General features: G+C 66.5%; 49 protein-coding genes and 2 tRNA genes (2 of these 51 running past the window's edge). 32 read left to right on the top strand and 19 right to left on the bottom strand.

Features of this window, described 5'->3' with window-relative positions; translation table 11 throughout:
- From ffh to FB548_RS08640, 7 genes are all read left to right on the top strand, one after another.
- On the top strand, positions 1-701 hold the 3' portion of the coding sequence (ffh, locus tag FB548_RS08670) for a signal recognition particle protein (RefSeq protein WP_142124376.1). The gene continues 670 nt to the left of window position 1, outside the view; the window shows 701 of its 1,371 coding nt (coding positions 671-1,371); its start codon lies off the left edge, out of view; its stop codon occupies positions 699-701.
- Positions 702-821: 120 nt separating this feature from the next.
- The gene (locus tag FB548_RS08665; RefSeq protein WP_142124375.1) at positions 822-1,622 is read left to right on the top strand and encodes an aminotransferase class IV family protein; all 801 of its coding nucleotides are present in this window, start codon (positions 822-824) and stop codon (positions 1,620-1,622) included.
- A gap of 94 nt (positions 1,623-1,716) precedes the next feature.
- Positions 1,717-1,971 carry a 30S ribosomal protein S16 gene (gene rpsP, locus FB548_RS08660; protein WP_142124374.1) on the top strand — a complete coding sequence of 85 codons (255 nt, stop codon included), beginning with the start codon at positions 1,717-1,719 and terminating at the stop codon, positions 1,969-1,971.
- A gap of 38 nt (positions 1,972-2,009) precedes the next feature.
- Positions 2,010-2,537 carry a ribosome maturation factor RimM gene (rimM, locus tag FB548_RS08655; protein ID WP_185742041.1) on the top strand — a complete coding sequence of 176 codons (528 nt, stop codon included), beginning with the start codon at positions 2,010-2,012 and terminating at the stop codon, positions 2,535-2,537.
- Positions 2,538-2,600: 63 nt separating this feature from the next.
- A complete protein-coding gene (gene trmD, locus FB548_RS08650; RefSeq protein WP_142124372.1) occupies positions 2,601-3,359 on the top strand; it encodes a tRNA (guanosine(37)-N1)-methyltransferase TrmD in 759 nt (252 codons plus the stop codon).
- 149 nt (positions 3,360-3,508) lie between these two features.
- Positions 3,509-3,916, top strand: coding sequence for a 50S ribosomal protein L19 (gene rplS, locus FB548_RS08645; RefSeq protein ID WP_142124371.1), 408 nt, complete (start codon positions 3,509-3,511; stop codon positions 3,914-3,916).
- A 172-nt stretch (positions 3,917-4,088) separates the two neighbouring features.
- The gene (locus FB548_RS08640; RefSeq protein ID WP_142124370.1) at positions 4,089-4,490 is read left to right on the top strand and encodes an RNA-binding S4 domain-containing protein; all 402 of its coding nucleotides are present in this window, start codon (positions 4,089-4,091) and stop codon (positions 4,488-4,490) included.
- Positions 4,491-4,568: 78 nt separating this feature from the next.
- On the opposite strand, the gene FB548_RS08635 is transcribed toward FB548_RS08640, so the two are convergent.
- From FB548_RS08635 to mutS, 3 genes are all read right to left on the bottom strand, one after another.
- On the bottom strand, positions 4,569-5,186 hold the full coding sequence (locus FB548_RS08635) for a DUF937 domain-containing protein (protein ID WP_142124369.1): 618 nt from the start codon (positions 5,184-5,186) through the stop codon (positions 4,569-4,571).
- A 154-nt stretch (positions 5,187-5,340) separates the two neighbouring features.
- Positions 5,341-7,587 carry a catalase/peroxidase HPI gene (gene katG / locus FB548_RS08630; RefSeq protein ID WP_142124368.1) on the bottom strand — a complete coding sequence of 749 codons (2,247 nt, stop codon included), beginning with the start codon at positions 7,585-7,587 and terminating at the stop codon, positions 5,341-5,343.
- Between the two features lie 434 nt (positions 7,588-8,021).
- A complete protein-coding gene (gene mutS, locus FB548_RS08625) occupies positions 8,022-10,565 on the bottom strand; it encodes a DNA mismatch repair protein MutS (RefSeq protein ID WP_142124623.1) in 2,544 nt (847 codons plus the stop codon).
- A gap of 356 nt (positions 10,566-10,921) precedes the next feature.
- Between mutS and FB548_RS08620 the strand changes: the two genes are divergently transcribed.
- The 9 genes from FB548_RS08620 to FB548_RS08580 all read left to right on the top strand — a co-directional run bounded on the left by FB548_RS08620 (position 10,922) and on the right by FB548_RS08580 (position 21,559).
- On the top strand, positions 10,922-13,486 hold the full coding sequence (locus FB548_RS08620) for a TonB-dependent receptor (protein ID WP_142124367.1): 2,565 nt from the start codon (positions 10,922-10,924) through the stop codon (positions 13,484-13,486).
- A gap of 128 nt (positions 13,487-13,614) precedes the next feature.
- Entirely contained in the window at positions 13,615-14,106 is a 492-nt protein-coding gene (locus FB548_RS08615) for a CinA family protein (RefSeq protein ID WP_142124366.1), read from the top strand.
- A gap of 31 nt (positions 14,107-14,137) precedes the next feature.
- Positions 14,138-15,823 carry an AarF/UbiB family protein gene (locus tag FB548_RS08610; protein ID WP_142124365.1) on the top strand — a complete coding sequence of 562 codons (1,686 nt, stop codon included), beginning with the start codon at positions 14,138-14,140 and terminating at the stop codon, positions 15,821-15,823.
- 48 nt (positions 15,824-15,871) lie between these two features.
- A complete protein-coding gene (lexA, locus tag FB548_RS08605; RefSeq protein ID WP_142124364.1) occupies positions 15,872-16,513 on the top strand; it encodes a transcriptional repressor LexA in 642 nt (213 codons plus the stop codon).
- 193 nt (positions 16,514-16,706) lie between these two features.
- On the top strand, positions 16,707-17,741 hold the full coding sequence (recA, locus tag FB548_RS08600; RefSeq protein WP_142124363.1) for a recombinase RecA: 1,035 nt from the start codon (positions 16,707-16,709) through the stop codon (positions 17,739-17,741).
- 30 nt (positions 17,742-17,771) lie between these two features.
- Positions 17,772-18,287, top strand: a complete 516-nt coding sequence (gene recX, locus FB548_RS08595; RefSeq protein ID WP_142124362.1) for a recombination regulator RecX — start codon at positions 17,772-17,774, stop codon at positions 18,285-18,287.
- Positions 18,288-18,380: 93 nt separating this feature from the next.
- The gene (gene alaS, locus FB548_RS08590) at positions 18,381-21,032 is read left to right on the top strand and encodes an alanine--tRNA ligase (protein ID WP_142124361.1); all 2,652 of its coding nucleotides are present in this window, start codon (positions 18,381-18,383) and stop codon (positions 21,030-21,032) included.
- 149 nt (positions 21,033-21,181) lie between these two features.
- Positions 21,182-21,391, top strand: a complete 210-nt coding sequence (gene csrA / locus FB548_RS08585) for a carbon storage regulator CsrA (protein ID WP_142124622.1) — start codon at positions 21,182-21,184, stop codon at positions 21,389-21,391.
- A 75-nt stretch (positions 21,392-21,466) separates the two neighbouring features.
- Positions 21,467-21,559: transfer RNA gene (locus tag FB548_RS08580), tRNA-Ser, on the top strand.
- Positions 21,560-21,667: 108 nt separating this feature from the next.
- On the opposite strand, the gene FB548_RS08575 is transcribed toward FB548_RS08580, so the two are convergent.
- Positions 21,668-21,744, bottom strand: a tRNA-Arg gene (locus FB548_RS08575).
- A gap of 259 nt (positions 21,745-22,003) precedes the next feature.
- Between FB548_RS08575 and FB548_RS08570 the strand changes: the two genes are divergently transcribed.
- Positions 22,004-23,578 (top strand): right-handed parallel beta-helix repeat-containing protein, encoded by a 1,575-nt coding sequence (locus FB548_RS08570; RefSeq protein ID WP_142124360.1) that lies wholly within the window; start codon positions 22,004-22,006, stop codon positions 23,576-23,578.
- A 235-nt stretch (positions 23,579-23,813) separates the two neighbouring features.
- On the top strand, positions 23,814-25,211 hold the full coding sequence (locus FB548_RS08565) for a TIGR03013 family XrtA/PEP-CTERM system glycosyltransferase (protein ID WP_142124359.1): 1,398 nt from the start codon (positions 23,814-23,816) through the stop codon (positions 25,209-25,211).
- A 25-nt stretch (positions 25,212-25,236) separates the two neighbouring features.
- On the opposite strand, the gene FB548_RS08560 is transcribed toward FB548_RS08565, so the two are convergent.
- Positions 25,237-26,154: a glycosyltransferase gene (locus tag FB548_RS08560; RefSeq protein WP_142124358.1), complete on the bottom strand. Its 918-nt coding sequence runs from the start codon at positions 26,152-26,154 to the stop codon at positions 25,237-25,239.
- Between FB548_RS08560 and FB548_RS08555 the strand changes: the two genes are divergently transcribed.
- Positions 26,141-27,172 carry a polysaccharide deacetylase family protein gene (locus tag FB548_RS08555; RefSeq protein WP_185742040.1) on the top strand — a complete coding sequence of 344 codons (1,032 nt, stop codon included), beginning with the start codon at positions 26,141-26,143 and terminating at the stop codon, positions 27,170-27,172. The two genes, FB548_RS08560 and FB548_RS08555, sit on opposite strands and share 14 nt — an antisense overlap.
- Before the next feature lie 29 nt (positions 27,173-27,201).
- On the opposite strand, the gene FB548_RS08550 is transcribed toward FB548_RS08555, so the two are convergent.
- From FB548_RS08550 to FB548_RS08535, 4 genes are read right to left on the bottom strand one after another with little or no spacing between them, the layout of a single operon-like run.
- Positions 27,202-28,257 (bottom strand): hypothetical protein, encoded by a 1,056-nt coding sequence (locus FB548_RS08550; protein WP_142124356.1) that lies wholly within the window; start codon positions 28,255-28,257, stop codon positions 27,202-27,204.
- A 3-nt stretch (positions 28,258-28,260) separates the two neighbouring features.
- Complete coding sequence (nadE, locus tag FB548_RS08545) at positions 28,261-29,241, bottom strand: NAD(+) synthase (RefSeq protein ID WP_142124355.1); 981 nt, start codon at positions 29,239-29,241, stop codon at positions 28,261-28,263.
- A complete protein-coding gene (locus tag FB548_RS08540) occupies positions 29,238-30,746 on the bottom strand; it encodes an AMP-binding protein (protein ID WP_142124354.1) in 1,509 nt (502 codons plus the stop codon). Before FB548_RS08540 ends, nadE begins: the two co-directional genes overlap by 4 nt.
- Positions 30,747-30,767: 21 nt before the next feature.
- Positions 30,768-31,016: an acyl carrier protein gene (locus FB548_RS08535; RefSeq protein WP_142124353.1), complete on the bottom strand. Its 249-nt coding sequence runs from the start codon at positions 31,014-31,016 to the stop codon at positions 30,768-30,770.
- Between the two features lie 141 nt (positions 31,017-31,157).
- On the opposite strand from FB548_RS08535, the gene FB548_RS08530 reads away from it, so the two are divergent.
- Positions 31,158-32,372 (top strand): PQQ-dependent sugar dehydrogenase, encoded by a 1,215-nt coding sequence (locus FB548_RS08530; RefSeq protein ID WP_142124352.1) that lies wholly within the window; start codon positions 31,158-31,160, stop codon positions 32,370-32,372.
- Positions 32,373-32,382: 10 nt separating this feature from the next.
- Here FB548_RS08530 and FB548_RS08525 read toward each other — a convergent pair whose 3' ends face one another.
- The 3 genes from FB548_RS08525 to FB548_RS08515 are packed head-to-tail and all read right to left on the bottom strand — an operon-like array spanning position 32,383 to position 36,559.
- A complete protein-coding gene (locus FB548_RS08525) occupies positions 32,383-33,327 on the bottom strand; it encodes a class I SAM-dependent methyltransferase (protein ID WP_142124351.1) in 945 nt (314 codons plus the stop codon).
- Between the two features lie 34 nt (positions 33,328-33,361).
- The gene (asnB, locus tag FB548_RS08520; protein WP_142124350.1) at positions 33,362-35,344 is read right to left on the bottom strand and encodes an asparagine synthase (glutamine-hydrolyzing); all 1,983 of its coding nucleotides are present in this window, start codon (positions 35,342-35,344) and stop codon (positions 33,362-33,364) included.
- 27 nt (positions 35,345-35,371) lie between these two features.
- Entirely contained in the window at positions 35,372-36,559 is a 1,188-nt protein-coding gene (locus FB548_RS08515) for a glycosyltransferase (RefSeq protein ID WP_142124349.1), read from the bottom strand.
- A gap of 92 nt (positions 36,560-36,651) precedes the next feature.
- Here FB548_RS08515 and FB548_RS08510 point away from each other — a divergent pair, with 92 nt between their 5' ends.
- The 3 genes from FB548_RS08510 to FB548_RS08500 are packed head-to-tail and all read left to right on the top strand — an operon-like array spanning position 36,652 to position 39,843.
- A complete protein-coding gene (locus FB548_RS08510; RefSeq protein WP_185742039.1) occupies positions 36,652-37,683 on the top strand; it encodes an acyltransferase in 1,032 nt (343 codons plus the stop codon).
- A gap of 46 nt (positions 37,684-37,729) precedes the next feature.
- Complete coding sequence (locus FB548_RS08505; RefSeq protein WP_185742038.1) at positions 37,730-39,217, top strand: oligosaccharide flippase family protein; 1,488 nt, start codon at positions 37,730-37,732, stop codon at positions 39,215-39,217.
- A complete protein-coding gene (locus tag FB548_RS08500) occupies positions 39,214-39,843 on the top strand; it encodes a hypothetical protein (protein WP_142124346.1) in 630 nt (209 codons plus the stop codon). Before FB548_RS08505 ends, FB548_RS08500 begins: the two co-directional genes overlap by 4 nt.
- A gap of 12 nt (positions 39,844-39,855) precedes the next feature.
- Here FB548_RS08500 and FB548_RS08495 read toward each other — a convergent pair whose 3' ends face one another.
- Genes FB548_RS08495 through FB548_RS18760 form a run of 6 tightly spaced genes read right to left on the bottom strand, consistent with a single transcriptional unit; the run spans position 39,856 to position 46,639 of the window.
- Positions 39,856-40,953: a GNAT family N-acetyltransferase gene (locus FB548_RS08495; protein WP_142124345.1), complete on the bottom strand. Its 1,098-nt coding sequence runs from the start codon at positions 40,951-40,953 to the stop codon at positions 39,856-39,858.
- Entirely contained in the window at positions 40,950-42,092 is a 1,143-nt protein-coding gene (locus FB548_RS08490) for a GNAT family N-acetyltransferase (protein ID WP_142124344.1), read from the bottom strand. Before FB548_RS08490 ends, FB548_RS08495 begins: the two co-directional genes overlap by 4 nt.
- Complete coding sequence (locus FB548_RS08485) at positions 42,076-44,136, bottom strand: NAD-dependent epimerase/dehydratase family protein (RefSeq protein ID WP_142124343.1); 2,061 nt, start codon at positions 44,134-44,136, stop codon at positions 42,076-42,078. The genes FB548_RS08490 and FB548_RS08485 overlap by 17 nt, the downstream gene beginning before the upstream one ends.
- Positions 44,133-45,338, bottom strand: coding sequence for a glycosyltransferase (locus tag FB548_RS08480; protein WP_185742036.1), 1,206 nt, complete (start codon positions 45,336-45,338; stop codon positions 44,133-44,135). The genes FB548_RS08485 and FB548_RS08480 overlap by 4 nt, the downstream gene beginning before the upstream one ends.
- Positions 45,331-45,942, bottom strand: coding sequence for a class I SAM-dependent methyltransferase (locus FB548_RS08475; RefSeq protein WP_185742035.1), 612 nt, complete (start codon positions 45,940-45,942; stop codon positions 45,331-45,333). Before FB548_RS08475 ends, FB548_RS08480 begins: the two co-directional genes overlap by 8 nt.
- Before the next feature lie 25 nt (positions 45,943-45,967).
- Positions 45,968-46,639 (bottom strand): J domain-containing protein, encoded by a 672-nt coding sequence (locus tag FB548_RS18760; protein ID WP_185742034.1) that lies wholly within the window; start codon positions 46,637-46,639, stop codon positions 45,968-45,970.
- A gap of 185 nt (positions 46,640-46,824) precedes the next feature.
- On the opposite strand from FB548_RS18760, the gene FB548_RS08470 reads away from it, so the two are divergent.
- From FB548_RS08470 to FB548_RS08430, 9 genes are all read left to right on the top strand, one after another.
- Positions 46,825-47,892, top strand: coding sequence for a polysaccharide deacetylase family protein (locus tag FB548_RS08470; protein ID WP_255470444.1), 1,068 nt, complete (start codon positions 46,825-46,827; stop codon positions 47,890-47,892).
- A 21-nt stretch (positions 47,893-47,913) separates the two neighbouring features.
- Entirely contained in the window at positions 47,914-49,209 is a 1,296-nt protein-coding gene (locus FB548_RS08465) for an O-antigen ligase family protein (protein WP_142124340.1), read from the top strand.
- Entirely contained in the window at positions 49,206-50,759 is a 1,554-nt protein-coding gene (locus FB548_RS08460; RefSeq protein ID WP_142124339.1) for an oligosaccharide flippase family protein, read from the top strand. Before FB548_RS08465 ends, FB548_RS08460 begins: the two co-directional genes overlap by 4 nt.
- Positions 50,756-52,102, top strand: a complete 1,347-nt coding sequence (locus FB548_RS08455) for a phenylacetate--CoA ligase family protein (RefSeq protein ID WP_142124338.1) — start codon at positions 50,756-50,758, stop codon at positions 52,100-52,102. Before FB548_RS08460 ends, FB548_RS08455 begins: the two co-directional genes overlap by 4 nt.
- Positions 52,103-52,109: 7 nt before the next feature.
- Positions 52,110-53,261 (top strand): glycosyltransferase, encoded by a 1,152-nt coding sequence (locus tag FB548_RS08450; RefSeq protein WP_142124337.1) that lies wholly within the window; start codon positions 52,110-52,112, stop codon positions 53,259-53,261.
- A gap of 30 nt (positions 53,262-53,291) precedes the next feature.
- The gene (locus FB548_RS08445; protein ID WP_142124336.1) at positions 53,292-53,933 is read left to right on the top strand and encodes a polysaccharide deacetylase family protein; all 642 of its coding nucleotides are present in this window, start codon (positions 53,292-53,294) and stop codon (positions 53,931-53,933) included.
- A 112-nt stretch (positions 53,934-54,045) separates the two neighbouring features.
- The gene (locus tag FB548_RS08440) at positions 54,046-55,230 is read left to right on the top strand and encodes a hypothetical protein (RefSeq protein ID WP_255470442.1); all 1,185 of its coding nucleotides are present in this window, start codon (positions 54,046-54,048) and stop codon (positions 55,228-55,230) included.
- A 23-nt stretch (positions 55,231-55,253) separates the two neighbouring features.
- Positions 55,254-56,018, top strand: coding sequence for a glycosyltransferase family 2 protein (locus FB548_RS08435; RefSeq protein ID WP_221625923.1), 765 nt, complete (start codon positions 55,254-55,256; stop codon positions 56,016-56,018).
- A 2-nt stretch (positions 56,019-56,020) separates the two neighbouring features.
- Positions 56,021-56,944, top strand: a complete 924-nt coding sequence (locus tag FB548_RS08430) for a glycosyltransferase family A protein (protein ID WP_142124334.1) — start codon at positions 56,021-56,023, stop codon at positions 56,942-56,944.
- A gap of 9 nt (positions 56,945-56,953) precedes the next feature.
- Here FB548_RS08430 and FB548_RS08425 read toward each other — a convergent pair whose 3' ends face one another.
- Positions 56,954-57,671 carry the 3' end of a heparinase II/III family protein gene (locus FB548_RS08425; protein ID WP_142124333.1) on the bottom strand. It continues 1,295 nt past the right edge of the window, so only the last 718 of its 2,013 coding nucleotides appear in the window; its start codon lies off the right edge, out of view; it ends in the stop codon at positions 56,954-56,956.

Here is a 57,671-nt window from a genome sequence, read left to right as displayed (position 1 = left end):
TGACTGGCCAGGACGCCGCCAATACCGCCAAGGCCTTCAGCGAAGCGCTGCCGCTGACCGGTGTGGTGCTGACCAAGACCGACGGCGATGCGCGCGGTGGCGCGGCGCTGTCGGTGCGCTACATCACCGGCAAGCCGATCAAGTTCATCGGCGTGGGCGAGAAGCCCGACGGGCTGGACGTGTTCCACCCCGAGCGCGTGGCCAACCGCATCCTCGACATGGGCGACGTACTGTCGCTGGTGGAGCAGGTCGAGCAGAACGTCGACCGCGAGAAGGCCGAGAAGCTGGCGGCCAAGGTCATCAAGGGCAAGAAGTTCGACCTCAACGACATGCGTGACCAGCTCGAGCAGATGCAGAACATGGGCGGCATCAGCGGCCTGATGGACAAGCTGCCCGGCATGGGCCAGATCCCCGAGCACGTGAAGCAGCAGGTGCAGCAGGGCAAGGAAGTGCCGCGCATGATCGCCATCATCAATTCGATGACGAAGAAGGAGCGTCGCAATCCGGCGCTGCTCAACGGTTCGCGCCGCTCGCGCATCGCCAAGGGCGCCGGCCTGACCCCGGCCGACGTCAACAAGCTGATGAAGCAGTACCAGCAGATGGAAAAAATGATGGGCAAGCTGGCCGGCGGCGGCATGAAGGGCCTGATGCGCAACATGAAGGGCATGATGGGCGCGCGCGGCGGCATGCCGTTCCGCTGAGGCTTTTTGCCTGTTGTGGGAGCGACGTGAGTCGCGACCGGATGCTGTCGGCCTCCATGGTGTTTTCGTTCTCGCGGTCGCGACTCACGTCGCTCCTACATTGAAAAAGCCATACGCCGCATGACCTCCGCTTTCCTCAATGGCCAACCCGCCACTGCCGACGACCTGCGCGCGCTGGCGCTAGCCAACTACGGCCACTTCACCTCGATGCAGGTGCGCGATGGCGCCGTGCAGGGTCGTGCATTGCACCGGCGGCGTCTCGAAGAGGCGACGCAGGGGCTGTTCGGCACGCGACTGGATGGCGACGATGCGCTGAAGCAGGCCGCACGCGCGATGCAGGAAGCCGGGCTGCGCGATGCGTCCGTGCGCATCACCGTGTTCTCCACCCGCTTCGACTACCGCGACCCGGCGCGAATCGTCACCCCGGACGTGCTGGTATCGCTGTCGCCGCCGTCATCGCCGGACAAGCCTGCGCTGCGGGTGAAGTCCTATCCGTTCGTACGTCCGCTGCCGCAGTACAAGCACGTGGGCACCTTCCCGCTGTTCCACTACCGCCGCCAGGCGCTGGCGGACGGGTACGACGACGCGCTGTTCGTCGATCCGACCGGGCAGGTGGTCGAGGGGTCGATCTGGAACCTGGGCCTGTGGGACGGGGACCGCGTGACCTGGCCGAACGGGCCCGCCCTGCGCGGCACGGCCGAACGACTGTTGCAGCAGGCGCTGGACCAGGCTGGTGTCCTGCAGCGGCATAGGCCGGTCAGGCTTGAGGAACTGGATGGCTATCAGGCGGGCTTCGCCTGCAACGCCAGTGGCTTGCAGCCGGTGATCGCACTGGATGGTGTCGCATGGGGGGCTGATACCACCCTGATGGCGCGCCTGAAAACGGCCCTGGAAAGCGTCCCGTGGGTGCCGCTGGCCTGACCGGTCCGGGGGTGGGTTTTCCTGACCGATTCAATGGCTTAGAATAGTCGGCTTACCTCGCCATTCTGGCGACTGGGCAACACTGGAAAATACCATGGTCAAGATCCGTCTCACCCGCGGCGGCGCGAAGAAGCGCCCCTTCTACCACATCATCGTCACCGACTCGCGCAGCGCGCGTGACGGCCGCAACATCGAGCGCGTGGGTTACTACAACCCGGTCGCCGCCGGCAACGAAAAGCGCGTCGAACTCGACGTGGCCCGTGTCGACCATTGGGTCGGCAACGGTGCGCAGCTGACCGAGAAGGTCCGCAACCTGTACAAGGAAATCAAGACCGCTCCGGCGGCCTGATGGCCTTGGCCGCGCAGACCGCGCGGCCGTCCGTACGCATGAACACCGAGCGCCCACCGACCCCGCAGAAAATGATTCTGCTGGGAAGGCTCCTGGGCGCTTTTGGTGTGCGCGGCCAGATCAAGATCGAATCCTGGACCGAGCCGCGCGAGGCCATCTTCCGCTACCAGCCGTGGACGCTGCGCGACGCCAGCGGCGTCGAACGCGAATTCACTGGTGCCCGTGGCAAGGCCTCGGGCAAGCACCTGGTGGCCACGCTGCCGGGCGTGGAAGACCGTGATGAGGTGGAGGCCATGCGCGGGCTGGAGATCTTCGTCCCGCGCTCCGCGCTGCCACCTCCGAGCGCGGGCGAGTTCTACTGGGTCGATCTGGAAGGCCTGCGCGTCATTAATGCCGACGGCACCGATTTCGGCACCGTATCGCACCTGTTCTCGACCGGCGCGAACGATGTGCTGGTGGCGCGCGGCGACCGCGAGCGCCTGATTCCGTTCGTGGATCCTGACTATGTCCGATCGGTGGATTTCGAGGCGGGCGTGGTCACCGTGGACTGGGATCCCGAGTTCTAGCCGCCTCGCCGGCGACCGCCGTGGCGGTTACCCTGCGTTCCCATCGAGTTGCAGCCGATCGCCATGCGTATCGACGTCATGACCCTGTTCCCCGAGTTCATTGCCCAGGCGGCCGCCGTTGGCGTGGTCGGGCGCGCGCAGGAGCGTGGGCTGCTGTCGCTGCATGGCTGGAATCCGCGCGACTACGCCACCGGCGGTTACCGCCGTGTGGACGACCGTCCGTTCGGTGGCGGTCCCGGCATGGTGATGATGATCGAGCCGCTGCAGGCCTGCCTGGAGGCGGTCCGTGCCGCGGATGCTGCGCCGGCGCCCCTGATCTACCTGAGCCCCCAGGGCGCGCCGCTGACCCAGAAGAAGGCGCGCGAACTGGCTGTGCTGCCGCGCATGATCCTGCTGTGCGGCCGCTACGAGGGCGTGGACGAGCGTTTCCTCGATGCCGAGGTGGACGAGGAACTGTCCATCGGCGACTACGTACTGTCCGGCGGTGAACTGGCGGCGGCCGTGGTCATCGACGCGGTCGGCCGCCTGCAGGACGGCGCGCTGAACGATGCGGATTCGGCCATCCAGGACAGTTTCGAAGGCGATGGCCTGCTCGATTGCCCTCATTTCACCCACCCGTCCAGCCACCCGTTGGGTGACGTCCCGGCGGTCCTGCGGTCCGGCGACCATGCCGCCATCGCCCGCTGGCGTCGCCAGCAGGCGCTGGGGCGTACTTGGCTGCGCAGGCCCGACCTGCTGAACGAAGCGGGCCTGACCAAGGCCGACAAGGCCCTGCTGGCCGCCTTCCGGGCAGCTCAGGCCCGTGGTGACGGGGCAGGGTAGCCAGTCCGGCCGGGAATCCGGTAGAATGCGCGACCCTTGGGCGGTTCACGCCCCCGGATCCCATAACAATATCGTGCGGCGCAATTCGGCGACTGCATCAGTTTTCGTTGTCGCAAGACACAATCACGCATACAAGCATTGGTGCCAACATGAGCAAGCTCCTCCAGGAATTCGAAGCCTCCCAGATCACGCGCGAGCTGCCCGCGTTCGGCCCCGGTGACACCGTGGTCGTCAACGTGAAAGTGAAGGAAGGCAACCGTGAGCGCGTGCAGGCGTACGAAGGCGTTGTCATCGCCAAGAAGAACGCCGGCCTGAACTCCGCGTTCACCGTCCGCAAGATCTCGCACGGCTACGGCGTCGAGCGCGTGTTCCAGACCCACAGCGCCACCATCGACTCGGTCGAAGTGAAGCGCCGCGGCAAGGTCCGCGCCGGCAAGCTGTATTACCTGCGCGAACTGGAAGGCAAGGCCGCCCGCATCAAGGAAGACCTGGCTGCCAACGCCGCCGCCAAGGTCGCCCGCCAGGCCGCCGCTGCAGCCGCTGCTTCCGCCGAGTAAGTCCGGCGCAAGCGTGTCGCAGGAACGGCCACCTTCGGGTGGCCGTTTGCGTTCCGGCGAGCGGATTCCGGTGCAGACTAAGGCGTGCCGGGGTGCGTACGGGCACAAGGCTGAGCTGCGGTTTCCCATCTTTCCTGCACGCCTGCCCTGAGGCGGCACTCTCCATATTCCGATGACCGATTCTTCCGATGCTTCCGTTCGCTTGGATCTATGGCTCTGGGCGGCCCGTTTCTTCAGGACGCGCAGCCTGGCCAAACAGGCCATCGAGACCGGCAAGGTCGACGCGGCGGGACAGCGCGCGAAATCCTCGCGCGCAGTGCGGGTGGGCGACGTGCTGGCGGTGACGCGGGGCGAGGACGTGTTCGAGATAGAAGTCCGTGCGCTCAGCGACAAGCGCGGCCCGGCGGCCGGAGCGCAGGCGCTGTACGTGGAGTCCGACGACTCGCGGGCGCGGCGTGTCGCCGCGCTGGCGGCACGGCAGGCAGAGCGTGCCGGCTACCAGGCGCCGCAGTCGCGACCGGACAAGCGCGCGCGCCGCCTGATCCGCGCGTTGGGCGACATCGATGCGCTGTAGCCGTACCCGCGCCTGAAACGGAAGAAGGGCGCCGATGGCGCCCTTCCTTGTTGCAACTGTGCGCTACGTGGAAGCGGATCAGCGTCCGCCGCCCAGCATGCCGCTGCCGATTTTGAGGATGTCGCCCAGGCCCAGTTGCCCATCGCCGTCCTGGTCAAGCACGGCGCCGAGCAGGCCCCCACCCAGTCCGCCTTGCTGCTGCGCGACCTGCCGCTCCTGGCCCAGTACCTGGCCCAGTGCGCTCGGGTTGGCGTTGCCTTGGCCCAGGAAACGCTGGGCCAGGAAGGACAGCACGATGGGTGCCAGTATCTTCATCAGCATCGCCGACTTGTCGCCGCCCAGTCCCGTCGCCTGGCCGAGGCTGGCTTCCGCTCGCGGCTGGGATCCGCCGAAGATGTGACCGAGGATGGCGGCCCCATCCGTCTGGCGACTGGAGGCCGAGCCACCTCCCAGCACCGCACCCAGCACGCTGCCAAGATCCAGGCCGGCATGGTCTTTCTGCAGCGCGCCGAACAGCGCCTCGGCGCCCTGGGGCTGCGCGGCATTCTTGCCCAGCGCACCCAGCAGCAAGGGCAGGGCCGCCGCCACGGCGCCGGAGGTCTGCATCTGTCCCACGCCGAGTTGCTGCGAGACCTGCTGCAGCGGTGCGCCCTGCAGTTGGGCGAAAAGTTCTTCTGCGAGTGACTGGTTGCTCATCGTGTGGCCGTCCTCCTGGACGAGTGATAGTGGCGACGATCATCCTAGCGCCAAACGATGTGACCACCGCCTCACAATAGCGGGCGCCGACCGGCGGGCCGGGATCGGCCCGCCCCCACCTCAGGCGTGCAGGCCGTCCGGCGCGCCCATCGGACTACGCCAGGTCGAAGCGATCCAGCTCCATCACCTTGGTCCAGGCGGCGACGAAATCCTTCGCGAGCTTCTCCTTGCCGTCGGCGCTGGCGTAAACCTCGGCGAGCGCGCGCAAGACGGAGTTGGAGCCGAACACCAGGTCCACGCGCGTACCGGTCCATTTCGCGGCACCGGTCTTGCGATCGCGACCTTCATAGCGGTTCGCGCCAGTCGCTTTCCATTCCGTGCCCATGTCGAGCAGGTTGACGAAGAAGTCATTGCTCAGCACGCCCGGCGTGTCGGTGAACACGCCCTCGTTGCCGCTGCCGGCATTCGCACCCAGCGCACGCAGGCCGCCGACCAGGACCGTCATCTCCGGTGCTGTCAGGGTCAGCAACTGGGCACGATCCACCAGCAGATGTTCGGCGGGCACCACCGAACGCCCCTTGAGGTAGTTGCGGAAGCCGTCGGCGAAGGGTTCAAGCACGGCGAACGACTCGACATCCGTCTGGTCCTGGCGCGCATCGGTGCGGCCCGGCCGGAACGGCACGCTGACATCGAGGTCGCCGGCCTTCGCCGCCTGCTCCACGCCAACGCCGCCGGCCAGCACGATCAGGTCGGCAAGCGAAACCTTCTTGCCACCGGATGCGTCCAGATTGAACTCTATCTGGATGCGCTCCAGCGCCTTCAACACCTTCGCCAACTGCTCAGGCTGGTTCACTGCCCAGTCCTTCTGCGGGGCGAGGCGGATCCGCGCGCCATTGGCGCCACCGCGCTTGTCGCCGCCACGGAAGGTCGAGGCCGAGGCCCATGCGGTCGAGACCAGTTCGGGCACCGACAGTCCCGACGCCGCGATCTTCTTCTTCAGTGCGTCGATGTCGGCCGCATCCACGCTGGCGTAGTCCGCCTTGGGAAGCGGGTCCTGCCATACCAGTTCTTCCTTCGGTACTTCCGGGCCGAGATAGCGCGCGCGCGGCCCCATGTCGCGATGGGTCAGCTTGAACCATGCGCGTGCGAAGGCTTCCGCGAAGGCCTGCGGATTCTCGAGGAACCGCTTCGAGATCGGGCCGTAGATCGGGTCGAAACGCAGCGACAGATCGGTGGTGAGCATCTTCGGGCGTTGCTTCTTCGACGCGTCGTGCGCGTGCGGCACGTCCTCCGGTGCGTCCTTGGCGACCCACTGGTGCGCGCCCGCAGGGGACTTCTCCAGTTCCCATTCGAAGCCGAACAGATTCTCGAAAAACTTGTTGCTCCACAGCGTCGGTGTCTGCGTCCAGGTCACTTCGATGCCGGACGTGATCGTATCGCCGCCCTTGCCGCTGCCGAACCTGTTGTGCCAACCGAAGCCCTGTTGCTCCAGATCACCTGCTTCCGGTTCGGCGCCCACATTGTCGGCCGGGCCGGCACCATGGGTCTTGCCGAAGGTATGGCCACCCGCGATCAGGGCGACGGTTTCTTCATCGTCCATCGCCATGCGGCCGAACGTGTCGCGGATATCCTTCGCGGCCAGCAACGGGTCGGGATTGCCGTCCGGGCCTTCGGGGTTCACGTAGATCAGGCCCATCTGGACGGCGGCAAGCGGATTCTCCAGCCGGCGCGAGTGCACGTCGCCGTCGGCATCGTCGTCGGAGACCAGCACGCCTTCATCGGTCGGTTTCTCCACGCCTTCGGAGCCATGCGCATAGCGCACGTCACCGCCAAGCCAGGTGGTTTCGCGACCCCAGTACACGTCCTGGTCGGGTTCCCAGGTGTCTTCGCGGCCACCACCGAAACCGAAGGTGCGGAAGCCCATCGTTTCCAGCGCCACGTTGCCGGCCAGGATCATCAGGTCGGCCCAGGAGATGCTCTGCCCGTACTTCTGCTTGAGCGGCCACAGCAGGCGGCGCGCCTTGTCCAGGCTGACGTTGTCCGGCCAGCTGTTGAGGGGCGCGAAGCGCTGCTGCCCGCGACCGCCACCACCACGCCCGTCGCCGATGCGGTAGGTGCCTGCGCTGTGCCAAGCCATGCGAATGAACAGACCGCCGTAGTGGCCGAAGTCGGCCGGCCACCAATCCTGCGAATCGGTCATCAGGTCGCGCAGGTCTTTCTTCAGCGCGTGGTAGTCGAGCTTCTTGAAGGCGTCGGCATAGTTGAAGCCGCTGTCCAGCGGATTCGAGCGCGCGGAATGCTGGTTGAGCAGGTCCACGCGCAGCTGGTTGGGCCACCAGTCGCGGTTGCCGGTGCCGCTGCCAGCGGTCTGGTGAAACGGGCACTTCGATTCGGTGGTCATGGGTGTGCTTCCTTTTGCCGTCGGGTGTGAGTGGGAAGGAGTCGGATCAAGCGTGAGACTGCGGTTGCCATGGGGCCGGCGCATCAATGGCGCAGGTCAGCCGCGCATGCTGCAGGGAGGAGGCGGGAGGGGCCAGCGGTTCTTCGAGACGGCGGGCGCGTGCGGGGCGTATCGGATGGCGGGCATGCGCATGGCTGACGTCCTGCGGGCGTTGGCGGATGGCGACCAGACTAGGTAATGCGAACGATCAATGAAAATCGTTTGTGACGAAGAGTTCGATAGCGCAGTTCAATGGTGCACTGCGCAACCGGCACCCGTTGGCGCACGACGATACGCCGCGCGCGTTACGCGGATGTTGTACGGACGTGCGCGACGCAACTATCGCAAGGTGCCGGTCGGCACCGGATCAGTCGTGCGGCGGTCGGGGAGTGGGGTCAGAGCAGGGCTTTCAGCCGGTACATGGCTTCGAGTGCCTGCTTGGGCGTCAGTTCGTCCGGATCGATCGCGGCAAGCGCTTCCTGCGCGGCCGATGGCCTGGCGGCGAACAAGCCGAACTGCTGCGGGGCATCGAGCGCTTGTGGCGCCATGTCAGAGGCGTGCGTATCGCGGCCACGCTGCTCCAGTTCGGCCAGGCGACGACGCGCCTGCTGCAGCGTGGTCCTCGGCAGGCCGGCAAGCGCGGCCACCTGCAGGCCGAAGCTGCGGTCCGCCGCGCCTTCCTTCACCGCGTGCATGAAGACCAGCGTATCGCCGTGTTCGACGGCATCGAGGTGCACGTTGGCGATGCCGCTGTCTGTTTCGTTGGCCAACGCGGTCAATTCGAAATAGTGGGTGGCGAACAAGGTGTGGCAGCGGTTGGTTGCCGCGAGATGGCGCGCGACGGCGTCGGCCAGCGCCAAACCGTCGTAGGTCGATGTGCCGCGGCCGATCTCGTCCATCAGCACCAGTGACTGCGCGGTGGCGTGGTGCAGGATGTAACTGGTCTCCGCCATCTCGACCATGAAGGTGGACTGCCCGCGGGCGAGATCGTCACCGGCGCCGATCCGGGTGAGGATGCGGTCGACCGGGCCGATGACGGCGCGCGAGGCGGGCACGAAGCTGCCGATATGGGCGAGCAGCACGATCAGCGCGTTCTGCCGCATGTAGGTGCTCTTGCCGCCCATGTTCGGGCCGGTGATGACCAGCATGCGCCGCTCTTCGTGCAGGTGCAGGTCGTTGGGCTCGAAGGGCTCCTTGCGCACTGCCTCCACCACGGGGTGGCGGCCGCGCTCGATCCGCAGGCCCGGCACATCGTTGAGTTCCGGCTGGGTCCAGTCCAGTGCCTGCGCCCGCTCGGCGAATGCGGCGAGTACATCGAGTTCGCTGAGCGCGGCAGCGCAGCGCTTCAGTGGTTCGAGTCGTTCGTTGAGCGTGTCCAGCAGCGCGTCGTAGAGCAGCTTCTCGCGCGATAGCGCGCGTTCGCGTGCCGAAAGCACTTTGTCCTCGAACTGTTTCAGCTCTTCGGTGATGTAGCGCTCGGCGCCGGTCAATGTCTGCCGGCGCGTGTAGTGCACCGGGGCCTTCTCCGCCTGGCCCTTGCTGATCTCGATGTAATAGCCGTGCACGCGGTTGTAGCCCACCTTCAGCGTGGGAATGCCGCTGCTCTCGCGTTCCCGGGCTTCCAGGTCGACCAGGAACTGGTCCGCGTGGGTGCTGAGTTGGCGCAGTTCGTCCAGCTCGGCATCGTAGCCGTCGGCCAGCACGCCACCATCAGTGAGTTTGAGCGGCGGCTGCGGTGCGATGGCGGCCAGCAGCAGCGACGCGGTATCAGCGTGCTCACCCAGCTCCATCGCCAGCGCCTGCAGGCGCGGCGCATCCAGTGGCACCAGGTACGCACGCACGTCCGGCAACAGGGCGAGGCCATCGCGCAGCGTGGACAGGTCGCGCGGCCGTGCAGAGCGCAACGCCACACGGGTGAGGATGCGTTCCACATCGCCCAGCGCACGGAAGCCCGTCCGCAGCTCGCCATCGGTGCCATGTTCGATCAGGGTGGCCAAGGCCTGGTGGCGTTCGCGCAGCACGCGCTGGTCGCGCAGCGGCCGGTGCAGCCAGCGACGCAGCAGGCGCCCCCCCATTGGCGTGATGGTGGAATCGAGCACGCCGAGCAGCGTGTGCCGCGTGTCGCCGTCGACGCGCGTATCGAGTTCCAGGTGGCGGCGCGTGGCCGCGTTCATGGCGATGGCGTCGCCGGCCGATTCCACTGCGATCGCGGTCAGGTGGGGCAGGCGCTGCTTCTGGGTTTCTTCCACATAACCGAGCAGGGCACCCGCAGCGCCCGTGGCGAGCGGCTTGTCATCGATGCCGAAGCCGCTGAGATCGTGCAGGCCGAAAAAATTCAGCAACTGCCGACGACCGCTGTCAGGATCGAACAGCCAGGGCGCCCGGCGGCGCACGCCGGTGCGCTGCTGCAGGAACGCTGGCCAGCCTTCTTCGTCGGGGACCAGCAGTTCGGCCGGCTCCAGGCGCGAGAGTTCGGCCTCGAGGGCGTCGTCGCTCTCCAGCTCGTTGACCATGAAGCGACCGCCGGCCAGGTCCGCCCATGCAAGGCCATAGCCCGAGCGGCCGCGCGCGACGGTCATGAGCAGCGTATCGCGGCGCTCGTTGAGCAGCGCTTCGTCGGTGACGGTGCCTGGGGTGACCACGCGCACCACTTTCCGTTCGACCAGCCCTTTCGCCAGTGCCGGATCGCCAATCTGCTCGCAGATCGCCACCGATTCGCCCAACGCCACCAGTCGTGCCAGGTAGCCTTCGCAGGCATGGACCGGCACGCCCGCCATCGGGATGGGCGCGCCACCCGAACTGCCGCGCTGGGTCAGCGTGATGTCGAGCAGCCGGGCCGCCTTGCGGGCATCGTCGTAGAACAGCTCGTAGAAGTCGCCCATCCGGAACAACAGCAGAAGGTCCGGGTACTCCGCCTTGGCGGCGAAGAACTGCTTCATCAGGGGCGTGTGTTCCGACTTGTCTTTGCTCACGAGGCCTGTGGGGAGGGGAAGTGCGAAAGGGTGCTGATTGTAGCGGCTGGGCGAGCGTGGCCGCGGAGTGGAACGAGGTGCAACCACCTCGGTTGGCAGCGCGCGTAATGAAAGTTCCGCACGATCGTTCGGAAAATCAGTGACTTATCCATGCCAAAGTGATGGCCTGCGTATCGACGCAGTGCAGAATGCCGTGCTGTGAAGTGGGTGTTAATTTCGCGTTGACGCAAGGGGAGTTGCGTTCGCCACAGCGGCATCGCTGCACGTTACACCGGAAACACACAAGCACCCGTCGCCAGCACATGACCCTTGGAGGGGAGAACATGGTCACCGCATCGCCCAGGCACAAAGCGCTTTCACTTGCCGTCTTCGCCGCGCTCTGCGCCAGCTCGCACGCGTATGCGCAGCAGGCCGCACCCGCGGCAGAGGAAGAACCCACCACGTTGGCGACCATGACGGTCACCGCGCAGAAGCGCGAGGAAGCCATGCAGGACGTGCCGATCTCGGTGACGGCGGTGTCCGAGCAGCTGCTGCAGGACACCGGCGTGCGCGACATCAAGGACCTGCAGGTCCTGGTGCCCGGCCTGACCGTCACCAGCACCCAGAGTGAAGCCATCACCACCGCCCGTATCCGCGGCGTTGGCACGGTGGGTGACAACGTCGGCCTGGAGTCATCGGTCGGCGTGGTGATCGATGGCGTGTACCGTCCGCGCAACAGCGTCGGCTTCGGCGATCTCGGGCAACTTGAACGCATCGAGGTGCTGAAGGGGCCGCAGGGCACGGTGTTCGGAAAGAACACCTCGGCCGGCGTCATCAATGTGGTCACCCGCCGCCCGAGCTACACCCAGAGCGCGGAGGGCGAAGTCACGGTCGGCAATTATGGTGCGCTGGGCGTGTCCGGCAGCTACAACGATGCACTGGGCGAGGCGGGTGCATTCAACATCTACGCAGCCAAGCGCAAGCGCGACGGCTGGATGGATGTCCGCACGGGCAACGGCCCGCGCCAGGAAACCGACGACAACGACCAGAACTTCCACACGGTGCGCGGCAAGCTGTTGCTGGAGCCCTCGGAGAACCTGGAAATCCTGGTGTCCGGGGATTTCACCAGCCGTGAGGAGAACTGCTGCGCGGCGGTGCAGACCACGGTGGGTGCCACGGCGGCGATCCTCAATGCTCTGGTCGGGGGCAAGGCGGTTGCAGCGCCGGGCGACGATCCGTTCGACCGGGTGGCCTACAGTAACCGTCCCACCACGCAGGACATCAAGGAAAATGGCGTGGCCGTCGAGGTGAACTGGGATTCGTCCTGGTTCGGCGGCGCCACCCTGACGTCGATCACCGCACAACGCGAGTGGGAGGCGATCAACGGCCTGGACTATGACTTCAGCACGGCCGATATCCTGTACCGCGTGGCAGACGAGGACGAGTCCTTCACCGGCTTCAAGACCTTCAGCCAGGAGTTCCGCCTGACGGGCGGCAACGACCACATCGACTGGATGGTCGGTGCGTTCTATACCGACGAAGACCTGGACCGTACCGAGACCTATCGCATCGGCTCGCACTACGAGCCCTATCTGTCGGTTGCGCTGCTGTCGATCATCAATCCGGCTCTGGGCCAGTCGCCGACCGCGCCGCTGTTCCTGTCGCAGGCGACGGGCCGCCCGTTCGGCACCGTGTTCGCCGGCCTGGGTGCGCTGGATACCTACGAGCAGAGCGCCAAGAGCACGGCGCTGTTCACCAACAACACCTGGCACGCCACCGATGCGCTCGACCTTACCCTGGGCCTGCGCTACACCCGCGAGAAGAAGACACTGATCTCGAACTACAGCAACCCGAACGGCGGTGCAGGCTGCGGTTCGATGCTGGCCAACCCGGCGCAGGTGGTCGCCGCGCTGGTGGCGCGCGGTCTGACGGTCGCGCAGGCCAGCGCCGCGGCGCCGACGGTGGTCGGCTACGGCTGCCTGCCGTGGGCCAACCCCCTGCACAACGCGCCCACGCGCGACACGGTGCAGGAGCGCGAAGAGAAGGAATGGTCCGGCACGCTGAAGGCGGCGTACCGTTGGAACGAGCACGTCATGACCTACGGTTCGTTCGCCCGCGGCTACAAGGGCGGCGGCTTCAACCTCGATCGCGTGCAGTCGTCCAACGGTCTGTCCAGCGGCGGCACGGGCATCCTGCCGGTGCTCGACACCTCGTTCGCGGGCGAGTTCGTCGACAGCTACGAACTGGGCGCCAAGACCACGTGGCTGGACGGCAACCTGTTGTTGAACGCCACCCTGTTCCACCAGAAATACGAGGACTTCCAGCTCAACAGCTTCCTCGGCACCAGCTTCGTGGTGCGCTCGATCCCGGAAGTCACCTCGCAAGGCCTGGATGCGGAACTGCTGTGGCAGCCTCGCTCGATCCGTGGCCTGATGCTGCAGGGCGGCCTGATGTATGCCGACACGCAGTACGGCGACAACATCCCAGGCGGTGACTTCGTGGCGCCCACGGGCGCGCTGTACAAGCTGCCTGGCTCGCAGATGAGCTTCGCGCCGAAGTGGTCCGGGTCGGCGTCGCTGACCTATGAGTGGGATGTCGGCAGCCTGATGGCGCGCTTCAACATCGGGGCCAAGTACGTGTCCAAGTACAACACCGGTTCCGACCTGGACCCGGAAAAGATGCAGGACGCCTACGCCGTGGCCAACGCACGGTTCGGCATCGGCGCGCAGGACCAGCGCTGGATGCTGGAATTCTGGGGCACCAACATCACCGACGAGGACTACGTGCAGGTCGGCTTCGATGGGCCGCTGCAGAACGTGTCGCCGGCGCCGAACAACCCGTTCAACACCTTCAATGCGTTCCTTGGCGCCCCCCGCATGTATGGCGTGACCCTGCGCGTGCGTTACTGATCCCCTTCGCAGAACACCGCGAACGGCCCGCCTCCCAGGCGGGCCGTTTTCTTTTTGGGGCCGCACGGCGGGGCGACAGCGCCGCACAAATCGGCTACAACACGCACGCCCCCCAGTCGGAACCGATAATGTCCGTCCCCACCGATGAAGAACTACGCGTCCTGGCCCACCGTCTGGGCGAACGCCTCAGGCAAGGCCGCGATCATCTGGTCACGGCGGAAAGCTGCACGGGCGGCTGGATCGCCAAGTGCGTGACCGACATCGCCGGTTCGTCGGACTGGTTCGATTGCGGTTTGGCGGCGTACAGCTACGAAGCCAAGCAGGCCCTGCTGGGCGTACGGCCGCAGACGCTGGAGACGCATGGTGCGGTCAGCCGTGAGACGGTGATCGAAATGGTGTCCGGGGCGCTGGTCAGTTCGGGTGCCAGCGTCGCGGTGGCCGTGACCGGCATTGCCGGCCCGGGTGGCGGGAGCGCGGACAAGCCGGTGGGTACGGTCTGGATCGGCTGGAAGCGGCGGGGCGGCTATGCGCGCGCCGAGGTTTTCCAGTTCTCCGGCGACCGCGATGCCGTGCGCCGGCAGACGGTGGCGACCGCGCTCGACGGGTTGGAACGGTTGTGATCGCGGCGACCCTGCGCGGAGGAATACGGTGATGTGGGAAACGCTGGGCACGGTGCGCGATCTGGGCCGATTGCAGGAGATCGCATCGGTGTTGATCCGCTGGGGCTTTGGCGATGTCGTCAAGCGCATCGGCATGGCAGGCGTGCTGGAAAAGGCAGGGCGTCTGTTGCACTGGCAGGCGGTAGAGGAAGGAAGGTTGCGCATGGACGTGCCCGCGCGGCTGCGCTGCACGCTGCAGGACTTGGGACCCACGTTCGTGAAGCTTGGCCAGGTGCTGGCCACCCGCGTGGACCTGCTGCCGCCCGCGTGGATTGATGAACTCGGCCAGTTGCAGAATGCCGTGCCAGCGTTGCAATGGGAGGACGTGCTGCCACAACTGCGCGAAGACCTGGGTGCGGATCCCGAAGCGGTCTTCGACCGGATCGAGCAGGAACCCCTGGCTGCTGCCTCATTGGCACAGGCGCACCGCGCGTGGTTGGCCGACGGCAGCGCCGTGGTGCTGAAAATACGCCGCCCCGGCATCCGCGACACGGTGGAGGCCGATCTCCGGCTGCTGAAACATCTGGCCGTGATCATCGAGAAGAACCTTCCCGAGCTGCGCCGCTACCACCCGCAGCGCATCGTGCAGCAGTTCAGCGCCTCGTTGCGTCGCGAGCTGGATTTCGCCGCAGAATGCCGCAATGCCGAGCGCATCGCGCAGAATTTCGCGGGGCGCGAGGATATCGTGATCCCACGCGTGTACTGGGAGTGGACCTGCGAGCGACTCAATGTGCAGGCCTGCCTGGACGGTATTCCCGGGCGCGACCTTGCCACCGTGGACGCGATGGGGCTGGACCGCAGGCAGCTCGCGCGCACCGGGGCGGGGATCGTGCTGAAGATGGTGCTGGAGGACGGCTTCTTCCATGCCGACCCGCATCCCGGCAACATCTTCTACATGCCGGACGGCGCCATCGGCGTGATCGATTTCGGCATGGTGGGACGTGTCACCGAGCAACGGCGGTTCCAGATCGTGCGATTGCTGCATGGCCTGGTCGCCCACGACCCGGAAGCCGTGGCGGAAGTCCTGTCCGACTGGACCGAGGAGAACCGCGATATCGACGAGCTGCGGCTGCAGGAGTCCGCCGATGCCTTCGTCGACCAGTACCGCGGTGTGCCGCTGAAGGACCTGCGCATGGGCGCCATGCTCGGCGACGTGACCGCAATGCTGCGCGAGCACGGCCTCAGCCTGCCTGCGGACCTGGCGCTGATGATCAAGGCCTTCCTCACCCTGGAAGGCATGGGGCGCCAGCTCGATCCCGACTTCGACATGGCCAGCGAAGCGCGCCCCTTCCTGGAGCGCGCCATGCTGGAGCGTTATGCGCCCGATGTGCTGGTAAGGCGCGGACGGCGGACCTTGTCCGGGCTGGTGGACCTGTTGCGCGACATGCCGCGCGACGTGCATCGGCTGCTGCAGTCGGCCAGGCGTGGCAAGCTGCAGATGCACATCGAGGTCGATACGCTCAAGGTGTTCGGCGAGCAGGTGGACCGGGCCGCCAACCGCCTGACGATGGGCATCATCACGGCTGCGCTGATTATCGGTTCGTCGATCGTGATGAACAGCGTGGGCGGAGGTGTTTCCAACCGGTGGCTGATGGCGCTGGGCGTGCTGGGTTTCCTCGGCGCCGCCCTGTGCGGGGTATGGATCCTGTTCTCGATCCTGCGCAGCGGGAAACGCTGACGCTGCCCGGGTTGCCAATTGATGAAGTTAGTAGTATTACTACTAACCATGGACCTGACCGATACCCAGCATGCCATCCTCGCCCTGATCGCCGAACGGCTTGAGGCCGAGGGCATGCCGCCATCACAGGCGGAAATCGCCAAGGCCTTCGGCTTCAAAGGTGTACGTGCCGCCCAATACCACCTGGAAGCGCTGGAACAGGCAGGGGCCATCGAACGGGTGCCCGGCCGCGCGCGCGGTATCCGCCTGCTCAAGCCGCCGCTGCCACCCCAGTCGGACCTTGCATTTCCGGCTGCCAATGAAGACGGCCTTCGCGTTCCGGTACTGGGGCAGGTCGCGGCGGGTTCGCCGATCGGCGCGGACGCGGGGCACCACGACTACGTGCTGCTGGACCGGGCTTTCTTCGCGCCCGCGCCGGATTACCTGTTGAAGGTCAAGGGCGACTCGATGCGGGACGAAGGCATCTTCGACGGCGACCTGATCGGGGTGCATCGCACGCACGATGCACGGTCGGGCCAGATCGTGGTGGCGCGGATCGACGACGCCATCACCGTCAAGCTCTTGAAGATCGGCAAGGACCGCATCCGTCTGCTGCCGCGCAATCCCGACTATGCCCCCATCGAGGTACTGCCTGATCAGGACTTTGCCATCGAAGGCCTGTACTGCGGCCTGGTGAGGCCCAACCGGTGACGTCTGGCGCGAGATCGGCCGAGACGCCTTCCCGCATCGAAACGCGGTGTTTCCCGACCTCTCTCTGCGGTGAGCGCCGATCCACGCAGCTACCGCGAGCAACTAATTTCTCCCATGCCCGTCCCGTCGCAACCTGTGCGATGGCCGCTCCCCACACTGATCGCACCTGACCACCTTGACTAGGACCACGACAATGGATGAGAACAAGAAGCGCGCCCTTTCCGCCGCACTGACCCAGATCGAGCGCCAGTTCGGCAAGGGCTCGGTGATGCGCATGGGTGACCGGGTCATCGAGCCCGTGGAAATCATCCCCACCGGCTCGCTGATGCTGGACATCGCCCTGGGCATCGGCGGACTGCCGCGTGGTCGTGTGGTGGAGATCTACGGTCCGGAATCCTCCGGCAAGACCACCCTGACCCTGCAGGCCATCGCCCAGTGCCAGAAGCAGGGTGGCACCGCCGCATTCATCGACGCCGAGCATGCGCTGGACCCGATCTACGCCGCCAAGCTGGGTGTGAATGTGGATGACCTGCTGCTGTCGCAGCCGGATACCGGCGAACAGGCGCTGGAAATCGCCGACATGCTGGTGCGTTCCGGCTCCGTCGACATCGTGGTCATCGACTCCGTGGCAGCACTGACGCCGAAGGCCGAGATCGAAGGCGAGATGGGCGATCAGCTGCCGGGCCTGCAGGCGCGCCTGATGAGCCAGGCCCTGCGCAAGCTCACCGGCAATATCAAGCGCTCGAACACCACCGTCATCTTCATCAACCAGTTGCGTATGAAGATCGGCGTGATGATGCCCGGGCAGAGCCCCGAGACCACCACCGGCGGCAATGCGCTGAAGTTCTACGCTTCGGTTCGCTTGGACATTCGCCGCGTTGGCTCCATCAAGAAAGGTGATGAGATCATCGGCAATCAGACCAAGATCAAGGTGGTCAAAAACAAGCTGGCGCCTCCGTTCAAGCAGGTCTTTACCGAGATCCTCTATGGCGAAGGCATCAGTCGCGAAGGTGAACTGATCGACATGGGCGTGGAAGCCAAGCTGGTCGACAAAGCGGGCGCCTGGTACAGCTATGGCAGCGAGCGCATCGGCCAGGGCAAGGACAATTCCCGGACCTTCCTGCGCGAGAATCCTGCCATCGCCGCCAAGCTGGAATCCGAACTGCGCGAGAAGTTCCAGCCCGCCGAAGCGCAGCGCGAAGAAAGTGCCGACAACGACGGCGAATAAGCACCGCGATGGGTGAACCGGACGCGCGTCATGGTCGATGAAGCAGGAGATGCGCCGGGGGCAGGACGCCGCCGGCGCAAGCCGGTCGAGCAGACACCCCTGCAGCGCGCGCTCGGGCTCTTGACCCGTCGGGAGCACTCCCGGCGGGAGTTGTCCCGCAAGTTGACATCCCGTGGAGTGGAAGCGGCCGATGTGCGATCGGCCGTGGACCGGCTGGCGGATGAGGGTTGGCAGAGCGACACGCGCTTTGCGGAGGCCCTTGTCCGAAGCCGGGCCTCGGGTGGTTATGGTCCGCTACGTATAAAGGCCGAGCTGTCCACGCATGGGCTGGACCGCGAGGCGGTGGCGGCGGCCATGGCCACCTTCGATGGCGACTGGACCGAAGCGGCGTGCGACCTCGTCCGCCGTCGTTTCGGTCCAGCCCGCCAGATCGACCTGGCTCAACGGCGCAAGATCGCGGATTTCCTGATCCGGCGCGGCTTCGATGGCGCCGCCGTCCGTGCCGCGAGTCGGCTGGAGGCTGAGGACTGGGACGGGGCGGCCTGATAATCTAGAGCATTGGGTTGCCTCCACCTCGCCGCACCCGCATGTAGCGGAGAGAGCGGCGCGGAGATGCGCCTTCCAGCCAATGCCTGCCAGATGACCACTCCCAATACCTTCAGCACCCGCCAGATCCGCCAGGACTTCCTCGACTTTTTTGCCGGGAAGGGCCATACCATTGTGCCGTCAGCCTCGCTCGTGCCCGGCAACGACCCTACGTTGCTGTTCACCAATTCCGGCATGGTGCAGTTCAAGGACGTGTTCCTGGGCGCCGAGAAGCGCAGTTATGTGCGGGCGGCTGACGTGCAGCGCTGCCTACGCGCGGGCGGCAAGCACAATGACCTGGATTCGGTTGGCTACACGGCCCGCCACCACACCTTCTTTGAGATGCTGGGCAACTGGTCCTTTGGCGATTACTTCAAGAAGGAGGCCATCGGCTGGGCATGGGAACTGCTGACCGAGGTCTGGAAGCTGCCCAAGGAACGGCTGCTGGTCACGGTGTACCACACCGATGACGAGGCCTACGACCTGTGGCACGACATGATCGGCCTGCCGGCCGAGCGCATTGTGCGCATCGGCGACAACAAAGGCGCGCCTTACGCATCCGACAATTTCTGGCAGATGGCCGACACCGGGCCCTGCGGCCCTTGCACCGAGATTTTCTACGATCACGGCGACCATATCGCGGGTGGTCCGCCGGGCTCGCCGGATGAAGACGGTGATCGCTACATCGAGATCTGGAACAACGTCTTCATGCAGTTCGACCGTCAACCCGACGGCACGCTGATACCGCTGCCGGCACCCTGCGTCGATACAGGCATGGGCCTGGAGCGCCTGGCGGCTGTGCTTCAGCACGTCCACACGAACTATGAGATCGACCTGTTCCAGGGCCTGATCCGCGCGGCCGCCGAACTGACCGGCACGGCCGATCTCGAGAACAAGTCGCTGCGCGTCATCGCGGACCATATCCGCGCGTGCAGCTTCCTCATCGTCGATGGCGTGCTGCCTTCCAATGAGGGCAGGGGTTATGTGCTGCGACGGATCATCCGTCGCGCGCTGCGCCATGGTTGGATGCTGGGCGTGCGGCAGCCGTTCTTCCACAGGATGGTCGGCACGCTGTCGGACCTGATGGGCGATGCCTATCCTGAACTGCCCGCCGCTCGCGAACTGGTCGAGCGCGCGCTCAAGGCAGAGGAAGAGCGGTTCGCGGAGACGCTGGATTCCGGCATGCGCATCTTCGACGACGTCGCTGCGCGCGCAGCCAATGGCGTCATCCCGGGCGCCGATGCGTTCCGGCTGTATGACACGTACGGCTTCCCGGTCGACCTCACTGCAGATATCGCACGTGAGCGTGGGTTGACCGTGGACATGGCCGGGTTTGATGCAGCGATGGAGCAACAGCGGGAAACCGCGCGTGCCGCCGGCAAGTTCACCTCGAATACCGGCCTGCCCGCCGACCTCGTAGCCCAGCTCTCGCCCACGCTCTTCCTCGGGTACGACCACCTGGATGCTGGCGGCCTGCAGGTCGTCGCGCTCCTGAAGGACGGGCGCCCGGTGCCGTCCGTGGAAGCGGGCGAAGAGGCGGTGGTTATCCTGGACAAGACACCGTTCTACGCCGAATCCGGCGGCCAAGTCGGCGACACCGGCGTGCTGGCCGAGCAGGGTGTCGAGTTCGATGTTGCGGATACGCTGAAGTTCGCGGGCCAGTTCCATGGGCACGCCGGCCGTGTCGCCAAGGGCACGCTGAAGCTTGGCGACCATGTGGTGGCATCGGTGGACGCGAAACGTCGCGCCAGCACCATCCTGAACCATTCCGCCACCCACCTGCTGCATGCGGCGTTGCGCGAAGTGCTCGGCACGCACGTCCAGCAGAAGGGCTCGCTCGTCGCACCGGATCGCCTGCGCTTCGACTTCTCCCATTTCCAGCCGATGACGGCGGTGGAACTGGCTGAGGTCGAACGTCGCGTCAACGCGCAGATCCGTGCCAACAGCGCAGCCGAAGTGCATCACATGGGCATGCAGGAAGCACTGGATTTCGGCGCCATGGCGTTGTTCGGTGAAAAATACGGCGAACACGTGCGTGTGCTGAAGATGGGCGATTACTCCACCGAACTCTGTGGCGGTACCCATGTCGGCCGCACTGGTGACATCGGCCTGTTCAAGCTGGTCGGTGAAAGTGGCGTGTCCGCTGGCGTGCGCCGCATCGAGGCGGTGACGGGGCAGGGTGCGCTCGACTATGTGGCCGACGAGGAGCGCCGGCTTGCCGAAGCGGCCGGCCTGCTGGGCGGCAACACCGGTGAGGTGGTCGAGAAGATCCGGGCGCTGGCCGACCGGCAGAAGAAGCTCGAGAGGGAACTGGAGTCCCTGAAAGCCAGGGCGGCCTCCAACGCCACGTCGGACCTGGGCGGCTCGGCCGTCGAGGTAGGGGGTATCCGTGTCCTCGCTTCGCGGTTGGAAGGTTTCGACGCCAAGGCGCTTCGCGATGCCATGGACCGTCTGAAGCAGCAATTGGGTGACGCAGTGATCGTCCTCGCCGGCACCGCAGACGGCAAGGCGGCGCTGGTGGCAGGCGTGAACGGTGCAGCAACGGGACGGGTCAAGGCGGGGGAACTACTGTCACATATCGCCAGTCAGATCGGGGGTAAGGGCGGTGGTCGCCCGGACCTCGCCCAGGGTGGTGGTGAGGACGGGCCCGCCCTTACCACGGCTCTTGCGGGCGTTCCGGGATGGGTCCAGCAACGCCTTGGCTGATCCGCCATTCGACCATACGGCGCTTGCGGCCGTGTGCCCCCGGCCGCTACCATGCTTTAGGTTCATGAATGTACCAGGAAGCTGTCGGCCCATTTTCACAAGGCTGGCGCGCCCCCGGCACTATCCTTGCCGGATTACGGAGAAGAAACATGTTGATCTTGACCCGCCGTGTCGGCGAAACCCTGATGATCGGTGATTCGGTCACAGTGACCGTGCTTGGCGTGAAAGGAAATCAGGTGCGTATCGGCATCACCGCGCCCAAGGATGTGGCCGTGCATCGCGAAGAAATCTACCAGCGCATCCAGCGCGGTGAGGAGATCGCGTCGCCTGCAGGTTCGGAAAACGTCACTTCGGAGTGAATTTGTTTGCCGCCCGAGCGGCGAGTCGCTATTCTAGGCGGCCGCTGCAGCATGGCTGCAACGTGTTGAAAAACCGGAGTGATGCCCGAGTGGCCGAAGGGGCTCCCCTGCTAAGGGAGTATAGGGTCAAAAGCCTTATCGAGGGTTCGAATCCCTCTCACTCCGCCAGTTTGAAAAAGCCCCGCATTGCGGGGCTTTTTTTATGCGAACGGAGTGACGCTTGTCTTCGGGCGGACGAAAAAAAACAGGCTGACCTAAGTCAGCCTGTTTCGAAAATGGCGCGCCCGGAGAGATTCGAACTCCCGACCGCCTGGTTCGTAGCCAGGTACTCTATCCAGCTGAGCTACGGGCGCGTTTCGTTAGAAGCGGAATTTTGCACGAACGACTTTCACCCGTCAATAACCTGATCGAAAGATTCCTTCAGCACGATGCTGCGGCCGCCTTCGGGGGTCCTTCGCGTAATTGAAGACAAGTCCGATCACCGAAATGGGGCGCTCGTCTCATCCGCAGCGCCCATTGAAGGTCTGGATTAGCGGGCTGTTCACGCCCGCCTCGGGACAATGATCGGGCAGGGGAAACAACAGAACGCGAGCAATCGCGGGAGTCCATTTGATGCATTTCTCAAAACCCTTGCTTGGGCTGGGGCTGCTGGCGGCTGTCCCCTTGAGCGCGGCTGCCGCGACTTACAACGTTGGCCCGGGGCGCACCTATACGCAGCTCACGACCCTCTTCAATAGCGTCAATCTGGCGCCTGGCGACATCGTCGAAGTGGACGGCAATGCGACCTATGCCGGCAATATCGTGGTGGGCAGCGATGACAGCGGGACCGAAGCCAGCCCAGTGACGATCAGGTGGCGCCGCGTCGCCGGGGCAACCCGGCCGGTGCTTTCGGGGGGCACCCATACCATCAAGTTCCAGCAGTCGAACCACGTCGTGTTCGAAGGCTTCGAAGTGACCGGCGGAACGAGTTCCTGCATTTTCAGCGAAGCGCACAACGCCACGGTGCGCGATGCCTACGTGCATGATTGTCCCTCCCACGGCATCCTGGGCGCCGACCAGAACTCCGGATCGTTCACGCTCGAGTACAGCGAGATCGCCCGTTCGGGACAGGGCGACCGCCGGCATGCGATCTACATGCAGTCCGACGAGGTGGCCTATCCGGACACCGTGTTCAGGATGCGCTACAACTACGTGCACAGCGCCACCGGCGGCGTGCTGGTGCGTGTACGCCACCAGCGTGCCGAAATCCACTACAACTGGATCGAGGGGTCGGACCTGCACGAAGTCGAGCTGATCGGACCCGACTGCGAGACGCAGAAGTCCGGCTGGACCGCGGATCTCCGGCGCGAAGACGCCGAACTCGTCGGCAACGTCATCATCCATCGCTCGACGAGTCGTTCGGGCAATGCGTTGCGCATTGGCGGCGATCTCAACGGACGCAACCAGGGCCGCACGCGCCTGGTGAACAACACCATCCTGATGGACCGTTCCGGCACGGCCAACGCCGTGCTGGTCCAGCTGGGCCAGGGCTCGCTGGAGATGCACAACAATGTGATCTACCAGCCGGCAGCGGGCAGTGCGCCCAGCATCGTCCGCGAGAATCCAGCGAGCAATGTCGACACGCCGTACTGTGGCCCGCAGAGCAGGGAGCCATGGTCGGATGGCCGCAAGGTCGCCGGCTCCAACAACTGGGTGCAAACAGCGGCGGCGATGGTGCCGACGGAGTGGACGGGCACCCTGCGGGGGAGCGACCCGATGTTCGTCGACCTGGCACAGCGCAACCTCCGCCCTCGTGCGGGCAGCCCGCTGTTGAACACGGGTAACAGCACACCCGTCACGCCTACTGCGTTCCCGTTCCCGTCGCCGCAACTGTTGCCGGCGTTCGATCCGCCGTTGCGGACCAAGCTCGCGACCGGGGATGCGCACGCACGTCTTCTGCTGGAGAACCGCATCGATGTCGGGGCATTCGAGCAGTTCGACATTGACCAGGTCTCCGATCCGATCCGGGTGAATGGGTCCCAACCGTTGATCCCTTCACGCCCGGCGGGAACGGTGGCACAGCCGGCGACCGCGTCGCAGCCGGCCGTTGCCACGCCTGCGCCGGTCACGCTGCCTGCCGTCCGCGAGCGGCCGCGCTGGCGGCAGGCGCCCGCTGCACGTTACCGACGGGGCGTTGTCCGCCGCTGACGCGCGGTCGTTTTCCCCTGTTACGACCAGAGGCCGCCCTTCGGGGCGGCCTTTTTTTGTTCCCGTGTCCGGCACTGGCGGAAAGTCACGTTCGAGGAGGTGTGTCGGAGGTAAGAAGACGTGCCGGAGCCAGGGCGATGGTCTTCCCCGCAAGGGGTTGGCCGCGTGGCGACGGAATGAAACGTATCGCGGTACGGGCCGGGGGTGCTGGCCGGTGCGGCAGCAGGGGACGTCGATGAAGGCAACGCACAAGAGCCGCAAGGATCGGGTCATCCGATTCTTGTGGTTGGGGGAAGTGGTCGTACTGTTCGCAGCCGTGATGGCAGCGGCGTGGATCCGCTTCCACACCGATCCCGAATACCAGGTGATGTTCCTGGAGCAAACGCCATGGCGCGCCGCACTGGTGGCTTTGGCGATCACCGGCTCCATGACCGCCTTCGGTCTTTACCAGACCCATGTCCGGCATACGCGCATGGACTTCGCCCTGCGCCTTGCGCTTTCGTTCGCGTTTGGTGGCATCGCGCTCGTCGTCCTGTACTACCTCGTGCCGCAGGCCTATCTCGGTCGCGGCGTGCTGGCCATTTCGCTGGGCATCGGGGTCGTCAGCATCGTGGTGGTGCGCATCGGGTGGGTGCGGGTGTTCCATTCGGACGTCCTGAAGCAGCGCGTCCTGATTCTCGGTGCAGGCCGCAATGCGGACCTGATCAATTCCTGCATGCGGCGCCGCTCGGACCGTCGCACGTTCTCTGTCGTGGGATTCGTGCCGGTGCCGGGCCAGCCCGTGCTGGTACGCGAGGACATGCTGGTCCACATGGGGGATGAAGGACTGCATGCCCTCACCGAGCGCCTGCTGATCGACGAGTTGGTCATCGCGCCCGATGAACGTCGCGGCGGGCTACCCATGGAGCAGATGCTCCAGTGCGTACAGCAGGGGATATCCGTGGTCGACCTGTCCAGCTTCTTCGAACGCGAAGCGGGCATGGTGCAGCTCAACGCGGTGGATCCGTCCTGGCTGGTGTTCTCGGGGGGCTTCGATTACTCCACGCCACGTCGCCTGAGCAAGCGCTTCTTCGACCTGCTCGCGGCGGGCGCGCTGCTGCTGGTCAGCTGGCCGCTGATGGTCCTCGTGGGTCTCGCTGTCTGGCTCGAGTCGGGCGGGCCTGTCTTCTACAGCCAGACACGCGTGGGCGAGCGTGGGCGACATTTCACGCTGACCAAGTTCCGCAGCATGCGGGTGGATGCCGAGAAGGGCGGTGTCGCGATCTGGGCCAGCAAGGATGACGACCGCAGCACGCGGGTGGGACGCTTCATCCGCAAGACGCGCCTGGACGAACTGCCGCAGCTCATCGCGGTGCTGCGCGGCGACATGAGCTTCGTGGGGCCGCGACCGGAGCGTCCGCATTTCGTCGACATGCTCAACGATGAAGTGCGTTATTACGGCGTGCGACACAGCGTCAAGCCCGGCCTGACCGGGTGGGCGCAGCTACGCTACCCCTACGGCGCTTCGGTGCGCGATGCGGAAGAGAAGCTCAAGTTCGATCTTTTCTACGTCAAGAACCATGGCCTGGTGTTCGACGTGATGATCCTGCTTCAGACCGTAGAGGTCGTGCTGTTCGGCCGCGGCGCGCGCTGAGCGGCCGCGCATGCGGAAGGGAAATTCAACCGGCCGGGAGCAGGCCGCGCAGGAAGCGCTTCAGGCCGAACGGCAACAGGGCCAGGATTTCGCGACGCTGTCCCCTGTCCCGCGAGAGCCGCCAGGCGCGGCTGGCCAGCCTGGCGCCCGCAACCCAGCGGCGGCGTATCAGCATGCCGCGCGCATTGCGCAGATAGGTGCCGGCGAGCGCCGCGTCCAGTTCGCCGTCGTCGAGCGAGCCACGGGCACTGGCGACAGCGGCTTCCACCACGCGGACATAATCATCGTACGTGCTGCTGGCTGCCGACAGGCCTTCGTGCCCCCGCATCGCGCGCACGAGGGCCTGTTCGACGACGCCGATCGGCCAGTGGCGTGCGACCCTGAGGTGGAACTCGAGATCTTCGGCAGTGCGCAATGTCTCATCGAACCCGCCCAGCTGGTCCACCACCTGCCGGCGGAGCATGACCGACGCCGGAATCAACGCCGGGTTGTGCAGCAACCATCGCAGCGCCCAGCCATTCTCACGGATCACCTCGCGGCGATGGAAGACGTCGATATGCCGGTAATCGCCATCGATGCGCTCGACGTCGCAGACGACCATGCCGAAGTCCGGCCTGGATTCGAGGAAGGCCACCTGCAGTGCGGTCTTCTCCGGCAACCACTCGTCGTCGCTGTCGAGCAAGGCGAGATAGCGTCCACGGGCGAGGCGGAGGCCATGGTTGCGCGCGGCCGAGACGCCGGCGTTGGATTGCCATACGTGCTTCACTCGCTCGCCGTAGCGCGCCTGCAGCATGTCGGCCGTGCCGTCGGTGGAGCCGTCGTCCACCACGATGATCTCGTCGACGCGGCGGGTCTGCGCCAGCACGGAATCGATGGCGCGCGGCAACAGGTCCCGACGGTTGTACGTCGGTATAATCACTGAAACTTCGATGTCGGGCGCCATGCTGAAGGACGTCTCCAAGAAGCTGTTGTACACGAGCGGATTGCTCGGCCTCTATCACCGGCTGCGCAATGCGGACAGCCTGACGGTGGTGATGTTCCATCGTACCTTGAGTCCGGACGATCCGCGCTGGGCGACCTGCGACCCGGACTACACGCTTGCCACGCGCTGGCTTGAACAGTCGTTGGCATTCTTCCGCCGCCACTACAGCGTGGTGTCGCTGGAGCAGGTGCTGGTGTCGCGCAGGACGGGCACACCCTTGCCGCCGAGATCCTTGCTGATCACTTTCGACGACGGATGGGCCGACAATGCCCACTACGCGCTTCCCGCGTTGAAGCGGGCAGGCTTGCCGGCGCTGCTGTTCGTGGTGGCGGATGCGGTGGGAACCCGGCAACCTTTCTTCCAGGAGCGCCTCATCGGCGCTTGGCGTCGCGGTGCGCTGGGCGTACGCGAACTGGCGACCGCCCTGCCGGTCGATGCGGCACCGGCGACAGAGGTCGATGAAACCATCGGTGCGTTGCGCGAGGTGATTGCGCGTATCGAAGCCTTGGAAGCGGATCTGCGCGAGCGTGTGCTGGCACCTTTCATGACACGGCTCGATGACGGGCACCGGCACATGGTCACGGTCGAGGAACTACACCAGTTGGAGGCCGGGGGCGTGGCCCTGGGCCTGCATGGCAAGACCCATACGCCGATGAGGCTTGCGGATGATCTGGATGCGGAACTTGCCGGCGCGCGCGCATCGCTCGCCAGGCAGTTGGGGCAGCCGCATGCCAATGCGGAGTCTATGTCTTTCCCGCATGGATCATTCGATGACACCATCGCGCAGCGGGCGCGCGAAGCCGGTTACGAATTGCTGTTCACCAGCGTGCCGGTACTGAATCCCACGACGACGGGGGTTGGCTGGCTGCTGGGTCGAACCGGCTTCGAAACCGATGCGGTCGTCGATGCCAAGGGGCGGTTCCGCGAAGACTGGCTGGCGCTGTACCTGTTCCGGCGCCAGGCGCGTCGCCTGGCCTGAGGCTGTCAGGCACGGGCGTTGCGTGTGTGTTATTCGTCTTCGTCCGCCGAGGTCAGGAACAGCGACGCGGCGGCTGCAGGTTCGTCCGACGAACTCCAGCGCGTGAACACCGGTCGCCGTCCACGCTCGACGAAATGCAGCGCCTGCCACCCCTTGCGTTGTACGTCCGATGCGCACATTTCCACCGAGACGGCGGCGCAGCCCAGCGTACGCGCGGCACGAAGCAGCTCCCCCACGTGCATCGCCGCCATGCCGTTGGCACCATCAAGGGACCAGAAGTCGCGCACATGCAGTGTACCCTCGATGCGCTGCACGGCGAACCAGGCTTGCAGGGCACGGTCGTGTGCGCGCTTCACCAGCAGATAGCGGGTGGTCGCCAGCGGAGATTCGTCGAAGCGCCAGCGCAGATGGCCGACATCGCGCACCGCCATGACATCGTCGCCCTTGTGGGAGTCCGCCCACACGGCATCGATGCGGGCATCGGCCTGGTCCGTCCATGCCGAGCGCAGCGCCGGTCCGCGCAGGCGCGACCATGCATCGCGGAGCGCGACCACCCTGTCGGCGGCCCAGCCTGCGGGGGACGCGAGCCAGCCTGGCAGGCGGCTGCGAAGATAGTGGGCGTGGCGCAGCACGCGTGCGTAGCGCACCAGATGCGCGGACTGGGCATACCCGATCCGCTTGAAAACCGGGGCGGCCTTGGGATTCGGGAAGCCGTAGAGAACATCGAGCGCCTCACCCGCAGCCGCGATCAATCCCTGCTGCAGCATCAGTGCGGGCCCCAGTGAACGATGCTGGGGCAGCACGGCGAGGTCCACGAGCACGCCGCCACGCAGTTCCCGCCCCTGCCATACGAGGCGGCGCCTGCCTGCGGATGCCGTGCCCACGTGCGTCTGCGTCGGGACATCGAGCAGCAACTGCAACAGCGGCTCGCCATGCGGGCACCGCAGGTAGAACCATTCGTACTTTGCCGTCATCCGGGCGTCCTGGCCCAGATTGCCACGCCACAACGACAGCACCGTCTCCCGGTCGCGCGCCGGAAGGCCGGCTTCCACGAGGTACTGCGGCGGGGTGGGCATGGCGTTCATCGCTCAGTCCAGTTCGGGAACGTCGCCGGCCAACACCGGCGCCATGTGCAGATACTTCGTGGTGCGGCGCTTGTTGCGGACGTCGTCGTAGACGGCCTGCGCGTGCGCCGGCGTGATGCCCAGGGCGACGGCGAGCTCGCTGGCGGGGCGGCCATGGTTGAGCGCCCAGATGGCGAGGTCCATCTGCTGGTAGGGCAGGGCGAAGTAGAACTCGTCCTGGCCCTGACTCAGGCTGTAGGTGTCCGTGGTCGGTATGGCGGCGCAGACGCGCTCGGGCAGGCCGAGGTGGCGCGCCATGCCGTACACCTGCGATTTGTACAGGTGCGCGATCGGCTTGACGTCCGCCGAGCCGTCGCCGTTCTTGACGAAGAATCCCTGGTCGTACTCCACGCGGTTGGGCGTGCCGACTACGCCGTAGTTGAGGCGGTCGGCATGGAAGTACTCCAGCGTCTTGCGGATGCGCTGCTTGAAATTGGTGGCGGCGACGATGGTCAGGTAGTCGGCCAGAGCCAGGTCGCGTTCGTGCAGCACGCCATCCGGCGACTGCGCCACCAGGCGGAAGCGGTTGATGCGGCCTTCCGTGCCGCCGTCGATGACGATCTTGAACTTCCAACCCTCGCCGTACTCGGGCAGCGTGTTGCGGACGGCTTCGTCGCGGGCGCGGTAGCAGCCGATGGCCGCGAGGGCGGGGGCGATGTCCACCGTCTCGGTCCGCACGCCCAGGTGTTCGGCGAGGATGCGCGCGCGCGCGGCGCTGTCGTCGGAGGAATCCTGTTCGGGCAGGATCAGCGTGAACACGCGGTCGGGCCCCAACGCGCGCACCGCGAGCGCGGCGCTGACCGAGCTGTCGATGCCGCCGGAGATCGCGACGACCAGGCCGCGCCGGTGCAGCTGGCGCGCGGTGATCTCGCGCAGGCGTGCGGCGATGCGATCGGCTTCGCTCTGGTAGTCGATGTCGAGGACATGGTGATCGAGCTGGCTCATGGTGTCGTGGTCTGCTCCGTCAGTTGGACGCGTCTTACCTTGCCGGATGCAGTCCGCGGCAGGGCTTCGACGAAGGTGATGTGTCGGGGAATCTTGTAGGCCGGCAGGCGTGCACGGCAGTGCGCCTTGATGCGGTCTTCCGCACGGGGGATGCATTCGTCCGCCACCACGAAGGCCTTGATGACCTGGCCCAGCGTGACGTCGTCGACGCCGACCACCGCCACTTCGCGGATGCCGGCAAGTTCTGCGATGACTTCTTCCACGTCGTTGGGGTGCACGCGGTGGGCACCGGTCTTGATCATGTCGCTGCGTCGGCCCTGCAGGAACAGATAGCCGTCGGCGTCGACATGGCCGAGATCACCGGTATGCAGCCAGCCATCGCGCAGGACCGCTCCGGTGCCGGCGGGATGGTTCCAGTAGCCCCGCATGATGCCGGGCCCACGCACGCAGACTTCGCCTGCTTCGCCCGTCGAGGCGGGGCTGCCGTCCTCGCGCAGGATGCGCCACTGCGTATCCTGCACCGGGATGCCGACCGAGCCGCGCTTGTCGTCCAGACGTTCCGGCGGAAGCCAGCTGATCCGTGACGTGGCTTCGGTCTGGCCATACATCAGGAACAGGCGCGCATCCGGAAGCACGGCGCGGACACGGTCGGCCACGGCGGGCGCCATCGCGCCTCCCGCCTGCGTCAGGTAACGCAGCGAAGACAGGTCGTGGCTGCGGCGCTCCAGCATGTCCATCAGCAACACATAGGTGGACGGAACGCCGGAGAAACCGGTTGCGCGGTGGTGCTGCAGCGCGTCGAGTACCTGGATCGGAAAGACCATGCCCGGGCCAAGCACGATGCACGCACCGCTGGCCAGGTGGGTATGCAGCACCGATGCGCCATAGGCGTAGTAGAACGGCAGCACGCTGACGATCACGTCGTCGCGCGTCAGGTCCAGGTAAGCGATGACGGCATCGGTGTTGGCGGCGAGATTGCCATGGCTCAGCATCACACCCTTGGGCTCACCTGTGGTGCCCGAGGTGTAGAGCAGTTGCGCCAGGGTGTCGTCGGCGTCGCGCTGCGGCCAGTCTTCGTCGCCCTCGACCACAGGCAGGCCGTCGTCCGGCGCCAGCGCGATCACCTGCGGCGCGGGAGTCCCGTCTTCCCATTGCGCGAAGGTCTGCTCCATGTCGCGATGGCCACTTTCATGCACTACGAAGTGCGCACCGCAGTGGCGTAGCCAGGGTATGAAATCGCGCGAACGTGCCTGGGCATTCAGTGGCGCGGCGACGCCGCCGGCCAGCCAGATGCCATACAGCGCCACGGCGGCTTCGATCCTGTTCGGAAGCACCAGCGCCACGCGTTCGCCGGCCTGCAGGCCGGCCTGGCGCAGGTAGTGCGCGAAGCCGGACGCTTGCGACCAGAAGGTGCCGTAGTCGATCGTGCGCCCACCCTCCACCATCGCGGCGCGCTGCGGCGTGGTACGTGCGATCCGCGCGAGTCGGGTGGCGAGACGCTCCATGGCGACGGCGTGCGCGACGGGTCAGCCGGCCAGCTTGCGCGAGACGAACGCGTCGACGGTCTGGATGGAATCGAAGTTGGCGGGTGTCATCTCTTCCGCCGCGATCTGCAGCTTGAACGCGTCCTCCAGAAAGAACACCAGCTCGTGGATCCCCGTCGAGTCGATGATGCCGCCCTGGATCAGCGAATCCTGATCGCCCACGGCGGAAGGGTCATCCGAGAAGAGAAAGTTCTGCAGGATGAAGGTTTTGATCTGCTGCTTCTGCGGCATGGTTTCCCCAACGCTTCTTGTTCCGTTGCTGCTCACATGAACGGCGGTTCCGCGTATCACCGGCCATCCGGATGGGGTGCTGGTCGCCGATCCGCCGGTGCTACCATCGCCGCCCAGTATCCGCACCGACAGGAGTACACGATGCGTTTCTCCCTGTGTCTGCTGGTCCTGGCGCTGGCGGCGTGCCGCCAGGCCGATCCCGTCGCGGCGCCCGCGGCGCCTCCCCGCTCGGTGCAGGATCCGGCGCCAACGGCCTACGCGTCGGAGAGGCAGGATTTCGTGGTGTCGGAACAGGTCGTCGGCCTCGACCATCCGTGGTCGCTCGCCTTCCTGCCCGGCGGCGGCATGCTGGTCACAGAACGGGCGGGACGACTGCGCAGGATCACCGCCGACGGCAGCGTGTCGGCCCCCATCACCGGGTTGCCGGAGATCTTCGTCGACGGACAGGCCGGGCTGCTGGACGTCGCACTGTCACCCGGTTACCCGCAGGACGGTTGGATCTACCTGGCCTTCGCCGAGCCCAATTTCCGCGGCAACAAGGCGGGGACTGCGGTCGTGCGCGGCAAGTTGCAGGGCGATGCGCTGATCGAGTCGACCGTCGTGTACCGGCAGGAGCCCAAGCTCTCGCACGGCACCCATGTCGGCGCACGGCTGGTGTTCGACGACCAGGGCAACCTGTTCGTCACCCAGGGCGACAATCGCGTCGGTGCGGCCACGGCGCAGGAGCTGGACAAGCTCTCGGGCAAGATCGCGCGCATCCATGCCGATGGCACGGTGCCGGCCGACAATCCCTTCGTGTCACGCGCCGGTGCCCGTGGCGAAATCTGGTCGTATGGGCATCGCAATGTGCAGGGTGCGGCCCTGCATCCCGTGACGCGCCAGTTGTGGGCCACCGAGCATGGGCCCATGGGCGGCGATGAACTCAACCTGCCCAAAGCCGGCCTCAACTACGGCTGGCCCGTGATCACCCACGGGATCGACTACAGCGGCCGGCCCGTACCGGGTTCGCAGGGCAAGGCGGCGCCCGGCATGGAGCAGCCCCACCATGTCTGGGCGAAGTCCCCCGGTCTCAGCGGCATGGTGTTCTACACCGGCGACGCGTTGCCTGGCTGGAAGGGCAACCTGTTCCTGGGTGCGCTGGCGGACAAGGCGCTGATCCGCCTGGAACTGGAGGGCGACCGCGTGGTGCACGAAGAACGTCTGTTGACCGAACGCAACCAGCGGATCCGCGATGTGCGGCAGGGGCCGGATGGCGCGCTGTACGTGCTGGTGGATGCGCCGGCACCCGACGGCAAGCTGCTGCGTATCGCACCTGCGCCTGCAACAACCGCACCGGCACAGGCTGCGTTGCAATAGCGCGCGACGGTCAGCCGGCCGCGCTCGCAGCCGGCTTGCGCGCGATGAAATCCACACTGGTGATGCACAGCTGCTCGGCCGGGACGTGGGCGAACTGCGGGTGCACGGGCGTGCCGGCGAGCTGGCGCATGCGCTCGGGCCGCGTCGTGGACGTGTCCAGTTCGATGTCGAATCCGTGCCTGCGCGCGCCCTCCACGAACCAGTGCGCGCGCAGACGGTTCTGGTAGAGAAAGGCGTTGTTCCAGCGCTGCCACTGGTTGTCGGAGTACTTCAGGTAGTGCAACTGATGGATGCTGCGGTCCACGTAGGCGTAGTGGTCGCCGCAATTGACCGAATGGAACATCAGGCCGCGTGGCGACAGGATCCGCATGGCTTCGGCATACATCGCATCGATCACATCCGGCGGCACGTGTTCGAGCACGCTGTTGGAGAACACCACATCGACATCGCCGTCCGGAAGCGCGGTACGGGTGGCGTCCGCCGGCGAGCGGTAATGAATCACGCCGTCGCTGGCGGTCTCGAGGTCGGCGTCCGCGCGCAGGCGGTCGAGCAGCTGCCGATGGCGCTGTTCGACGTCCGCGAGCGGGACGCCGGCAGCGGTGGCGATGCGGTCGAGGAAACGGCCGAGCACGTCCGCACAGCGCAGCGTCAGGTCCATGCGCAGGTGCGGATTGAGATCGTACGTGGTCACGCGTGCGGCACCTGCCAGATAGCAGGCGAATGGGAACGTCGGGTACCACCCGGTACCGATCTCGAAGCAGCGGACGCCGGGCAGCACGATGCCGGCGCCGCGCAGGTGGCCGATCATGATTTCCCAGTCGTCCACCTTGGTCGCGAGTTCACGGTCGAAATCGCGCAGGCCGCCGAAGCGGCGCTGCAGGTGGAAGTGCAGCCCGTGCCCACCGGGCAGCGCGCCGAGAATTTTCTGGATGGTGCCCTTGACCCGCCAATCCATGCCTTGATCCCCTCGAGATGTCCGAGTGTGCGTCCTACGCGACCGCGCCGGAAGGGTGTGCCGCCGGGGTGGGCGACAGGCGCGCCTCGACGGTCTGCCTGTGCACCAGCATCGTGGAAAGGATACCCACGAATGCCTGGTTGTCGGCGAAGCCCGTCGCCCGTCCAAGCCGGCACTTCTCCACCAGCCGCGAGACCGGCGCGGGGTCGAAATAGCCGGCATCGCGGATCGCGTCGGGCGACAGCAGCTCGGCGACGTAGTCCAGCGGCTTGCCGTCGAAGAAGAAGCTCTGGCTGTCCGGTGCGCGGTACGGCTGCTTGGTCCGCTGCACGATATCCGTTGGCAGCAGTTCCGCCAGGGCGCGCCGCAGCAGGTACTTTTCTGTCATGCCGCGGATCTTGAAGCTGGGCGGCAGGCGGTTGGCGAATTCGATGACGCGATGGTCAAGGTAAGGGAAACGGCCCTCGATCGAGTTCGCCATCGCCACCCGGTCGCCCTGCGACGACAGCAGGTAGCCCGCCAGCAGTGACTTGGCTTCCACGTACTGGTCGCGTGCGAGATCGTTCCATCGCGCCATCTCCGGCGGCAGCGTGTGCTCGTAGGCTTCCAGCGGATCCCAGTGGGCGGCCATGGTCCGCAGTTCCGGCGCCAGGAAGGCGAAGGCACGCTGCGAGGTGGTCCAGCGCGGGACGTGCGCGAAGATCGGCCGGTGCAGGTGCTCCATGCCCTGGCCGAAGAACGACTGCGCGAACGCCGGACTGCTCACCGGCGAGTTATGCAGGTAGCCGTACAGCTTCTCCAGCAGGCGCGGGCGCAGGCGGGAGTCGGGCTGGCGCGCCCAGAAGCGCCGCACCTTGGCTTCCTTGAACAGGTCGTAGCCGCCGAACACTTCGTCGGCGCCTTCGCCGGTCAGCACGACCTTGTATCCGTGCTGGCGCACACTGCCGGCCAGCAGCATCAACGGGACGGGCCCAGTGCGCAGCACGGGTGTTTCCGTGTGGCGGATCAGGCGCGGAAACGCATTGCCGATGTCGCGGCGCGTGCACATCAGCGTGGTGTGGTCGGTGCCCAGATGCCGCACCATCGCCTGCTGGTGCGCGCTTTCGTCGAACTCGCCATCCTCGAACGCCACCGAGAACGTGCGTACCGGCGTGTCGGTGAAGCCGCGGATCAGGGCGACGATGCCGGACGAGTCGAGGCCACCGCTGAGATAGGCGCCCACCGGAACGTCAGCACGCAGCTGCAGGCGCACCGCATCTACCAACAGCTCGCGCAGCTCTGCCGTGGCCTGCTCCAGTGTGAGCGGGTACCGTGAAGGCGATGTCGCCTCCGCGTCGGGGAACGTCCAGTCCCAGTAACGGCGCAGGTGCTGGCGCCCGTCGCGCTCCACCGTCAGCACATGCCCGGGTGGCAGGCTCTGCACGCCCTGGTAGAGCGTCTCCGGATCCACGGGCGCCCAGTAGGTCAGCGTCTGCAGCAACGCCTGCGGTTCGAGGTGTGCACACTCGGGCAGCACGGCCAGCAGCGATTTCACTTCGGAGGCGAACCACAGGCGGCCGCGCTGGCGGGTGTAGTACAGCGGACGGATGCCGGCCCGGTCGCGCGCCAGCACCAGGCGCTGGCGCTCGCTGTCCCACAGGGCGATGGCGAACTGGCCGTTGAGGTGATGGACGAAGTCCTCGCCGTAGCGGTCGTACAGATGCACGATCACTTCGGTGTCGGACTGCGTGTAGAACACGTGGCCCTTGTCCTCCAGCATCCTGCGCAGTTCGACGAAGTTGAATATCTCCCCATTGAACACCGTCCACACGGTGCGGCGCGGATTGTGGATGGGCTGGTCGCCGGTGGAAAGGTCGATGATCGACAGGCGCGCGTGTGCCAGTCCGATACTCGGCGCGGCGTGGAAACCGAAGCCGTCCGGGCCACGGTGCGCCAGTGGCTGGATCATCCGCTCAAGCCAGGGCCGCGCCTCCGTCGAGACGACGCCGGGACCCATGAAACCTGCGATTCCGCACATGTGCTGCTTCCCCTGTCCGTGTTCTTGTCAGGCCTGGCCGGTGGCGTAGTACGCCCGGCCGGCATGCGTTTCGGCGAGCGCTTCCCCGCATGCATCCAGGGTTTCCCGGGCGACCTGCTCCCAATCCCGGGAGAAGCGCCGCGCGAGTGCGGCTTCGTCCCAGTTCCGTTCCAGTGCCTGCGCCAGTGCGGCCGCCAGCGCGTCCGCATCGCGGGCCGGAACCAGCACGCCGTTGGCCGAATCCACGACTTCCGGGATGCCGCCGACAGGTGTCGCCACCACGGGCCTGCCGCATGCCAGGGCTTCGACCAGCACGTTCGGATGACCTTCCGAATAGCTGGGCAGCGTGACGACATCGGCAGCGACCATCCAGCGCGCCACTTCGGCGGGTGCCTGCGCACCGGCGAGTTGCAGCGGCAACGAGGGATCGGCGGCGAGCGCCGCGTCCAGCTCGCCGCGCAGCGGACCTTCACCCACCAGCACCACACGGGCACGCGGCCGCTGCGCCGCCAGGCGGCGCGACGCCTGCAGCAGTTCGCGCAGGCCCTTCTCGGCGACGAGACGTCCCACGTAAAGCACCACCTCGGCATCCTCCGCCACGCCGAGCGCGCGCCGCGCGGCGCTGCGGTCGCCGGGGTGGAACAGACTGGCATCGCAGCCATTCGGAATCGCGCGGATGCGATGGGGTTCGGCACCGTAGCCGTCGACCGCAACACGTCCCAGGTCTTCGCTGACCACCAGCAGCCGGCGCGCCGCGCGGACCACGGGTCGGGTCAGGCGGCGGCTGATGGCATCCCGCACGCGCAGATCGGAGCCGCGCGCACCCGCGACGAAGGGGATGCCGGCCGCGTGTGCAGCCCGCATCGCGCCGTAGCCGTCCGGATACAGCCAGTAGGCCAGCACCACGTCAGGCGCGAAGGCGCGCAACGGCGCGGCAAGCGCCCGTGCACACAGATGGCCATTGAAAGGGCGGCTGATCGCCGGCAACGCGGGATAGCGCACATGGTCCACGTCGCAGCCGGGCGCGACCTGCGCATCTTCCACGGGGCGATACAGGTAGCTGCGCGGCTGTGCCCAGCGGGGATACGAAGCGACCGGGCTGATCACCTTCACCTCGGCGAGCCGCGACAGCTCGCGCACGGTCTGGTAGACGGGGCGGCCGCGGTTGGGTTCGCCGGCGATCGGGAACTGGGAGGTGACGATCAGGATACGCATGCAGGAGCCGTGAGGGAGAGGCGGCCATGCTGTCCGAAGCACGGCGTGGTTGGCGTTATGAGAACCGAGTCATGCGGATGCAGGGGAACAGGGTGGGTCACGAAACGTCTACGCCCTCGCGGATGGTGGAACTGGACGCCCTGCGCGGTATCGCCGCTGTCGCCGTGCTGGGTTACCACTTCACAACGCGTTATCAGGAGCAGATAGGCCATGTGGGCGGCATGGCGCTCGACCTGCGGGTAGGCAAGTACGGTGTCTACCTGTTCTTCCTGATCAGCGGCTTCGTGATCTTCATGACACTGGAGCGCACGCGCACCGCCATGGATTTCGTGGTGTCGCGCTTCTCCAGGCTCTTTCCGGGTTATTGGGCAGCCATCGTGCTCACTGCCGCCGTGGTGTATGCCGCCGGGCTGTCGATGCAGCAGCTTCCGCTGGGCGAGCTGCTGCTCAATTTCACGATGGTGCAGGAGATCCTCGGTGCCGAGCATCTGGACGGGTCCTACTGGACCCTGCAGGTCGAACTGTTCTTCTACGTGCAGATGCTGTTCTGGTTCGTGGTCGGCCAGCTCAGGCGCATCCACTGGATCATCGGCGGATGGCTGCTGTTGGCGACGGTCGAGGGCCTGTGCGAGAAACATCATTGGCACTTCTCGTACTGGGTGCGGGAACTGCTGATCCTGCGCTTCATTCCCTTCTTCGCACTGGGCATCCTGTTCTATCGCATGCATCGCCATCCGGGCGAGTGGCGGCTCAACCTGGTGATGGTGCTGCTGGCGCTGCTGGCCATCGCGGTCGGCGAGCGGCCGGTCTTCCTGCCGGTGGCGCTGGCCTGCTGCGCGATTTTCGCCTTGTTCATCCGCGGCAGGCTCGGGTTCCTCGACACGCGGTTGTTCGTTTTCCTGGGCGGCATCTCGTATGCGCTGTACCTGGTACACCAGGCCATCGGTTTCGTGGTGATCCACCAGCTGGAGCAGCGTGGCGTGCCGGCGTTGCTGGCATGCCTGGTGGCGGCCAGCGTGTCGCTGGCGCTGGCTGTGGGCCTGAACCGTGGCGTCGAACGACCGGTCATGGCGTGGATGCGCGAAGGCTGGCGGCGGCGCGGGATGCGCCTGGAGACGACGTGAGCGATCATCCGGTCACAGGAAACACGCACCGGCACGGGACGCTTGCTTGAACGATCACCGAAAGATCTTTTCCGGCGCCGCACTCGGCATCATCGGTGGCCTTTCGGGACGCGCGGTGGGCCTGATCGGAACCCTGCTGATCGCGCGCCACCTGACGCCGGACATCGTGGCCGAAGTGACCGTGGCCACGGTCATCGCGCTGACCGGCAACTGGATCGCCGCATGGGGGTGCGGCCAGTACGTCGTGGTCCGGGGGGGCGAGGGGAGGGAAGCCATCTTCGCCGCGAGCATGGTTTACCTGCTTGCAGGCATCGCCATGATCGCAGTGCTCTGGTGGGCCACGCCGACGCTCGCACAGTGGCTGCAGGCCCCGCGGGTGGCCGACTACCTGCCTGGCGCCCTGCTGGGCATCGGTATCCGCCGCCTCGGCGCGATCCCGGACAAGCTGCTCGCGCGCGAGTTGCGCTTCGGTCGGATCGCGCTGGGCACCGCGCTGGGCGACGTGGCCTATGCGGTGGTGGCCGTCTCGCTGGTCAGCATGACCACGCTGGGCGGTCAGGCGATGATCATCGCCTTCATCGTCCAGTCCTGCGTCATCGCCGGCGCGACGATCACGGCCACGCGCTTGCGCGACTGGCTGCTGCCGGTGAAGGTATCTGCCGCGCGGCTGCGCGACATTCTCCGCTTCGGCGCACCGATCACGGGCGAGATCGTCCTGAGCGAAGGCGCGCGCTACTGGGACAAACCGCTGATGTTCCGGCTCGTGGGTGCGCACGACGCGGGCAGTTATGGCATGGCGTTCAACCTTGCGCAGTTGCCCGCGGTCTATGTGGGCGGGCACATAGGCGCGGTGATGGTGCCGGCGGTGACGCGCGCCCCGCCGCAGGAGCGGCCCGCCCTGATGGTGCGTGCGCTGACGTTCGCGGCATTGCTCCTGTTCCCGATGTCGGCAGGCCTGGCGATATGCGCGCCTACCCTGGTCGCCGCGCTGCTGCCCCCGACCTGGTGGCAGGTCGCGCCGCTGTTGAGCGTGCTCGCCATCGCAGCACTGCCGGGTACGGGCAGCTTCATCCTGTCCGCGTTCCTCGCTGCGCATTCACGCAATCAATGGCTGATGTGGATCGAGGTGGCGACCATGGCGACCCTGGTGTCGTCGTTGTGGCTGCTGTCGAAGGGCGGCGTGCTGCTGGCGTCGGGCGCCATCGGCGTGGCCGCGCTGGTGCAGTGGCTGCTCACGGTGCGTGCGTGCCGCGCCGACGGTCTGCGCCTGCGGGGACTGGTGGCGCCCTGTCTGCGCATTGCGCTGGCGTGTGCGTTGATGAGCGTGGCCGTGCTGGCCTGGCGCTGGGCCACGCAGGCCCACCTGGCCATCGGCTGGCGGTTGGCGGGCGAAGTGTTGGTGGGCGTGGTTGTGTATGGTGGTGCGATGTGGGGCGTCGGGCGCGACCTGGTCGGGGACGCGCTGGCAGGGCTGGGGATGTCGCGTCGGCGGCACCTCGAAGATCGGGTGCGAGAAGGGGAAAGCACACCATGATTCATTTCGATGCCATCGCCTTGCTGCGACGGCCGGCGGCGAAACAGTGCACGATGGCGCTGTCGGAGGAGCAACGCTTCATCGAACTGCGGGAAGCGGACATGGACCGCCTGGTGGCAGCGTACCGCGCCAACGGAATGTCGGGAAAACCGGAACGCATCCTGCGGCGCTATCACCACGGCATGCGCTGCTTCGGCATCCTCGAGGGCGAAGAACTGGTCGCATGGTTCTGGGCGCTGCATGGCGTGCCGCGCTACATGGACGAACTTGCCTGGCTGCTGCCACTGACGCCATCCCAGGTATGGCTGCGCGATGCATTCGTGGTGCCCAAGCGGCGCGGGCGGCGGCTGCTGGTGGCGATGATGGGGCAGGGCATGAGCGTCGAATCCACGCCGATGGAGTATTTCTCCGACGTGAGCGTGTCCAACCGGCCTTCGTTGCGGGCCCACGATGCGATGGGCTTCAGTCGCTTTGCGACGGTACGCAGCCTGCGGATTGGCGACGCATGGTTCTGGCGCAGCCTGCCACCCGAGGAATTTCCGGCACCAACCATGATCAGGCCCGCGCAACGGCGCCTGCGTCTGACGGCCGAAGAGATCGCCTGGCATCGCGAACAGATCGCGTGATGCCGGGCGGCGTCAGTTATCGTGCCCCCACCTGTACGCGAGCGGGCGCAACGGGCGCGCCGCGGCGATCAATCCACGCTGCAGTCCTCTCGCGTGCAGGATGCCGGAGATCATGGGCTGGCGGTCGGGCAGCAACTCGCCCATGTAGGAATCTTCGTGGGCCTGGCTGTCGAACAGGGCCAGCTCTGGCCATCGCCCGTCCAGGGCCTGCAGTAGGTGCCATTCGTTGAGTTTGCCGGGACTGGCGTTGGCGAAGTCCGCATCCCAGCCCGTCTTGAATCCGCTCAACGCATTGCCGCACAGCAGGTTGCTGCTGGAAGCCACCACGCGGTCGCCGCACAGGGTTTCGACGAACACCATGTGGCCGCGATCCGCCAAGCGTGCACTGGCTTCCAGGAAAAACGTGCGCTCCGCGTCGGACGCGAGCATCGAGCTGCCCTGCGCGCCCTTCCAGCCCGCATCCTCCAGGGCCAGGTGGCGAGTGGCCGCATCGGCATCCGCCTCGCGTCCCTCTAGGATGCGCAGGCTGACGTCGCCGCGTTCCTGCAGTCGACGCGACCGTCGACGCAGGTCCTTCGCCACGTTCGGCCGGACCCGCGCGGCGGCCGGAACATCACCCGGAATGCGGCGTAGCACCGGCCGGCGCGAGAAGCCGGTCTGGCTCCAGCGCAGTCCCGTTCCTTCGCGTAACGCCGTCCACAGTTCGCCGTCGGCGGCGATGTTGTGCCACACGATCGCGCGCTCGCGCCAACTACCCCGATGCATCAGGCGGGCGAATTCCATGGCGATGGCACCGGCCTCGCCTGGCAGGTGCAGGATGCCGGACTGGAACGCATGCAGATGCCGATACGCGCGCCAGTGCGGCATCGGCACGAACAGGTTGGCGGCGCGTCGTTGCAGGCACGTCAACGCGAGCAGGTCGTTTCCGCGCTCGATGGTCAGCACCACCGGAGGCGCATCCGGCGTCAACCAGCGGGCGGCCGCCTGCACGAAGCCCGGCAGCAGGAAAGGCACGGAGGCCGCGGCGGCACGCGCCAATCCGTCCCAGGCTTCGACGTCGGCCGCAGTCAGTTCGTCGAGCGTCCGCAGCCGCGTGCGCAATACGCTCACGGCGGGATCTCCTGGCCATGCCGGCGGCGGTACAGGTCGACGATGCGTGCACGCCAACCCACACGGTCCACCGACAGCCACGCCATGCGGCCTTCGGCCATCGCCAGCGAGCGCTTGTACTCGGCGTTGCCGGCCATCAGTTCGTAGCGGTCGAAGCCAAGGCCGGCGAACTCGTTGATAGCCGTGCTGAGCAGCAGCAGCCCCGGGCTTCCCGTGCCGCCGATCTGCCGGTAGTTGATACCGGCCTGATAGAAGTAGGCGATGCCGCGCCAGACCAGGTGGTACAGATAGCCCACGATGGTGCCGCCCGCCTCCAGTCGCATCAGATGGACGCCGGTCTCCTGCGTGGAGGCCGCGATCAGGGCGCGGTGGAACGCGATGATGCGCGGATCGGCGAACGCGCCCTGCTCGCCGGAATCCTCGTCCCAGTGCGCCTGGTGCAGGCGGACCAGTTCGTCGAAGAATGCCAGCCGGTCGGCGAGCGTCAGCGCCGTGCAGCAGGCCAGTGGACCGAACTGGTCGATCAGCTTGCGTGCCGTGCGGCGCAGGTTGGCGCGCGTGCGGCTGCCCGGCACGGTGGTGACGAAATCCTGGTGGCCCAGGCGCAGGCTGGCCAGGTCGACATAGGGGGTCGCGCTGCTGGTCCGCTGCAGGCGAAGGCGCGGTGAGCGCAGTCGCTCCAGCGGGAGCGCGTCCATGTCGATGCCCGGCAGGTAGAGGGTCAGCCAGTGGCGCTCGTGGCGTTCGAAGTGGTCGACGCAGGCGACCAGCACATCGTCCTCGTGTCCCGCGAGCGACAGCACGCCATTGAACTCGACGGTGATGCTGTCCGCCACGCGATCACCGACCTGGTGCAGGCGCACATGCTTGAGCCCCAATGCGAACCAGCGCCGCTGTTCCACCACGATACCCAGGCCGACCACGCGGCCCTCGACATGCACCGACAGCAGGCGCGCGCGCCGCAGCGGGCACAGGGTGCGAAGCCAGGTGCCGATCCACATCCAGCTCTGGAAGAAGCTGCCACGCGATTGCTGCTCGAGGGCCCGCCATTGCGTTTCCAGCAGGTCCAGCGGGGGCAACTGCTCCACCCGCACGTCATACCGGGCAGACGGCGTCACGCTGTCACCCGAACGTCGCATCCAGTCCTCTCTCCACGCCCACCCGCGGTGTCCAGCCCAGGTCCGTGCGCGCGGCCGTGGTGTCGAAGTTCGCCAACGGCCGCAGCGAGCGCACGCGATAGCGTGTCAGCGGCACGTCGCGACGCAGGATCCTGCCCAGCTGCTCCACGCCGAAGCCCAGCGTCATGAACATCCAGCGCGGAACCCGCACGACCTTCACTTCGTCGCCGAGTTTCCGCTTGCAGCGGGCCAGGTAGTCGGCCTGGGTGATGTGCGAGGTGTCCACCACGTTGAACAGCGGTCGCGCCGGTGCCGGTGCGTCGGCCGCGCACAGCAGCGCGTCCACCACATCGTCCACGTACACCAGCGGCAGTGCCTGCGCGCCGTCGCCGACGGCGACCCAGCGACCGGCCAGAGCGATGACGCCGTTCGGGGTGACCTTCTCGGCGCCGGGCCCGAATATCTGGCCAGGACGCACGACGATGGCAGGCAATCCCCGCTGCGCCACCGCATCCAGCACCATGCGTTCGGCCGACAGCTTGGTCTGGGTGTATGCACCGCGCCAGTCAGGATGCGGCTCCAGCGGCGACGCTTCGGTCATCACCGCATTCACGTCGCGTCCCGCGTGATCGAACACGCTCATCGAGCTGACGTACACCAGCCGCTTCACCGAAGCGTCGACACAGGCATCGACGATGTTGCGCGTGCCCCAGACGGTGCCGGCCTCGAAGTCGCGCGGTCCACCACGCATCGCAGCGCCCACGTGGTAGACCAGCGGCACGCCGTCAACGGCATGGCGCACGATGCGCGGGTCGCCCAGGTCGCCGATGACGCTCTGGATATCCTTGTCCTGCGCGAAAGCCGCCACAGGGCGACGCACCAGCACGCGCACCGTCCTGCCCTGTTCGCGCAGGCGTGCGACGACGCGCTTGCCGAGGAAGCCCGCGGCGCCGGTGACCAGCACGTCCGCCGGCGGAAGCGCGGCGTAGCGCGATTCCAGCAGTGCGATGCGCTCCGCATCGGGCGCCGCACAGACCGGTTCCAACAACTGCGCGATACGTAACGCGTCCTCGCCGGTGAAGGGTGGAGATGCGTTGTCGCGCGCGGCGCGTGCGAACTCCGCCGCGCCCCGCCGGATGCCGGGTGAGGGCTTCAGCATGCCGGTGGCGAACCGCACCACGTTCCATGGCACGCGGACCACATCCTTGCATGCGCTGGCGAAGGCGTTGACCACGATGCCGATGAACTTCGGGCCGGGCAGCACCCGGTGGATGCGGCAGGTCTGCAGGAAGCGGTCCACTTCGATGGTGCCGCGCGTGCCGCGCACGAACACGCGGTTCTCCATCGGCCGGGCGTTCCACGAAAGCAGCAGGCGTCCCACGCCATCGCGCGCCACGGCGTGCGCCTGCCATTCGTCGAAGTGCAGGTTGGGGTCGGCGCCACGGGCCTGGCAATCCACGCGCAGTTCGCGCACCGGACCAAGGAAGGCTTCCAGCGTGTAGAGGCCATGGACGCCCAGGTCGCGGAACGGATACGAACCCTGGGTGACCGAGCCCGGCAGCGGGCCACCGGCATACGGCGGATACTCCGAGTTGCGCACGATCTCCACCGACACCACGTCGCCAATGCGTCCGTCGCGCACCGCCTGCATGGCCTGCATGAGCACGGGATCGAAAAGATCGGAATGGTTCACGCCGAGCTGCAGCTTGCGCGCGCGTGCGGCGGCGATCATCGCCTCGCAATCGTCGACGGTATCGGCCATCGGCTTTTCCACCAGCACATGGCAGCCCATGTCCATCGCCCGCAGGGCGATGGCGGCATGGAACGCGGGCGGTGTGAGCACATACACGGCCTGCGGATGCTGGTCCGCGAGTTCGTCCAGGTGAGCCGCGACGCGCGGCACCTTGAAGCGGTCGGCCAGCGCCTGCGCCGCGGTGAGGTTCGGGTCGCAGATGCCGACAACGTCGACGAAATCCAGCTCGGCCAGTGCGGCGAGGTGGTGGGTGGCGACATAGCCTGCACCGACGATGGCAACGCGCAGGCGGGTGGAAGCGGGAACGGTCATGGGGCGGGGGTCATCATGGAAGTGTGTTGTCGGTGATCGAGCGCATGGGTCACGGTGGCCAGCACGTCCTCGACCCGGCGGTCCCAGGTCTGGGCTGCAACGGCAGCAACGCGAGCGTCCGCGGCCTCGCGGCTGTCGTCGGCCAGTGCCAGTTCAAGCGCGGCGAGGAAACCCGCGTGGTCTTCCGCGATGCGGACCCACTGCGCGAACTTTGCGATCTCGGGGTTGTACGTGCTCACCACGGGCTTGCCGGTGGCCAGGTACTCGCGCAGCTTGAGCGGGTTGGCATTGGCGACCTGGCGATTCATCCGGTACGGGATGATGGCGGCATCGAACGCCTTCGCCCATTGCGGGAGCGTAGGGTAGGGTTGGGGGCCGGCCAGCCGCACATTGGGCAGTGCACGCAGCGAAGACACATCGACGGCCGGGTGGCCGACCAGCAGGAAGCTCCACTGCGGGCGCTGTTGCGCCAGCCACGCGATCAGCTCGATGTCGATCCATTCGTGGATCGAGCCGATGTAGCCGATCACGGGTCCCTTCAGATCGCGTGCGCCTTCCGCCACGGGCGTGTCCGGCATGCGCGCGGTGAGGAACAGGTCGAGATCAACGCCGTGCGGCGCGTACTTGGCCGTGGGATTGAGGGCTTGCTTGATGGGCAACAGCGACGGGGGGGCGACGAACAACTGGTCGGCCTCGCGGCTGAGCGTTTCGTCGCGAAGACCGATCAGGTCCGCATCCACGCCGGGATGCGCCGCATAGTCGTCGATGCAGTAGTACACGCAGAAGTCCTCGCCCAGACGGTGCGCGAGGAAACCCGGGTGGGGGACGACGAACCACGACAGGTAACGGGTGATGCCGACCTTCCGCAGCGCGCGACGTACGGCCCAGCGGCTGAAGAGCCGGTTGAAGGCTTCCACGCCGGGAACGCGCCGGAACGGCAGCTGTGGCACGGTGCAATGCCAGAAGCCCGCGCGGATCGGCACCGGTGGCCTCAGCGCGGCAACCAGCTTGCGCCACGCACGCTTGAGGTCGCGCCCGGAGGTGTTCGGTGCGCGCATGCCCGGGGAGTCCACGTAGAGCACGGGCATGTGGTTCGCCAGGCGCGTGGCGACGTGATGGCTGCTGGTCCGGTTCTCCGCGTTCCAGTCGTTGCCGAAATAGACCACGCCGCGCCCCTGCAGCGTGGTGGACGGATCACTCATCACGCCACCAGCCGATGAGCCAGGCGGTGCCGCCATGGTGGATCCAGGTCTTCTGCAGGCCGGGAATGGCCTCGACGTGCGGTCCCACGCGGCCGCACGCCGGCGCGAAGAACGTCACCAGGCCGCAGCGGCCCAGATGGCGCATGCGGGCGATCGTGGCCGCAGGATCGCTCAGGTAGTAGAGCACCTCGCAGGCGGTGACCAGGTCGAAGCGGTGACGCTCGTCGCCCCACGGTTGCTGGAACAGGTCAGCGGCGGCGAAGTGCGCCTGCGGCAGGCGCAGGCGCGCACGTTCCACCGCGGCGGCACTGACATCCAGGCCGTACTGTTCGTCGCTGAGGCGTGCGAGGTGCTGGGTCTGGTGCCCTTCGCCGCATCCGATCTCGAGCACGGAGCCCACCCGGCCGAATGCCTGCTCGATGACGCGGTTGGTGGCTTCGAAGCGCGTGCGTTCCATGGCCGAGTCCATGTTCCATGGATCCTCGACGCGATAGGCGAGATCCAGGCGCGCGTGGTTGTCGTTGCCGCCCACGCCACGCAGCGCGTACTTCATCCACAGGCGGCGCTGGGCCTTTTTCAGCAATCTGGCGGTATCACTCCACATTCGCGTGTCCTCTGTCCTTGTCCGCTCAGCCGCACGCGGCCGGGCCGCGCGGGCCCTCGGTTGCCTGGTGCGCAGAGTCACGTCCTGCGGGCAGCGGACGCGTGGGCGCGCTGTACCAGCCGGTGATCCTGTCGCATTCGATGTCGACCCACGAAGGGCCGTAATGCCAGCGCGCAGCATGCTCGGTTGTCGGCTCGCCCAGGATCCTGCGCGCCTGGCCGGTGTCCATGCCCAGTTCGAGCTGCCGCGCGGCGCGTGGCTGCCAGGCGGCCGCGGAGGTATCGCCGGGGCCGGCGGGATCGAGTGTGGGGACGGAGGTGCGGTTGGCGCCCAGCCAGTACAGCAGCGCGGCGACCAGGGCGCCGATCAGCAGGTAGCGGCGTGAACGCGGCGGCGACGGTGTTTCGTCGTACGCGGGCATGTCCTGGGCGACGGGTTCGGGCTGGGCCGGGGTGTGCGCGCTGCGCCGTGGTGCGGACGCGCCCGGCAGTCGTCCGTGCACACGATGGAAGTCGAGTGTCGCTTCATACAGACGATTCAGGCGCTGCAGCCGCGGCAAGTCCGAGGCGTCGCCCTGCATGTCCGGATGCAGGGCCGCCACGCGCCGGCGATAGGCCTGCTTGAAGGCGGCCATGCCGCATTCCGCGTCCAGCCCCAGTTCTTCGTACATGCTGACGAAGTCGGTATCGTCCGACATTGGTGACGCGCCCCTGTATCGCCGTCGGCGCCTTCTCGGCGCGTGATGTCTGCTTTCTCTGCTATACGCGTTCCGGGGCCTGATCCGGCCAGTCCGGGGGCTGGCCGCGCGCGCCGGCTTTCTACGTATTCACGGTATCAGGCAAGGTTGCCGAACTGCGGAAGATGATGACCAGGGGATCATCGATGAGCGTCGCGGCGCGCGTAGGGCGTCGGCAACTGTTGGCGCGCTGGTGCCATCGGCTGGGCGCGCTGCCATTGCTGAAGCGCGTGAGACCGGGGGCGCACGGAGAAGTGCGCGTGCTGGCGTACCACCGTGTGCTGGAGTCATCCGACCCCCAGGGTTTCAGTTTCGATCCGGAGCTGATCAGCGCCTCCGCGGACGTCTTCCGCGAGCAGATGCAGCATCTGAAGGCGAACTTCGTGCCGATGCGCTTCGACGAGGTGCTGGACCACATCGAGCGCCACAGGCCCTTGCCTGCGGGCGCGACGCTGGTCACCTTCGACGACGGCTACGACGACAACTACCGTGTCGCATTCCCCATCCTGCGCGACCTGGGCATGTCGGCGATGTTCTTCGTGTCAACGGGCCACATCGATTCCGGGCGCCCGTATGCCTATGACTGGCTGGTGCACATGCTGTGCTCGGTGCCCGACGGCGCGCGCCTGCAGGTACCCGGACTCGATATCGACTGGGCGGTGGAAGCCACGCTGGCCGGGCGCCGGCGACAGGCTGCCGACCTGCTGTACCGGGTGAAGCTGCTGGATGATGACGAGCAGGCGGCACTGGTCGATCGGCTGGAAACCATCTGGGGCATCCCGCGCACCGTCGGTCACCCGGATTGCCGGCCCATGACCTGGGACCAGCTGCGCGAGATGCAGCGTGGCGGCATGGAGATCGGGTCGCATGGCGTGGGCCACCGCATGCTGGCGAAGCTGCCGCTGGAGCGCATGGTGGGCGAGGTGCGCGATTCCAAGCTCGCGCTGGAACGCGAACTGGGCGTGCCTGCGCGAGTCATCTCGTATCCCGTGGGTGGGCCCGATGCGTTCAACCACGACACGGTCGAGGCGGTTCGCGCAGCGGGCTTCGGGTTGGCGTGCAGTTACGTGGCAGGCGTAGGCCGGCTGGGGCCGGGCACGCAGTTCTCACTGCCCCGCCTGCCGGTGGAACGACACATGGACATGCCCTGGTTCCAGGCGATGATGGCGCTGCCGGAGCTGTTTACCTATGCCTCGCGGCTGCGTACGGGCTGAGGCAGGGAGCGACAGGGGACCATGTTCTTTTTCTTGTTGATGTACCTGATCCTGGTGCTGATCAGGCCACAGGATTATCCGGCGGTGGCCGAATCGCCCGGGCCGCCACTGCAGTCCATCGCGCTGGTGCTGGCGGCGGGCCTGTGGGTGTTCTCGCAGCGCAAGTCGTTCAATCAGCCGCAGTACCTGCTGATCCCGATCTTCCTGTTCATCGCCATGGTGTCCAAAGTGGTGAACGGCTGGGCGGGTGGTGCGCTGTTCGTGTTCTTCGTGTTCGCGCCCGTGCTGCTGGCCTACGTGCTGCTCGCCAATGCCGTGGATACGCGCAAGCGCATGCAGGTGGCGATGGGGGTGTTCATCGTGTGTGCGTCGGTGCTGGCGGTGCACGGCATCGACCAGGCCAGCACGGGCATCGGCTGGACCGGCGTCGAGCTCTCGCAGGGCACGCGCATCCAGTACGTGGGCATCTTCAACGACCCCAACGACCTGGGCATGCTGTTCGTGATGTGCCTGCCGATGGCCTTCTACCTGAGCGCACAGGGTGGCTGGCTGGGGCTGAAGCGGCTGTTCTGGTGGACCACCATCGTGTTGCTGGTCTGGGGCTGCTACCTGACCAATTCGCGCGGCACGCTGCTGGCGCTGGTGGCGATGCTGGGCGTGTACGTCTGGCGCACGCGCGGCATGTTCCTGGCGAGCCTGATGGGCGCCGGCGCGCTGGGCGGACTGATGATGCTGCCATCGCGCATGCAGGAAATGGATGTGTCCGAAGCCTCCGCGATGGGACGCGTCGAGTCCTGGTACGAAGGCATCCAGATGTTCATCGGCAGCCCGGTGTTCGGCATCGGTGCCGGTGGGTACTCGGACCTGCACGAACTGACCGCGCACAACTCCTTCGTCCTGGTGCTCGCCGAAACGGGCATCGTGGGCTTCACCGTCTGGCTGGCGATCGTGGGCTACTGCTTCCGCATGATGCTGGCCATCGTGAACCGTGGCGACGACATCATCGATGATGTGCCGCTGGATGTACCCGACGACATCGCGCTGCAGGAATGGAAGACGGACAAGGCGTTGAGCCTGAGCCTGCTGTTGTCGCTGACCGGTTTCTTCACCGCGGCGTTCTTCCTCAGCCGCAGCTACGTGATCATCCTGTACCTGCTGGTCGCGCTGGTGGTGGGCCACTACACACGCATGCGTTCTACGTATCCCAGCCTGCCGGAATTCTCGCTCGACAAGGACATCATCCGCTGGCCGATCATCGCTGTAATTGGCGTTATCGGGCTGTATCTGACCGTGAAGGTCCTGTTGGCCTTGGCATGAACTCCCGCTCGCGCACGCTCAGCAACACCTTCTTCTCCTCGGTGGGCATGTACACCGAGTACGTGCTGGGCATGCTCACGTCGATCATCATCGCCCGGCACCTCGGCCCGGACGGATTCGGCACCTACAGCCTGGTGATCTGGCTGGTGGCGATGGGCGTGGCGACCACCAATTCGGGCACGGCCAGCGCGGCAATCAAGTTCATCGCCGAACTGCGCGGGTCGGGGCACGTGGAACAGATCCCGTACGTGCTCACCTACCTGCGGCGTGCGCAACGGGTGTTCATGCTGTTCGTGTTGCTGGCGGGCGCGGCGCTGTTCGTCTTCGCAGGCGACCATGTCGCGCCCGGCATGAACCATACGCTGCTGTTGGGGTTCCTGATCCTCGGCGTGGTGCTGCGCTCGTCGTACATGTTCAACATCGGCGTGGCGAAGGGTTTCGAGAACTTCCGCGCGACCGCCATCGTGGCGCTGGTGTCCACCCCGATCAACCTGCTGCTCGTCATCGCGGCGTGGCAGCTGGACGCGCCGGTGGAATGGCTGCTGGCCGTGTTCTCGCTGTCGGGCATCGTCTTCTATGTGATGTCGCTGCGGCAGATCCGTCCGCTGCTCCCGCCCCGCCAGCCCGGTGTGGTGCTGCCGCCGATACTGCGCGCGCGGATAAGTCATCACATGCGCTGGACGGCGCTGACCGTGTCGGTCAGCTTCCTGGTGGCCAGCGAGGTGGAGGTGATGTTCCTCAACCTGTACGCGGACAGTCACGATGCCGGGCAGTTCAAGGTGGCCTACCAGCTGGCAGTCGGTGCCGCGGCGTTGGTGCCGGGGGTGTTCGGTGCGCTGCTGCTGCCGATGATGGCGAGTGCGCTCAGCCAGGGCAGGGAAGTCGCGGCGCGGCGCTTCGCCGGCACCACGCATTATCTGTCCCTGCTGGCGACGCCGTTGATGGCGTTCGGCCTGGTATTCGGCGACGACGTGATCCACCTGTTGTACGGGCCCGAATACTGGGCGGCGGGTCCGCTGTTCTCGGCCTGCCTGTTCGCCACGTGCCTGACCACGATGGCGCAGGGGGCCTCCAGCATGCTGGTCAGTGCGGACCGGCAGCGCAGCATCCTGGTACTGGCGGTGACCAGTGGCGTGCTGAAGCTGACGCTTTCCGCCGTGCTGATCGCGCACTTCGCCCTGGTGGGCGCGGTGATCGGCTATCTCACCGTGGCCCTGGTCAACGCCACGCTGTACATCTCGCTCGCGGTCCGTGTCAGCCATGCACGGCTGGCCTGGGGCGCGCTGGGGCGCGTGCTGCTGGCGGGCGCGCTGGCGGCGATGCTGGCGTGGCCGCTGCGCGGGCATCTGGTGCCCTGGGCGGCCGTCCTGCTGGGTGGCGTGCTGCTGGTGTTGTCATATGCGCTGTTCACGCTGCTGCTGCGCTGCTGGAGCCGTGACGACATCGAACACCTGCAACTGCTGCACCGCCGCTTCGCCGCGGGCCGGCCACGCGTGGGCGCGCGCCTGCTGGCGTGGGCCCACGAACGTGCAGGGGAACGCGCCTCATGACGGGCCTCTACGAACCCCTGTTCCGTCACGTGCTTTTCCCCGCGTACGAATCCGGCCTGCGCGGACGCAAGACACTGTCGTACCTGCGCGAGTACGAGCGGCAGCAATGGCTGGCGCCGGAGCAGATCGATGCGCTCCAATGGCAGAAGCTGCAGAGCCTGCTGCGCTATTGCTGGGAGCACGTGCCGTATTACCGGGAAACCTGGGCCGGGCTTGGCATTACCGCGCCGGAGGACATCCGCGATCCCGCGCACTACGCCCGACTGCCCGTGCTGGACAAGCCCACGATCCGCGCCAACTTCGAGCGCTTGATCGCCGGCCCGCAGCGTGCAGGCCTGCTTTACAAGACCACCGGCGGTTCGACGGGCGAACCGTTGAAGTTCGGCTACACGCGCGACAGCTATGAGCGCCGCGTTGCGATCATGTGGCGTGGCTACGGATGGGCCGGTGCACGGCTGGGGCAGCGCACCCTTTACCTGTGGGGCACGCCGCTCGGCGCGCAGAAGCGCAAGGACCTCCTTTACCACGGTGCCTTCAACCGCCGCATGCTCAATGCCTTCGAAATGGACCGCACGCGCATGGCGGAGTACGCCGATGCGATCGACCGTTTCCAGCCCGAGACCATCGTGTCCTACGTGGCGCCCATCGTGGAGATGGCGGACTGGCTGATCGCCACCGGTCGCCGGGTGCATGCGCCGCTGCGCATCCTGGGTGCCGCCGAGGCGCTGCATGACACGCAGCGCACGCGCATCGAACAGGCCTTCGGCGCGCCGGCCTACAACACCTATGGTTGCCGCGAGTTCATGCTGATCGCCGCCGAATGCGAGCACCGCGATGGTCTGCACGTCAACGCGGACCATCTGAAGGTGGAACTCGGCCATGGCGAAAGCGTCGGCGGCGAAGGCCCGCGCGAACTGGTGGTCACCGACCTGCACAACCTGGGCATGCCGCTGCTCCGGTATGTCAATGGCGACCTGGCCACGCCCGGCCACGGCCAGTGCGCATGCGGACGGGGACTGCCACGGCTCGCGCGCGTGGATGGGCGCAAGTTGGACGCTTTGCGCACGCGCGATGGCCGGTTCGTGCCTGGCGAGTACATCGTATATGCCTTCCTGGGGGCGACCGGCGTCCGTCGCTACCAGGTGGTGCAGAAACAACTGGATGCGTTCGAGATCCTGATCGTGCCGGACGCAGGTTTCGACGCTGGCGTCATCGAGCAGGTGCGGGGCGAACTGGTCAAGGTCGTGGGCGACAGTGTCGCCCTGAACTTCCGTCTCACGGATGAGATCCCGCTGACACCCAGCGGCAAGCAGCGTGTCACCGTGTCGGAACTTGGAGGGTAGGAAGAGCGTGGAGATCGTGCATTTCGTCGAGAATCTTGACCGGGGCGGGCTGGAACGCACCGTGGTGGACCTGATCGCGAGCCAGCGCGAGGCGGGCCACCAGTGCCGGGTCATCTGTCTGTTCAAGCTGGGCCTGTTGGCCAGGGAGCTGCTTGCGAGCGGTGTCCGGGTGGATGCGTGCGGCAAACAACCGGGCCTGGACTTGCGTGCGCTGCGCCGCGCACGCGCGCTGCTGCGGCAGTCGCCCAATGCCGTCATCCACACGCACAACGCCATGGCGCACTATTATGCCGTCATCGCTTCGCTGGGTCTTCCGGTGAAGTGCCGCATCAACACCCGCCACGGCATGGGGGGGCGCTCGCGCAGTGGTCGTCAGGAATGGCTGTATCGGCAGAGCATGCGCTTCACCGACTATGCGGTCGCGGTGTGCGAAGCGGCACGCGAGCGGTTCGCCGAGGAAGGCGTGCATCCGCGGTATGGCCTGCTGGCCGTGCCGAACGGCATCCGGCTGGAGCGCTTCCGTTCCGCTGATCCGGATGCACGCCGGACGCTCGCTGCCGAGCTTGGCTGGCCTGCTGGCAGCCGCATCATCGGTACCGTGGGGCGCCTGCAGCCGGTGAAAGACCATGCACTGCTGCTCCGCGCCTTTGCCAAGGTCCGCGTGCAGGTGCCGGAAGCCGTACTCGCCATTGTCGGCGATGGTCCCCTGCGCGAGGCACTGGAAGCCCAGGCGACGCAAGCCGGGTTGGCGGACGTGGTCAGGTTCCTCGGTGATCGCCATGATGTGCCGCGCCTGCTCATGGGCATGGAAGTGTTCGCGCTGTCGTCTTCCAGCGAAGGCTATTCGATCGCGCTGCTGGAGGCGTGCGCCGCCGGGCTTCCGATCGTGGCCACCGATGTGGGTGGCAACCGGGAGATCGTCCGCGAGGGCGTGAATGGCCGGCTGGTGCCGTCGGGTGATGCGGCCGCGCTCGCCACGGCGCTGATCGCGCTGCTGCGCGGCGGCGACCGTGCCGCGACGATGGGACGGGCGGGCCAAGCGTGGGCGCAGGCGGAAGCCTCATTCCGCACCATGGCCGAGCGTTACCATGGCCTCTATGAGGATGACGGTCAGGACATGTCATCCGGTGTGATGGCCGTGCAGGGACGCATCTCGTGAACTCCTGCGCATCCCGGTAACCTGATCGCCATGAATCCCCGTCCACGACGCCTGAAACTGCTGCGCTTCCTGCCGAACGGCTGGTTGTCGACCGCCGGCCCGAGCGGGGAGCGGCGCGCGTTATACCTGACGTTCGACGATGGCCCGCATCCCGCCCATACGCCGCCATTGCTGGACCTGCTGGCGGAGCATGATGCCAAGGCCAGCTTCTTCCTGGTGGGGCGCGAGGTGGAAAGGCACGACGCACTCGCGCGCCGCATCGCCTCGGAAGGGCACACGCTGGGCAACCATTCGTACTCGCATCCGGTCTTCGAATCGCTGACGCTGGGGCAGCAGATGGATGAGATCGATCGCACCGAGAAACTCCTGCAGGGCATCGACGGCCGCCCACGCCACGCATTCCGGCCACCCCGCGGCGTGTTGAGCGTGCCGATGCTGGCGAGGCTGGTGGGTCGCCGGCACCGCATCGACTACTGGTCGTATGACAGCCTGGACTATAGCCGCCGTCCGGTGCCGGAGTTGCTGGAGACGATCGGGCGCCACCCGCCGCGCGGTGGCGACATCATCCTGATGCACGACGACAGTGAACATTCGCTCGAACTGCTGCGGCACCTGATACCTGCATGGAAGTCCCAAGGCTTCGATCTCCGCGCCCTCCCGCACGTGCATTGACCCTGCCGCACACCGGCAAGGCGTGGCCGGTGCACTCGCGTTGTCGCGTTTTCTGGAGTGACGATGGCGCGACCATGCGCCGGCAACGACAGGGGGATGCTTGGACGGTGTGATGTGGCTGGCGGGACTGGCCGTCGTGATCCTGGCGACCATGCTGGCGATCTGGAAGTTGCTGCGTTCGCGCAACATGGAACTCTGGATCGGCAACTACCTGCGGCGCCCGCGCATGCGCGCCGTGGACGGTCCCGTGCATGTGATGTTCTGCTTCGTCGACCACTTCGAGCCCATGTGGCATGGCGCGGATGAAGCGACGCAGCGCGAGCGCGTGGATCGCTGGTGCCGCGATTACCGCACGCTGGCCGGACGCCATCGGGATGCGGACGGCCGGCCGCCCCAGCACAGCTTCTTCTACCCCGAAGAGGAGTACGTGCCGGAATACCTCGACAAGCTCTCCGCGCTGTGCACGGAAGGCTATGGTGAGATCGAAGTGCACCTGCACCACGACAACGACACCGAAGCCAACTTCAAGGAAGGCATGTCGCGCTTCTGCCGTGTGCTGCACGAGCGCCACGGCGCGCTTCCGCGCGACCCGGCCACGGGCGAACTCCGCTTCGGTTTCATCCACGGCAACTGGTGCCTGGACAACTCGCGGCCGGACGGTCGCTGGTGCGGGCTGGACAACGAACTGATCCTGCTGCGGGAGCTGGGATGCTACGCCGACTTCACGCTGCCCTCCGCCCCCAGCGACACCCAGACCAGCACCATCAACAGCATCTACTACGCCACCGACGATCCGCATGCGCCGAAGTCGCACGACCAGGGCGTGCCGGTCCGCGTCGGTGGACAGGCGAGTGGCGACCTGATGCTCATTCAGGGGCCGCTTGGCCTGAACTGGAAGGATCGACGCATGGGCATCATCCCGCGCATCGAGAATGCCGATGTGCGCAGGGGGCAGCCGCCGACGCCGCAACGGGTGGATGCCTGGGTGAGCGCCGGCGTGCATGTGCAGGGCAGGCCCGACTGGCTGTTCGTGAAGATCCATACCCACGGCACGCAGGAAGGCGACATCGATACGCTGCTCGGCCCGCCGGTCGATGCGATGCATGACTATCTCGAATCCGCCTACAACGATGGCAAGCGGTACGTGCTGCACTATGTCACTGCGCGCGAGGCCTACAACATCGTCAAGGCGGCAGAGGCGGGAATGCAGGGCAATCCCGGCGATTACCGCGACTATGCATTGCCAGCCCCGCGTGCTTCGTGGGCAGGCGGCAAGGTGACACAGGCGGCCGCGTGACGAGCATCCGGCCAGATTACCCCGTGGATGCGCCGACGGTCAGCGTGGTGATGCCCGTGTACAACGCGCAGGCCACAATGCGCCGGTCCATCGATTCGGTACTGCAGCAAAGCCACGCGAACCTGGAGCTGATCCTGGTCAATGACGGGTCGCGCGACGGGTCGCCGGCGATCATGGACGAGTACGCAGCGCGCGATCCGCGCGTGGTGGCGATCCACCAGGCCAACGGAGGGGTTGCCGCTGCACGCAACCGGGGGTTGCAGGCCGCACGCGGAAGCCACGTTGCGTTCCTGGACAGCGACGACTGGTGGACGCATGACAAACTCGCCCTGCAGCTGGAACACATGCGGCGTACCGGTGCACGCGTGTGCTACGCCGCCTACCAGCGCGTGGGCGAGGATGGCAGGCCGTTGGCGACCGTGCTGCCCCCGGCGCGCGTGGACTATGCCGGCATGCTCTACAGCAACCGCATCGGCAACCTGACCGGCATCTACGAGCGGTCACTGGGCGACGTGGCGTTCCAGAAAATGGGGCATGAGGACTATGTTTTCTGGCTGGATCGCGTGCGCCGTGCCGGCCATGCCGAACGCGTACCGGATGAGCGGCCGCTGGCGTACTACCTCGTCCGTGAAGGCTCTGTGTCGTCGAACAAGTTGCGTGCCGCCGGCTGGCAGTGGCGGATCTACCGTGACATCGAGAGTCTGCCGTGGCTGCGGTCGGCGTGGTGCATGCTTCATTACATCGCGCATGCGCTGCTCAAGCGACGTCCCGTCTCAAGGCTGGCGTGACCATGGCATCGTCTTCCCCCGAGACGGTTCCGGACTACGCCGTGGTGATCCCGGCTTACCAGGCCGCCGCCACCCTGGCGCGTGCGCTGGACAGCGTCGTGGCGCAGACCCTGCCGCCACGCCAGATCGTGGTGGTGGACGATGGCTCCCCGGATGGCGACGAGGTGGCGCGCATCGTGGCGGGCTATGGCGGCGCCGTCGATTTGCTGCGACAGCCCAATGGTGGGCCCGCCAGCGCGCGCAATGCAGGCGTGCGCGCGACCTCGGCTGCGTGGGTGGCCTTCCTGGATGCGGACGACACCTGGTTGCCGCACAAGATGCAGGCACAGATGCCCCTGGCGACGGATCCCCGTGCCGGTCTGCTGCATGGTGGTGCCCGCGAGGACCGGCTGGCCCTGCCGGCGGAGATGGATTTCGACCTGCTGTGGCGGTGCAACCGGATATGCACCTCGATGAGCGTGGTGCGCCGCGATGTCTTCGATACCCTGGGCGGCTTCTTCGAAGCGCGCGAGCTCATCGGTGCCGAGGACTACAGCCTGTGGCTGCGCATCGCGCACGCAGGCTGGCGGGTGCGTGCCTGCCCTGGCCTGGTGGGCCGTTACACGCCGGTGGAAGGCAGCCTGACCAGTCGTATCGAACGCTGCGCCGCTGCGGAGATCCACAACGCGCTGACGCTGGGCGAACAGTTGTCGCTGCCTGCCGCGATGGTGGCGTGGAAGGTGCGGGTGATCCGTACGGAGTTCGCCCGCCACCTGATCCATGTGCGCCGATTGCAACCGGCACGCCACCTGCTGTTACCGGCGCTGGTCGCGCGTCCCACGCTGGAGCGCATCAGCCTGATGTCGATCAGTTGCATGCCCGTCCCCGTGCTGGACATGCGCCGCCGCCTGCGTGCGCGCGGGCGGCGGCCTCACCCCTGCCCGTGACGGGGCAGGTCAAATTTCGCTCAGTTCGACGACGTAGCCGGTGGTGCCGCCCTGCACGTCGATGCGGAAGCGCGCGCCATCCTCGACGTACTTGCCCGAGCTGAAGTTGCTGTTGATCGTCGCGTTGGCCGGCTCCAGCACGCGCACGCGCAGGCGGCCTGCGGTGGCTTCGCGGCTGTTCACCAGTGTCGGCGCAACCGGCACGTTCACCTGGAACGTCGCGGTGGTGCCGCTGGTGATGCTGAAAGTGTCGCGGACGGTCAGGCGGCGGTTGGCGAAGGTGAAGTTGCGGCGCCAGTTGGTCACGGCGTCGCTGTTGCAGAACGCCGGGGTCAGGTTGGCATCGGCGGTGAATGCGCCGCCGCTGCCGGGATTGACCGTGAGCGTCGAGGCCCGCGTGGTCGATTCGCACTGGCGCGCGACAGTACCATTCCGCACGAAGCGCACCAGGTTGTGCACATCGGTGCCCTGGTTGATGCCGCTGTGGCTCCAGATGTTGGCCGTGACCGCCAGCCAGTCGCCGGAGAAAAGCGTGAACGAGCCCTGGTCCTGGTGAGCGTGGCTCTCGTTGTAGGGTCCGGCGACAATCGCCAGCCACATCGCGTCACGCGTCCATCCGGTGCGTGCGAACAGGTGCCCGGTGCCACGGGCGTGGTAGATCAGCTCCGGCGGTACGGCAGCCGTGGTGCCGGCGGGCAGCAGGTCGTAGCGATAATTGAAGCCGGAG

Origin of the sequence: Pseudoxanthomonas sp. 3HH-4 (genome assembly GCF_006716465.1) — a bacterium.
In the GTDB taxonomy this organism is placed as follows: Bacteria; Pseudomonadota; Gammaproteobacteria; order Xanthomonadales; family Xanthomonadaceae; genus Pseudoxanthomonas_A.
Note: the sequence above shows the minus strand (reverse complement) of the source record. Positions and strands in the feature narration are given on the sequence as shown.

Bases quoted from the DNA above. Each gene is read 5' to 3' on its own strand.
- FB548_RS08490 (WP_142124344.1), bottom strand. From the start codon at position 42,092: ATGCGACGTTCGGGTGACAGCGTGACGCCGTCTGCCCGGTATGACGTG.
- FB548_RS08560 (WP_142124358.1), bottom strand. From the start codon at position 26,154: ATGGCGCCCGACATCGAAGTTTCAGTGATTATACCGACGTACAACCGT.
- FB548_RS08620 (WP_142124367.1), top strand. From the start codon at position 10,922: ATGGTCACCGCATCGCCCAGGCACAAAGCGCTTTCACTTGCCGTCTTC.
- FB548_RS08500 (WP_142124346.1), top strand. From the start codon at position 39,214: ATGATTCATTTCGATGCCATCGCCTTGCTGCGACGGCCGGCGGCGAAA.
- rplS (WP_142124371.1), top strand. From the start codon at position 3,509: ATGAGCAAGCTCCTCCAGGAATTCGAAGCCTCCCAGATCACGCGCGAG.
- FB548_RS08540 (WP_142124354.1), bottom strand. From the start codon at position 30,746: ATGGAGCGTCTCGCCACCCGACTCGCGCGGATCGCACGTACCACGCCG.
- FB548_RS08480 (WP_185742036.1), bottom strand. From the start codon at position 45,338: ATGAGTGATCCGTCCACCACGCTGCAGGGGCGCGGCGTGGTCTATTTC.
- recX (WP_142124362.1), top strand. From the start codon at position 17,772: ATGGTCGATGAAGCAGGAGATGCGCCGGGGGCAGGACGCCGCCGGCGC.
- FB548_RS08430 (WP_142124334.1), top strand. From the start codon at position 56,021: ATGGCATCGTCTTCCCCCGAGACGGTTCCGGACTACGCCGTGGTGATC.
- alaS (WP_142124361.1), top strand. From the start codon at position 18,381: ATGACCACTCCCAATACCTTCAGCACCCGCCAGATCCGCCAGGACTTC.
- trmD (WP_142124372.1), top strand. From the start codon at position 2,601: ATGCGTATCGACGTCATGACCCTGTTCCCCGAGTTCATTGCCCAGGCG.
- FB548_RS08665 (WP_142124375.1), top strand. From the start codon at position 822: ATGACCTCCGCTTTCCTCAATGGCCAACCCGCCACTGCCGACGACCTG.
- FB548_RS08455 (WP_142124338.1), top strand. From the start codon at position 50,756: ATGACGGGCCTCTACGAACCCCTGTTCCGTCACGTGCTTTTCCCCGCG.
- FB548_RS18760 (WP_185742034.1), bottom strand. From the start codon at position 46,639: ATGTCGGACGATACCGACTTCGTCAGCATGTACGAAGAACTGGGGCTG.
- FB548_RS08640 (WP_142124370.1), top strand. From the start codon at position 4,089: ATGACCGATTCTTCCGATGCTTCCGTTCGCTTGGATCTATGGCTCTGG.
- nadE (WP_142124355.1), bottom strand. From the start codon at position 29,241: ATGAGCCAGCTCGATCACCATGTCCTCGACATCGACTACCAGAGCGAA.
- FB548_RS08475 (WP_185742035.1), bottom strand. From the start codon at position 45,942: ATGTGGAGTGATACCGCCAGATTGCTGAAAAAGGCCCAGCGCCGCCTG.
- mutS (WP_142124623.1), bottom strand. From the start codon at position 10,565: ATGAAGCAGTTCTTCGCCGCCAAGGCGGAGTACCCGGACCTTCTGCTG.
- FB548_RS08465 (WP_142124340.1), top strand. From the start codon at position 47,914: ATGTTCTTTTTCTTGTTGATGTACCTGATCCTGGTGCTGATCAGGCCA.
- FB548_RS08555 (WP_185742040.1), top strand. From the start codon at position 26,141: ATGTCGGGCGCCATGCTGAAGGACGTCTCCAAGAAGCTGTTGTACACG.
- asnB (WP_142124350.1), bottom strand. From the start codon at position 35,344: ATGTGCGGAATCGCAGGTTTCATGGGTCCCGGCGTCGTCTCGACGGAG.
- FB548_RS08515 (WP_142124349.1), bottom strand. From the start codon at position 36,559: ATGCGTATCCTGATCGTCACCTCCCAGTTCCCGATCGCCGGCGAACCC.
- FB548_RS08470 (WP_255470444.1), top strand. From the start codon at position 46,825: ATGAGCGTCGCGGCGCGCGTAGGGCGTCGGCAACTGTTGGCGCGCTGG.
- FB548_RS08525 (WP_142124351.1), bottom strand. From the start codon at position 33,327: ATGGATTGGCGGGTCAAGGGCACCATCCAGAAAATTCTCGGCGCGCTG.
- rimM (WP_185742041.1), top strand. From the start codon at position 2,010: ATGAACACCGAGCGCCCACCGACCCCGCAGAAAATGATTCTGCTGGGA.
- FB548_RS08485 (WP_142124343.1), bottom strand. From the start codon at position 44,136: ATGACCGTTCCCGCTTCCACCCGCCTGCGCGTTGCCATCGTCGGTGCA.
- csrA (WP_142124622.1), top strand. From the start codon at position 21,182: ATGTTGATCTTGACCCGCCGTGTCGGCGAAACCCTGATGATCGGTGAT.
- FB548_RS08565 (WP_142124359.1), top strand. From the start codon at position 23,814: ATGAAGGCAACGCACAAGAGCCGCAAGGATCGGGTCATCCGATTCTTG.
- FB548_RS08535 (WP_142124353.1), bottom strand. From the start codon at position 31,016: ATGCCGCAGAAGCAGCAGATCAAAACCTTCATCCTGCAGAACTTTCTC.
- FB548_RS08610 (WP_142124365.1), top strand. From the start codon at position 14,138: ATGTGGGAAACGCTGGGCACGGTGCGCGATCTGGGCCGATTGCAGGAG.
- FB548_RS08530 (WP_142124352.1), top strand. From the start codon at position 31,158: ATGCGTTTCTCCCTGTGTCTGCTGGTCCTGGCGCTGGCGGCGTGCCGC.
- FB548_RS08460 (WP_142124339.1), top strand. From the start codon at position 49,206: ATGAACTCCCGCTCGCGCACGCTCAGCAACACCTTCTTCTCCTCGGTG.
- FB548_RS08445 (WP_142124336.1), top strand. From the start codon at position 53,292: ATGAATCCCCGTCCACGACGCCTGAAACTGCTGCGCTTCCTGCCGAAC.
- FB548_RS08615 (WP_142124366.1), top strand. From the start codon at position 13,615: ATGTCCGTCCCCACCGATGAAGAACTACGCGTCCTGGCCCACCGTCTG.
- katG (WP_142124368.1), bottom strand. From the start codon at position 7,587: ATGACCACCGAATCGAAGTGCCCGTTTCACCAGACCGCTGGCAGCGGC.
- lexA (WP_142124364.1), top strand. From the start codon at position 15,872: ATGGACCTGACCGATACCCAGCATGCCATCCTCGCCCTGATCGCCGAA.
- rpsP (WP_142124374.1), top strand. From the start codon at position 1,717: ATGGTCAAGATCCGTCTCACCCGCGGCGGCGCGAAGAAGCGCCCCTTC.
- FB548_RS08440 (WP_255470442.1), top strand. From the start codon at position 54,046: ATGTGGCTGGCGGGACTGGCCGTCGTGATCCTGGCGACCATGCTGGCG.
- FB548_RS08570 (WP_142124360.1), top strand. From the start codon at position 22,004: ATGCATTTCTCAAAACCCTTGCTTGGGCTGGGGCTGCTGGCGGCTGTC.
- FB548_RS08635 (WP_142124369.1), bottom strand. From the start codon at position 5,186: ATGAGCAACCAGTCACTCGCAGAAGAACTTTTCGCCCAACTGCAGGGC.
- FB548_RS08550 (WP_142124356.1), bottom strand. From the start codon at position 28,257: ATGAACGCCATGCCCACCCCGCCGCAGTACCTCGTGGAAGCCGGCCTT.
- recA (WP_142124363.1), top strand. From the start codon at position 16,707: ATGGATGAGAACAAGAAGCGCGCCCTTTCCGCCGCACTGACCCAGATC.